General features: G+C 73.1%; 39 protein-coding genes. 13 read left to right on the top strand and 26 right to left on the bottom strand.

The window, feature by feature from the left end; all coding sequences use genetic code 11:
* From OUY22_RS13520 to OUY22_RS13475, 10 genes are all read right to left on the bottom strand, one after another.
* On the bottom strand, positions 1 to 368 hold a 368-nt coding region (locus OUY22_RS13520; protein ID WP_270155252.1), incomplete at its 3' end, for an LLM class flavin-dependent oxidoreductase.
* Positions 365 to 1,228: an LLM class flavin-dependent oxidoreductase gene (locus OUY22_RS13515; RefSeq protein WP_270155251.1), complete on the bottom strand. Its 864-nt coding sequence runs from the start codon at positions 1,226 to 1,228 to the stop codon at positions 365 to 367. The genes OUY22_RS13520 and OUY22_RS13515, both read right to left, overlap by 4 nt.
* A complete protein-coding gene (locus OUY22_RS13510; RefSeq protein WP_270155250.1) occupies positions 1,225 to 2,376 on the bottom strand; it encodes an LLM class flavin-dependent oxidoreductase in 1,152 nt (383 codons plus the stop codon). The genes OUY22_RS13515 and OUY22_RS13510 overlap by 4 nt, the downstream gene beginning before the upstream one ends.
* Positions 2,373 to 3,692, bottom strand: coding sequence for an NtaA/DmoA family FMN-dependent monooxygenase (locus tag OUY22_RS13505; protein ID WP_270155249.1), 1,320 nt, complete (start codon positions 3,690 to 3,692; stop codon positions 2,373 to 2,375). Before OUY22_RS13505 ends, OUY22_RS13510 begins: the two co-directional genes overlap by 4 nt.
* Positions 3,689 to 4,600 carry a glutathione S-transferase C-terminal domain-containing protein gene (locus OUY22_RS13500; RefSeq protein WP_270155248.1) on the bottom strand — a complete coding sequence of 304 codons (912 nt, stop codon included), beginning with the start codon at positions 4,598 to 4,600 and terminating at the stop codon, positions 3,689 to 3,691. Before OUY22_RS13500 ends, OUY22_RS13505 begins: the two co-directional genes overlap by 4 nt.
* Positions 4,601 to 4,617: 17 nt before the next feature.
* Positions 4,618 to 5,136 carry a flavin reductase family protein gene (locus OUY22_RS13495; protein ID WP_270155246.1) on the bottom strand — a complete coding sequence of 173 codons (519 nt, stop codon included), beginning with the start codon at positions 5,134 to 5,136 and terminating at the stop codon, positions 4,618 to 4,620.
* Positions 5,137 to 5,487: 351 nt separating this feature from the next.
* A complete protein-coding gene (locus OUY22_RS13490; RefSeq protein ID WP_270155245.1) occupies positions 5,488 to 5,964 on the bottom strand; it encodes a (2Fe-2S)-binding protein in 477 nt (158 codons plus the stop codon).
* 54 nt (positions 5,965 to 6,018) lie between these two features.
* A complete protein-coding gene (locus OUY22_RS13485) occupies positions 6,019 to 8,313 on the bottom strand; it encodes a molybdopterin cofactor-binding domain-containing protein (RefSeq protein WP_270155244.1) in 2,295 nt (764 codons plus the stop codon).
* An 8-nt stretch (positions 8,314 to 8,321) separates the two neighbouring features.
* Positions 8,322 to 9,539 carry an oxygenase MpaB family protein gene (locus tag OUY22_RS13480; protein ID WP_270155243.1) on the bottom strand — a complete coding sequence of 406 codons (1,218 nt, stop codon included), beginning with the start codon at positions 9,537 to 9,539 and terminating at the stop codon, positions 8,322 to 8,324.
* A gap of 41 nt (positions 9,540 to 9,580) precedes the next feature.
* A complete protein-coding gene (locus OUY22_RS13475) occupies positions 9,581 to 10,795 on the bottom strand; it encodes an oxygenase MpaB family protein (protein WP_270155242.1) in 1,215 nt (404 codons plus the stop codon).
* Positions 10,796 to 10,972: 177 nt separating this feature from the next.
* Between OUY22_RS13475 and OUY22_RS13470 the strand changes: the two genes are divergently transcribed.
* Together OUY22_RS13470 and OUY22_RS13465 are read left to right on the top strand one after the other, a co-directional pair.
* Positions 10,973 to 11,644 carry a TetR/AcrR family transcriptional regulator gene (locus OUY22_RS13470; RefSeq protein ID WP_270155253.1) on the top strand — a complete coding sequence of 224 codons (672 nt, stop codon included), beginning with the start codon at positions 10,973 to 10,975 and terminating at the stop codon, positions 11,642 to 11,644.
* Positions 11,645 to 12,016: 372 nt separating this feature from the next.
* The gene (locus tag OUY22_RS13465) at positions 12,017 to 13,276 is read left to right on the top strand and encodes a pectate lyase (RefSeq protein WP_270155241.1); all 1,260 of its coding nucleotides are present in this window, start codon (positions 12,017 to 12,019) and stop codon (positions 13,274 to 13,276) included.
* A gap of 142 nt (positions 13,277 to 13,418) precedes the next feature.
* Here the strand turns inward: OUY22_RS13465 and OUY22_RS13460 are convergent, their stop codons facing one another.
* From OUY22_RS13460 to OUY22_RS13410, 11 genes are all read right to left on the bottom strand, one after another.
* Positions 13,419 to 14,471 (bottom strand): methyltransferase family protein, encoded by a 1,053-nt coding sequence (locus tag OUY22_RS13460; RefSeq protein WP_270155240.1) that lies wholly within the window; start codon positions 14,469 to 14,471, stop codon positions 13,419 to 13,421.
* 10 nt (positions 14,472 to 14,481) lie between these two features.
* Positions 14,482 to 15,777 (bottom strand): MFS transporter, encoded by a 1,296-nt coding sequence (locus OUY22_RS13455; RefSeq protein WP_270155239.1) that lies wholly within the window; start codon positions 15,775 to 15,777, stop codon positions 14,482 to 14,484.
* Positions 15,774 to 19,994 (bottom strand): non-ribosomal peptide synthetase, encoded by a 4,221-nt coding sequence (locus OUY22_RS13450; protein WP_270155238.1) that lies wholly within the window; start codon positions 19,992 to 19,994, stop codon positions 15,774 to 15,776. The genes OUY22_RS13455 and OUY22_RS13450 overlap by 4 nt, the downstream gene beginning before the upstream one ends.
* Entirely contained in the window at positions 19,991 to 20,641 is a 651-nt protein-coding gene (locus OUY22_RS13445) for a DUF6875 domain-containing protein (RefSeq protein WP_270155237.1), read from the bottom strand. Before OUY22_RS13445 ends, OUY22_RS13450 begins: the two co-directional genes overlap by 4 nt.
* Positions 20,638 to 21,945: an FAD-dependent oxidoreductase gene (locus tag OUY22_RS13440; protein ID WP_270155236.1), complete on the bottom strand. Its 1,308-nt coding sequence runs from the start codon at positions 21,943 to 21,945 to the stop codon at positions 20,638 to 20,640. The genes OUY22_RS13445 and OUY22_RS13440 overlap by 4 nt, the downstream gene beginning before the upstream one ends.
* Before the next feature lie 7 nt (positions 21,946 to 21,952).
* Entirely contained in the window at positions 21,953 to 22,132 is a 180-nt protein-coding gene (locus OUY22_RS13435) for an MbtH family protein (protein ID WP_270155235.1), read from the bottom strand.
* Complete coding sequence (locus OUY22_RS13430) at positions 22,129 to 23,532, bottom strand: amino acid adenylation domain-containing protein (RefSeq protein ID WP_270155234.1); 1,404 nt, start codon at positions 23,530 to 23,532, stop codon at positions 22,129 to 22,131. Before OUY22_RS13430 ends, OUY22_RS13435 begins: the two co-directional genes overlap by 4 nt.
* 49 nt (positions 23,533 to 23,581) lie before the next feature.
* A complete protein-coding gene (locus tag OUY22_RS13425; protein ID WP_270155233.1) occupies positions 23,582 to 24,757 on the bottom strand; it encodes a glycosyltransferase in 1,176 nt (391 codons plus the stop codon).
* Entirely contained in the window at positions 24,754 to 25,020 is a 267-nt protein-coding gene (locus tag OUY22_RS13420) for a phosphopantetheine-binding protein (protein WP_270155232.1), read from the bottom strand. The genes OUY22_RS13425 and OUY22_RS13420 overlap by 4 nt, the downstream gene beginning before the upstream one ends.
* 275 nt (positions 25,021 to 25,295) lie before the next feature.
* Positions 25,296 to 27,410: an ABC transporter ATP-binding protein gene (locus tag OUY22_RS13415; protein WP_270155231.1), complete on the bottom strand. Its 2,115-nt coding sequence runs from the start codon at positions 27,408 to 27,410 to the stop codon at positions 25,296 to 25,298.
* Positions 27,407 to 29,080 (bottom strand): ABC transporter ATP-binding protein, encoded by a 1,674-nt coding sequence (locus OUY22_RS13410; RefSeq protein ID WP_270155230.1) that lies wholly within the window; start codon positions 29,078 to 29,080, stop codon positions 27,407 to 27,409. Before OUY22_RS13410 ends, OUY22_RS13415 begins: the two co-directional genes overlap by 4 nt.
* A 314-nt stretch (positions 29,081 to 29,394) precedes the next feature.
* Here OUY22_RS13410 and OUY22_RS13405 point away from each other — a divergent pair, with 314 nt between their 5' ends.
* From OUY22_RS13405 to OUY22_RS13385, 5 genes are all read left to right on the top strand, one after another.
* The gene (locus OUY22_RS13405) at positions 29,395 to 29,901 is read left to right on the top strand and encodes a PadR family transcriptional regulator (RefSeq protein ID WP_270155229.1); all 507 of its coding nucleotides are present in this window, start codon (positions 29,395 to 29,397) and stop codon (positions 29,899 to 29,901) included.
* Positions 29,894 to 30,559: an ABC transporter ATP-binding protein gene (locus OUY22_RS13400; RefSeq protein ID WP_270155228.1), complete on the top strand. Its 666-nt coding sequence runs from the start codon at positions 29,894 to 29,896 to the stop codon at positions 30,557 to 30,559. The genes OUY22_RS13405 and OUY22_RS13400 overlap by 8 nt, the downstream gene beginning before the upstream one ends.
* Positions 30,556 to 31,782: a hypothetical protein gene (locus OUY22_RS13395; protein WP_270155227.1), complete on the top strand. Its 1,227-nt coding sequence runs from the start codon at positions 30,556 to 30,558 to the stop codon at positions 31,780 to 31,782. Before OUY22_RS13400 ends, OUY22_RS13395 begins: the two co-directional genes overlap by 4 nt.
* A gap of 106 nt (positions 31,783 to 31,888) precedes the next feature.
* On the top strand, positions 31,889 to 33,217 hold the full coding sequence (locus OUY22_RS13390; RefSeq protein ID WP_270155226.1) for a hypothetical protein: 1,329 nt from the start codon (positions 31,889 to 31,891) through the stop codon (positions 33,215 to 33,217).
* Positions 33,218 to 33,394: 177 nt separating this feature from the next.
* Positions 33,395 to 35,242: a S1 family peptidase gene (locus OUY22_RS13385; protein ID WP_270155225.1), complete on the top strand. Its 1,848-nt coding sequence runs from the start codon at positions 33,395 to 33,397 to the stop codon at positions 35,240 to 35,242.
* 63 nt (positions 35,243 to 35,305) lie between these two features.
* On the opposite strand, the gene OUY22_RS13380 is transcribed toward OUY22_RS13385, so the two are convergent.
* Positions 35,306 to 36,310, bottom strand: a complete 1,005-nt coding sequence (locus OUY22_RS13380; RefSeq protein ID WP_270155224.1) for a GlxA family transcriptional regulator — start codon at positions 36,308 to 36,310, stop codon at positions 35,306 to 35,308.
* 53 nt (positions 36,311 to 36,363) lie between these two features.
* On the opposite strand from OUY22_RS13380, the gene OUY22_RS13375 reads away from it, so the two are divergent.
* From OUY22_RS13375 to OUY22_RS13365, 3 genes are all read left to right on the top strand, one after another.
* A complete protein-coding gene (locus OUY22_RS13375; RefSeq protein ID WP_270155223.1) occupies positions 36,364 to 36,759 on the top strand; it encodes a cupin domain-containing protein in 396 nt (131 codons plus the stop codon).
* 102 nt (positions 36,760 to 36,861) lie between these two features.
* A complete protein-coding gene (locus tag OUY22_RS13370) occupies positions 36,862 to 38,160 on the top strand; it encodes an acyltransferase family protein (RefSeq protein WP_270155222.1) in 1,299 nt (432 codons plus the stop codon).
* A 105-nt stretch (positions 38,161 to 38,265) separates the two neighbouring features.
* A complete protein-coding gene (locus OUY22_RS13365) occupies positions 38,266 to 38,955 on the top strand; it encodes a hypothetical protein (RefSeq protein WP_270155221.1) in 690 nt (229 codons plus the stop codon).
* A gap of 53 nt (positions 38,956 to 39,008) precedes the next feature.
* Here the strand turns inward: OUY22_RS13365 and OUY22_RS13360 are convergent, their stop codons facing one another.
* Positions 39,009 to 39,911, bottom strand: a complete 903-nt coding sequence (locus tag OUY22_RS13360) for a polysaccharide deacetylase family protein (protein ID WP_270155220.1) — start codon at positions 39,909 to 39,911, stop codon at positions 39,009 to 39,011.
* Positions 39,912 to 40,077: 166 nt separating this feature from the next.
* Here OUY22_RS13360 and OUY22_RS13355 point away from each other — a divergent pair, with 166 nt between their 5' ends.
* Together OUY22_RS13355 and OUY22_RS13350 are read left to right on the top strand one after the other, a co-directional pair.
* On the top strand, positions 40,078 to 41,292 hold the full coding sequence (locus OUY22_RS13355; protein WP_270155219.1) for an MFS transporter: 1,215 nt from the start codon (positions 40,078 to 40,080) through the stop codon (positions 41,290 to 41,292).
* Complete coding sequence (locus OUY22_RS13350; RefSeq protein WP_270155218.1) at positions 41,289 to 41,726, top strand: NUDIX domain-containing protein; 438 nt, start codon at positions 41,289 to 41,291, stop codon at positions 41,724 to 41,726. Before OUY22_RS13355 ends, OUY22_RS13350 begins: the two co-directional genes overlap by 4 nt.
* Before the next feature lie 128 nt (positions 41,727 to 41,854).
* Here OUY22_RS13350 and OUY22_RS13345 read toward each other — a convergent pair whose 3' ends face one another.
* Positions 41,855 to 43,051, bottom strand: a complete 1,197-nt coding sequence (locus OUY22_RS13345; protein ID WP_270155217.1) for a glycosyltransferase — start codon at positions 43,049 to 43,051, stop codon at positions 41,855 to 41,857.
* Positions 43,052 to 43,132: 81 nt separating this feature from the next.
* Between OUY22_RS13345 and OUY22_RS13340 the strand changes: the two genes are divergently transcribed.
* Positions 43,133 to 43,723 carry a TetR/AcrR family transcriptional regulator gene (locus OUY22_RS13340; RefSeq protein WP_270155216.1) on the top strand — a complete coding sequence of 197 codons (591 nt, stop codon included), beginning with the start codon at positions 43,133 to 43,135 and terminating at the stop codon, positions 43,721 to 43,723.
* 129 nt (positions 43,724 to 43,852) lie between these two features.
* Here OUY22_RS13340 and OUY22_RS13335 read toward each other — a convergent pair whose 3' ends face one another.
* Positions 43,853 to 44,062, bottom strand: coding sequence for a DUF397 domain-containing protein (locus OUY22_RS13335; protein WP_270155215.1), 210 nt, complete (start codon positions 44,060 to 44,062; stop codon positions 43,853 to 43,855).
* A partial coding sequence (locus OUY22_RS13330; protein WP_270155214.1) for a DUF5753 domain-containing protein occupies positions 44,044 to 44,595 on the bottom strand: 552 nt, incomplete at its 5' end. The genes OUY22_RS13330 and OUY22_RS13335, both read right to left, overlap by 19 nt.

Below are 44,595 nucleotides of genomic sequence, written 5' to 3'. Positions count from 1 at the left end.
GGGTCTGCGGTGGGGTCTGCGGTGAGCTCGGCGCGGCGCTGCCCGGAACGTCCGATGCCGAGGTCGATCCGGCCCGGGTGGAGCGCGTCGATCAGGCCGAACTGCTCGACCGCGGACAGCGGCGTCTGGTGCCCGAGCTGGACCGCCCCCGATCCGACCCGGATCGTGGAGGTGGCCGCCGCGACCAGCGCGATCAGCACGGCCGGGGCCGAACTGGCCACGCCGGGCGCGAAGTGGTGCTCGGCCAGCCAGTAGCGGCGGTAGCCGAACTCCTCCGCCCGCCGGGCGAGGTCGAGGGTGCGGCGCAGGGCGTCGCCCACCGTGCCTCCCGACACGACCGGCGCAAGATCGAGGATGGACAGCGTCACGCGGCACCTCCGGGGAACGGCCTGCTGGGGATCTCGGCGCGCAGCACGGGCGCGATCTCGGCCTGGAACAGCTCCAGCGCGTCGCGGTGCTGCCGGGGGGTGAGCCCGTCGGCGTCGGCGTGCAGGTGCATGACCTCGTGCCCGAACCGCTTGTGGTAGCGCAGCACCTTGTCCACGATCTGCTGCGGGCTGCCGACGAGGATGGAGGAGCGCTCGACGGCGTCCTCCAGCGTGGGGAAGACCACCGGCAGGCCGAGCTCGCGCTGGAACGCGACCCGGGCGTCGAAGATCGGCCGGTAGACGGCGAGAGCCTCCTGGGAGGTCCTGGCCGCGTAGTAGCCCGCGGTCCCGGCTCCCACCAGCGCGCCGGCCGGATCGTGCCCGTAGTGCGCCCACCGTTCCCGGTAGTGGTCGATCAGCTCGGCGTACGGGCCGATGGGGTGGGTGACGTTGGCGGAGAACAGCTCGTACGCCTCCCGGTTGCGTTCCCACTGGTCCTCGGGCGTGACGTGGAACAGCTGGGCCTGGGCCGCGCCGTTGCCCTTGCCGATGATGAGCTCCAGCCTGCCCTCCGACAGGTGGTCGAGCGTCGCGTAGTCCTCGTAGGCGCGTACGGGGTCGAGCAGGCTCAGCGTGGTCACCGCGGTGAACAGCCGGATCCTGCTGGTTCTGGCGGCGATGTGGCTGAGCACCACCGGCGGCGAGGAGGAGATGAACGGCCGCTCGTGCCGCTCCCCCACGCCGAACCCGTCGAAGCCGAGCTCCTCGGCCAGCACCGCGTTCTCGACGACCTCGCGGAAGCGCTCGGTGGGCGACCGGTCATCGTTATGGACGATCAACGTGATAGCCAGAAATTTCATGACACCTCCGCGTAGCGGCTGGCCGGGCGCGGCAGGCCGAGCAGCCCCCGCAGGGTGGCGGCCTCGTACGCGTGTCGGAAGGCGCCGCGTCCGCGCAGCTCGGCCGTCAGGCCGCGGGTGATCTGCTCCAGGTCGTGCGGCAGCGCGCCGGGCCGCAGCCGGAACCCCTGGATGCCTGCCCTGCGCCACTCCAGCAGCACGTCGGCCAGCTCGCGCACGGTCCCGGTGAAGATCGCGGCGTCGGAGGCGAGCTCGGCCCCGTCGAGCTCGTCGAGCCGCGCCTTGCGCCGCGCCGCGTCCGGGCCGAGGAAGACGAGCAGGTCGGCGAAGATCTTGAGGTCTCCCGACAGCGCCCGGATCTCCTCGACGACGGCGCGGGCCTGCTCGTCGGAGTGCGGGGTGACGTACACGACGTCGGCGCTCCCGGCCGCGAACTCGTACGGCAGCCGCGCGTGCGCGAGCGCGGTCACCACCGGCTGCCCCTGCGGCGGCCGGGGCGTGATCGACGGCCCCTTGACCGAGAAGAACCGCCCGGCGAAGTCGGCGTAGTGCAGCTTGTCCCGGTCGACGAACCTGCCGGTGGCCACGTCGCGGATCTCGGCGTCGTCCTCCCAGCTGTCCCAGAGCCGCCGGGCGACCTCGACCGCGTCGGCGGCCTCGGCGAACAGGTCGCGCACGTGCGGCTCGGCGGACGGATCGGGGGCGTGCGGGTCGATCGGCGGGAACCGCCGGCGGCCGAAGTGCCGCGCCTCGGCGGCCCGCGCGGAGATCTGCGCCCGCCAGCCGGCCCGCCCGCCGCTGACGTGGTCGAGCGTGGCGATGCCGATGGCCACGTGGAACGGCTCGGTGTGCGTGGTGGTGGCGGTCGGCACCAGGCCGATCCGGCTGGTGAGCGGCGCCAGCCGGGCGGCGAGCAGCACCGCGTCGAACCGGCCCCGCACCTGGTCGGTCCGCTCGTCCGGGCCGTCGGGCAGGGTGGACTGCAGGCCGAGCGCGTCCTCGATGGTGACGAAGTCGAGCAGCCCCCGCTCGGCCTCGGTCACGAGTCCCGCCCAGTGGCGGGCCGAGAAGACGTCCGGGCCGGTCTCGCGCCAGGCGGCGGGGTGCCAGCCGGCGCCGTCCAGCGCCACGGCGAGGTGCACCGTCATGTGAGCTCCAGGTGGTCGCGGAGGGTGGCGCCGGTGTAGTCGGCGCGGAAGACGCGGCGCTCCTGCAGCAGGGGCACCACGCGGTCGACGAACTCGTCCAGCCCGCCGGGCGTCAGGTGCGGCACGAGGACGAACCCGTCGGCGGCGTCGGCCTGCACGTACGCGTCGATCTGCCGGGCCACGCCCTCGGGGGTGCCGACGAACGTCTGCCGCCCGGTCACCTCGATGACCAGCTCCCGGATCGACAGGCCCTTCTCCTCGGCCAGCGCCCGCCACTTGGCGGCGACGGCGGCCCTGTCCTTGATCGGCACCCGGCCCTGGGAGACGCCCTCCGACAGGTCCGGCTCGATGTCGGGCAGCGGGCCCTCCGGGTCGAGGCCGGAAAGGTCGCGGCCCCAGACCTGCTCCAGGAAGGCGATCGCGGTCTGCGGCCCGACCTGCCGGCGGCGGATGACGGCGGCGTTCTCCGCGGCCTCCTCGGCGGTGTCGCCCAGCGCGAACGTGGCCGCCGGCATGATCTTGAGCTGGTGCGGCGCGCGGCCGTACCGGGCCAGGCGGCGCTTGACGTCGGCGTAGAACCGCTTGCCCTCCTCCAGCCCGCCGTGCGGGCTGAAGATCACGTCGGCGTGGGCGGCGGCGAACTCGCGGCCCTCGTCGGACTCCCCCGCCTGGATGACCACCGGATGGCCCTGCGGGCCGCGCGGCAGCGTGAACCGGCCCTCGACGGAGAAGTGCGCGCCCCGGTGCTCGACGTGGCCGACGGCTCCGGGCCGGACGAACGTGCCGGTCGTGGGGTCGGCGGCGACCGCGTCCGGCCGCCAGGAGTCCCACAGCTTCCGCGACAGCCGCACGAACTCGGCCGCGCGCTCGTACCGGTCGGCCCGGTCGAGGTAGCCGCCGCGGCGGAAGTTCGCGCCGGTGAAGGCGTCGGACGTGGTCACCACGTTCCACCCGGCCCGGCCGCCGCTCAGGTGGTCCAGCGTGGACAGGCGCCGGGCCAGCTCGTACGGCTCGTTGAAGGTGGTGTTCACGGTCGCGGCCAGGCCGAGCCGGTCGGTGACCGCGGCCAGGGCGCTGAGCACGGTGAGCGACTCGGGCCGGCCCACCACGTCCAGGTCGTGGACGCGGCCCTTGATCTCGCGCAGCCGTAAGCCCTCGGCCAGGAAGAAGAAGTCGAGCTTGCCGCGCTCGGCCGTCTTGGCGAGGTGGACGAACGAGGCGAAGTCGATCTGGCTGCCGGAGCGGGGGTCGGTCCAGACGGTGGTGTTGTTCACGCCGGGGAAGTGGGCCGCGAGGTGAACCCGTTTGCGGCTCATCGGTCCCGCCCGTGCGGCTCGTCCCAGACCGCGGGCAGGCCCTCGGTCGTCTCCCGGAAGGCCGGGCGCCGGTACAGGTCGCGGGCGTAGGCCCAGAGGTGCTCGAAGCCGGCCAGGTCCCGTTCGCTGATCAGGTGGCCGCGGTTGTGCTCGCGGTCGAACCTGGCCAGCGTCACCCACAGCCGCACGTCGGCCTCGGTGACCGTGTCGCCGGTCAGGAAGCGCCGGTCCGACAGCAGGGCGTCCAGCCGTTCCAGCGCCGCGACGACCACCCGCCGTTCCCGTTCCCTGTCGGCCTCGGTGGCGGCGTGGACGGCCCGGGTGACGCCGGTGTTGACGTCGTGGTAGATCCAGGCGTTGAGCTTGTTGATCTCCGGGCGGAGCGCGTCCGGGTAGAGGTCGGCGTCGCTCCGCGCCCACTGCTCGAACTGGGTGGCCAGGTCGATCGTGAGCTCGGGGAAGTGGTTGCTGACGATCGCGCCGGTGCGCCGGTCCCAGAGCACCGGGACCGAGATGTGGCCGCCGTAGCCCTTCTCGGTGGCCTCGTACGCCTCCTCCAGCAGGGTGAAGCCGTTGACCGGGTCGGCGCCGCGGCGCTCACGGAACGCCCAGCCGCGCCCGTCGCGCTCGTCGTCCACGTACGACAGCGAGATCACCCCCTCCAGGCCCTTGAGCTTGCGGACGATCGCGGCGCGGTGGGCGTACGGGCAGACCCAGGAGACGTAGAGGTGGTAGCGGCCGGGCTCGGCGCGGAAGCCGGTGGAGCCGTCGGCGCTGATCCGGCCCTGGAACGGGTAGAGCGGGCGGTTCCACTGGGGTGACAGGTGCAGGCGGCCCGGGCCGTAGTGGCCGTAGGCGACGTGGTCGACGGGGCTCGCGTAGGCCCGCGTCCTGGTGGGTGTGGGCACAGGAGTTCTCCAGGGGTTCAGGCGTCGGGGTGGGCCAGGAAGCGGCCGAAGCGGCCCTGGTGGTAGAGGAGCGGGCGGCCGGAGCGGTGCACGTCGGCCTCGGTGACCAGGCCGACGACCAGCACGTGGTCCCCGACCTCGGCGCGTTCGTAGGGCAGGCAGATCAGGTGCGCGGAGACGCCCTGCAGCAGCGGCGCGCCCAGCGGGCCCGGCCGCCAGCGGGTGGGCTCGGCGAAGCGGTCGGCGCTCTTGCGGGCGAACCGGGCCGCCAGGTCGGCCTGGTCGCTGGCCAGGATGTTGACCGCGAAGTGGTCGGCGGCGCCGAGCCGGGGCCAGGTGGTGGAGGAACGGTCCACGTAGAAGGAGACCAGGGGCGGTTCGAGGCTGACGGAGGAGAAGGAGGTGGCGGTGAGCCCGACGGGGACGCCGTCGTTCTGGGCGGTGATGACCACGACGCCGCTGGCGTGCACGGCCAGCGCCCGCCTGAACCGGCCGGCATCCACGGCCTGCCCGGCGGTCACGGGTGAAACGGTCATGGGTGAAGCGGCCACGGGTGAAACGGTCACAGGAGCTCCTCACGGGAGAAAGGCATGCTCGCGCGGCGCCCCGGCGGGGAGCCCGGGGGCGCGGCTGAAGAGACGTCGTCGACGGAGGGCGCGGGCGGCTTCGGCCGCGCCGTGAGCACGGAAGGTCGGCTACGGATGCGTGATCAACGACACTGCGCGCTGGCGACGTGGCAGAAGTCCACGTGGGAGCGCCTGGTCAGGAGGAGACCCTGCCTCATGCCTTCGACGTTAGGTCCCGGTCAGGGGAAAGTCAATATTCCCTACTAGGTTTACATGAAAATAGCCCACGAGGACGCCGTGCCCCCGCCGGGGGGCACGGCCTCACATGTCCTCGGCGCCGGCTCTGATGGCCTCGCGGATGCGGACGTAGGTGCCGCACCGGCAGATGTTGCGCAGGCCGTCGAGATCCTCCTCCGTGATCGCGCGGCCCTCGGCGGCGACCCGGCGGACCAGCGCCACCGCGGCCATGATCTGGCCGGGCTGGCAGTAGCCGCACTGGGCGACGTCGTACTCCAGCCAGGCCCGCTGCATCGGGTGCAGGTCCTCGCCGACCGTGGCCGCCAGCCCTTCGATGGTCGTCACCTCGTCGGTCGGCTCAAGAGCCTCGACGGGGATGGCGCACGGGTTGACCGCCTTGCCGTTCAGGTGGCTGGTGCAGGCCTTGCAGACGTTGATGCCGCAGCCGTACTTCGGCCCGGTGATGCCGAGCAGGTCGCGCAGGACCCACAGCAGGCGCACGTCGCCGGGGACGTTGACGGTCACTTGCTCGCCGTTGACGCGGAACGTGTGCTCGGGCACTCGGATCTCCTTGCTGGGCGCGGGGCTGGGCGCGGGGCTGGGCGCGGCGGGGTGTCAGCGGGCGTGGTCGAGGCCGTCGGCAGGCGACGGGGGGATCGGCGGGACGGTGGGCTTGGGGGTGAAGGAGAGCGTCCCGTGGTTGATCGGGAAGCTGGTCGGCATCGTCCCGGTCGCGCGGCCGTACGCGCAGGCGACCGCGGCCATCGACGCGGCGACGGCCAGCTCGCCCGCGCCGCCGGGCTCGTCCGACGTGCTCGGCATGACGATGACCTGCAGGTCGGGCGGGGTGTTCCACTGGCGGGTGTAGAAGTAGTTGTCCCAGCTCGCCTCCAGGAAGTAGCCGTCGCGCAGGTGCAGGCTGGAGGTCAGGGCCAGCGCGATGCCGTCCATGATCCCGCCCATCATCTGCGCCTCCAGGCCCCGCGGGTTCACGGCGAGGCCGACGTCCACGGCGAACACCACCCTGGTCACGCGCGGGCCGGTCACGCCGTCGCGGATGGGCCGGTTGACGGTCGCGGGCCGGCAGTCGATCTCCACCAGCGCGGCGCTGACGGACTTGTACTCGGCGTGGAAGGCGATGCCCTGGGCCGTGCCCGCGGCCATCGACCGGCCCCAGCCGCCGGCCTCGGCCACCTTCTGCAGCACCGCGCGGGAGCGGTCGTCCCGCAGGAAGTCGCGCCGGAACCGGTAGGGGTCCTTGCCCATCCGCCCGGCGAGCTGGTCGACGATGAGCTCGCGGGCGCAGGTGACGTCCGGCGAGTAGACGTTGCGCATGCTGCCGGTGTTGAAGTCCTTGTCGGTCTCGTTGAGCAGCTGGCTGCTGACCCCGAACCGGTAGGACATCGTCTGGCTGAGATGGAAGAACGTCTGCGCGAACCCCATGTCGCCCACCGGGAGTCGCGCCGCCAGGGCGGTGATGATCTCGCCGAGCCCGTGGCCGAGGTCCGTGGACACGCTCGTGTGCCGCTGCTTGTAGCTCAGCACGGTGTCGCCGAGGTACGACACGCGCACCCGCGAGGTGGCCATCGGGTGGGTGCGGCCCTGGCGGGAGTCGTCGGCGCGGTGCCACATGAGCTTGACCGGCTTGCCGATCTTCTGGGAGACCTCGGCCGCCTCCAGCGCGGCGTCGAAGAACAGCTTGCGCCCGAAGGAGCCGCCGCCCTCGGTGACGTGCACGGTGACCTTGCTCACCGGCAGCCTGAGCTTGGCGGCGATGGCCTGCTGGGCGACGATCGGCGATTTGAGCGACGACCAGATCTCGGCGCGGTCGGCCCGCACGTCGGCGATCGCGCAGTTGGGTTCGAGCGCGCTGTTGCTGCGGAAGTGGAAGGTGAACGCGCCTTCGACCACCGGGGTCGGCGGCCTGAGCCCCATCGGCAGCTCCGCCGCCGCCAGCTCCCGCAGCACGCTCGCGTCGGACTTGCCCTGCGCGGTGCCCGGCCCCCAGGTGACCCGCAGCGCGCGCACGGCGTCGACGCACTGGCCGAAGGTCTCGGCGCGGACCGCGACCCCGGTGGCGATCGTCACCACGTTGGTGACGCCGGGCATGGCGCGGACCTCGGCGAGGTTGGCCACCGACCGGACCGTGCCGTTGATGGTCGGCGGGCGGCACACCATCGTCGGCTTGGCGTCCGGCACGTCGAGGTCCATGGTGAACTTCTTGCGCCCGGTCACCGCGTCCAGGGCGTCGATCCGGCTGTGCGGCCTGCCGATGACGGTGAAGGCCGACCGGGGCGCGAGCTCCACCGAGACCCGCTCGGTCCGCGCGCTCGCGGCCTTCACCGCGAGCGCGCCGATGTCGAGGCTCCGGCCGGAGCGGTCCCTGACCGTCCCGTTCTCGATCGTCAGGGCGGCGACGTCGGTGCGGAGCTCGGCCGCCGCGGTCGTCAGCAGGCGCTGCCTGGCGATGGCCGCGGCGACCCGGATCGGGCCGTAGGTGGCGATGGTGGTGTTCGAGCCGCCGGTGAGCTGGTTGAACACCAGCTCGGGCCGGGCGTCGGCCAGCGTGACGCGCACCCGGTCCAGCGGCACGGACAGCTCCTCGGCGATCAGCATGGCCGTCGAGGTGGTGATGCCCTGGCCGACCTCGGCCCGGGGCAGCGCGAACGCGACCGTGCCGTCCTGCCGGACCTCGACCGCGATGAGGTTCGCGGTCGGCAGCGCCGCCGCCGTCATCAGGTCGTTGAGGTCGAGCAGCTCGGTCAGCTCCGCCGAGGGCAGCGGGGCGGCGGCGGCCGGCGCCGGGGCGAGTTCGGCCGCGGCCACCAGGGTGGGGGCCGCGAGCACGTACCCGAGGAACCGCCGCCGGCCGATGCCTCTGTCCGGCGCCTCGCCGGTGGAACCCGTCATCGTCTTCCTCAGCTCGGGCGGTTGGTGGTCGGAATTTCGATCTTGGTTTCCTCGCCCTTGGTGAGGAACCACATGATGTACCGCCGGATCGCCTCGTCGATGACCCAGGCGATCTGGGGCACCAGCGGCAGCGGGATGAGCCCCTCACGGAACCTGACCAGCGCGGGCCACGCGGAGCGGATCAGCGGGTCCCACACCGGCTCGCGCGGGATCCCGTTCCAGTCGGCCACCTGGTCGCCGACCAGATACCTGGCGAGCGCGTTGCAGAGGGGCCGGCTGACGCTGGCCGGGCTGGTCTGCTCGGCGAGCTGGTCCAGCAGGATGTCGGTCAGCGCCACGCCCTCGGGCGTCGGCCCCATGTTGCGCGGCAGCACCAGGTCCGACTGCGCGTTGGCGGCCTCCCAGGTGGCGGGGATGTACTCGTCCTTGATGCCGAGCAGGTGCGCGGTCACCTGCCACACGTGCAGGTACGCGGCGGAGTCGGCGGCGCTGATCGGGACCTTCCATTCGAGCATCTTGCGCATGGCGAAGGTCGGCAGGGTGTGCCAGGTGACCAGCATGTCCTCCTGGCTGATCGGGATGCCGTACGGCCAGTGGGGCACCTGCTGCAGCAGGTGCCGTACGGCGGCGTGCACCAGCCGGGTCTTCACCGCCTCGACCACGCACGAGCCGTCCGGCCGGTAGGCGTTCAGCGCGCCGATGGCGAACCCCAGGATGCTGGTCTTGGCGACGCGGTCCTCCATGTCCGCGCCGCCCTTGGAGTAGTAGACCGCCCGCGCCTCCTTGGGGATGGCGGTGCTCAGCATGCCGCCGCCCACGCCGTTGAGCAGGTTGAGGTACAGCCCTCTGGACTTGTTGAACGTGGCCGCGGTCTCCAGCTTGCCCCGGTCCGCCCACGACGGCAGCTGACGGGCGCGCTCCATGAAGTCGCGCAGGTCGGCCGGCAGGCCCTCGGGCAGCGGCTGGTCGTTGCGGTTCCAGTCCCACAGCAGGCGGTTGACCTCGGGCACGTCGCCGCGCTCGATCAGGGAGGCGACCAGCGGGTCGGCCTCCTCGTCCCATACCCACCGCGGGTCGGCGCCGGTACCGGAGCCCGCGACCGAGTCGCGGGGCGACCAGGGCCAGTCCTGGACCCGCGCCTGCGCTGGAGCGGTGATCCCGAGCGCGCCGAGCGCTCCCAGCGCTCCGCCCGAGATCAGGATTTTGCGCCTGCTCAGTTCCGTCATTCGCCCGTACTCCTCTCCGTGCGGCGGATGGACGTGGTCGATCAGGACGGCCGGTTGGTCTCCGGGATCTCGATCCTGATCGGCTTCGCTTCGGACAGGAAGAGCAGGGTCGCCTTGCGCAGGAACTCGTCGAAGAGCCAGTACGTCTCCGGCGCCAGCGGGAGGTTGAGCAGACCTTCGCGGATGGCGATGAACGGCCGCCAGGACACCCGGAGCAGCGAGTCCCAGACGGGCTCCCTCGGGATCTTCAGCCAGCCGGCGATCTGGTCGCCGAGCACGTAGCGGGTGAAGGCGCCGAGGATCGGCTTGGACAGGATGGCGCCGTCGACCGAGGCGCCGAGGTTGAGCAGGATGTCGGCCAGCTTGATGCCCTCGGGGGTCGGCGCCAGGATCGGGGTCAGAACCTGCTCCGCCTGGGAGTTCGCCTGCGCCCACGACGCGGGGATGTACTCGTCCCTGATGCCGAGCATGTGCGCGGTCACCTGCCACGAGTGCAGGAAGGCCGTGGACTCCGAGGAGGGGATCGGCACCCGCCAGTCGACCATCTTCTGCATGACGGTCGTGCCCAGGCTGTGCCAGGTGACCATCATGTCCGCCTGGCTGATCGGGATCTCCTCGTCGGCGACCGGGGGCCAGTGCGGGGACTGCGGCAGCAGGTGCCGCACCGCGGCGTGCACCAGCCGGGTCTTCACGCAGGTCACGATCATCTCGCCGTCGGGATCGAAGGCGTTGCGCGTCATGATGTCGTAACCGAGCTTGGCGGTCTTGGTGATGCGGTCCTTCATGTCCGCGCCACCCTGCGAGTAGTAGACGGCGCGGGCCTCCCTGGGGATGACCGTGCTCATCATGCCGCTGGCCATCCCGTACAGGACGCCGAGGTAGAGTCCCCGCTTCTCGGTGAACCTGAACGAGGTCGCGAGCTTGCCGTGGTCGGTCCACGCCGGAAGCTGCCGGGCGCTCTCCATGAACGCCCGCAGGTCCGCCGGGAGCCCGGTGGGCAGCGGCTGGCCGTTCTTGGTCCAGTTCCGTAAGAGCTGGTTGACCATCGGCACGTCGCCGCGGTCGAGCAGCGAGGCGACCAGCGGGTCCGCTTCCGCGTCCCACACCCATCGCGGGTCGGCGCCGACGCCCGTGCCCGCCACCGAGCCCTTGGGCGACCAGGTCCACGCGTACGCCGGGGTCGCGGCGCTCAGCGCGCCGAGCGCGCCGAGCGCGCCGCCTGCCTTCAGCAGGTTGCGTCTGGTGGGCTTGTCCATGCTGTCGTTCCTCCTCCTGGTCGGGGAGCCGCTTCGAGAGATCCGAGAGCAGGTACCTGATACGATGAAACAGATGTCAGATCTGCGTATCAGCATCATGACAGCACACTGTGAGGACCATCACAATAGGCATAATCGATGTGGGAGGTGGTCGTGGAATCAGCGCTGGCCGTGCTCATGTCGCCGTCCCTCATGTCGCCGTCGACGCCGTCAGACTCGGAGTCCCTGCTGGAGCGCGCCTACCTTGACGCCGTCGAACAGGTCGGCGACCTGGACGAGACCCGGGCGCGCATTCTCGACGCGGCGTACGAGCAGTTCAGCCGGACGGGCATCCGGCGCTCCACCATGGAGGACGTCGCCCGGCGGGCCAAGGTCTCGCGGATCACCGTCTACCGGCGGTTCGCCACCAAGGACGCGCTGGTGGAGCACGTCGTACGGCGGGAGTTCCGCCGCTACTTCGACCAGTTCCTCATCGACATCGAGCAGGCCGGCACCGCCGCCGACCGCGTGGTCCTGGGCTTCGTCAGCTCGCTGCGCACCATCCGGGACAACCCGCTGATCGGCGGCCTGATCGCCGCCGAGCCCGACCTGCTCATCCCGTCCATGATCACCGATGGCGGCCGCACCCTCGCGATCGTCCGCCAGTTCGTCGCCGGTCAGCTCCGCCGCGAGCAGCGCGCGGGCAACGTCGCCGCCGACCTCGACGCCGACCTGGTGGCCGAGCTGATGGTACGGATCTCCGCCTCCTTCCTGTCGACCCCCAGCCGGCTCGTCGACCTCGACGACGACGAGCAGCTCGCCGCCGTGGCGCGGCGCTTCCTGGTGCCCATGCTGAACACCCCCGGCTGACCGGGGCCGCCGCCCGCGGCCCCGCCCTGCCGTCGATGCAAACGATTGTCGTCACCTGGCCAGGCCGTCGCCGCCCGCCCGTGCGGGATGAGTGCTGCCAGGAGCTTCGCCCGCAGGATTCCAGCAACCGCTTGTAGCCCTTTGATGAAACTTTCATCACCCGCCACCCCCTCACGCCCGCCTCCGCGACCCCTGACCAGCGGGAAGAGCGGGCGGGCGGGGCGGCCCCCCGCCTGGGCCTTCCCGGGCGGCGGCGCGCTGTGCTTCACTGCGAACGTCGTCGGGAAAGCGCTTACCTAGACTCTCCGCGACGCCGCCACTGACGCCTCTCCCTCATCGGGGCATCCCCCGTACACCGAAGTGGAGTTCACCGTGCGCAGAAGAAGAAGATTGGCGCTCTCACTGGCCGCCGCGCTCGTGACCAGCGGCGGGCTGGTGGCCGTGCTGACGGGGACCGCCTCGGCGGCCCCGGCCAACGGCAGCTACACGCTGGTCAACGCGGGCAGCGGGCTGTGCGCCACGGTGCCCGGCGCGAGCACCGGCGACGGCGTCCAGCTCGTCCAGACCGCCTGCGCCGGCACCGCCGGGCAGGTGTTCGCGCTCAGCGGCGGGCAGCTCAAGGCCGCGCACAGCGGCAAGTGCCTCGGCGTCCGCGACGCCTCCACCAGCGCCGGCAAGGCGGTGCAGCAGGAGTCGTGCACCTCCGCCGCCTCGCAGACCTGGCAGTTCACCGCCTCGGGGAGCAACTACCGGATCGTCAACGCCAACGGCGGCAAGTGCCTCAACGTCAAGGACAACTCCACCTCCTCCGGCGCCCTGCTCCAGCAGAACTCCTGCGACTCGGTGGCCACCAAGCAGTGGACGCTGCGGCCCGCGAACGGAGGCGGCGACCCGGACCCCACCCCGACCGTCACGCCGACCGCCACCCCGACCGTCACGCCGACCAGCGGCGGCGGCGACGGGAGCGGCCCGTGGCCGTCCGACACCGGCAGCGTCCACCAGACCGTGACCCGTAACGTCGGCACGTTCTTCGACGGCGGCATGAAGCGCTACTACGGCATCGGCGACGGCGGCCAGGGCGAGAGCCAGGACCCGATGTTCGTGGTGGCCAACGGCGGCACCATCCAGAACGTCATCATCGACGCCCCGGCCGGCGACGGCATCCACTGCGAGGGCTCGTGCACGATCAAGAACGTGTGGTGGAACGACGTCGGCGAGGACGCCGCCACCTTCCGCAGCTCCAGCTCCTCGGCCCGCTACCTGGTGGACGGCGGCGGCGCCAAGTCAGCCTCGGACAAGGTGTTCCAGCACAACGGCGCCGGCACCCTGACCATCCGTGACTTCCAGGTGCACAGCGCCGGCAAGCTCTACCGGGCCTGCGGCAACTGCTCGACCTCCTACCAGCGGCACGTGGTGATGGACGGCGTCACCGCCCGTTCCACCAAGGTGCTGGCCGGCATCAACACCAACTGGGGTGACACCGCCCGGTTCAGCCGGATCACCGTCTACGGCAGCGCCGTCATCTGCGAGAAGTACCGCGGCGTGCCCAAGGGCAGCGAGCCCACGAAGATCGGCGAGGGCGCCGACGGCGTGAACTGCCTCTACTCCCCGTCCGACATCACCTACCGGTAGGAACCCCGATCGGGGGCATCCCCCTCCCGCCTGCCCGTGACGCCCGCGCGCACGGGCAGGCGGGCCGCTCGTCCGCCCCGCCTTCCCCGACCGGTCCTGACCGCCGGTGCGCACGGGCGGACGGCAGGGGGATGCCCCTCCTTCACCGCCCGGCGGCGGACCGCTCCGGCAGCGGCGCCGGGCTCGGAGCCGTCGCCGTCACGAGGGCGTGCGACGGCGAGCGGGTCAGCACCTGCCACGGGCCGGTGGCGCAGCCGGCCTCCTCCAGCCAGCCCCGGATCGTCTCGGCCGAATGCAGCGCGCCGCCCTGCGTGTGCCACAGGTTGAGCGCGAACGCCGCGCCGAAGGCCCGGTCTGCGGCGCCGCTCCCGGGCTCGGCCACGCTCTCCATGACGACCAGCAGCCCGCCGGGCCGCAGCGTGGCCGCCGCCTTGGCGACGAGCGCGGCGGCGTCGGTCGCCGCGAAGCCGTGCAGCACGTTGAACAGCACGGTCACGTCCTGCCCGCCCGGCAGGTCACAGGTGAGCAGGTCGCCGACGCGCCAGGTCAACGGCCCTTCGGAGCGTTCGGCGACGGCGGCGTCGACGACCGTGGCCGTCAGCCCGGGGTGGGCGCGGCAGAACGCCCCGGCGTACAGCCCGTGCGCGCCGCCCAGGTCGAGCAGGCTCGTGCTGCCCTCCGGCAGCGGCGCCAGCGAGACGACCTCCTCCGCCAGCCACTCGGCGAGCCCGCGCTGCAGGTCGTGGAAGGCCGCGGAGAGGTGCGGGCGGCCGGCGAGCCAGTCGTAGAAGCCGCCCGCCGGGGTCCCGGAGCGCACCGCGCCGGCGAGCCCGGCCCACCGCTCCTCGACGATGGCCTGCCACAGGCCGAGGATCCGGCCGTAGTCGGTGGGCGAGTCCGAGCAGAGCCACGCCGTGCTCGCGGGCGTGTTGGCGTACCGTCCGTCGTCGCGCCGCACGTACCCGGTGGTGCGCAGGACGCCGAGCAGGTGCTCCAGCGCGGCCGGGTCGGCGCCGGCCGCCGCGGCCAGCTCCCGCGGCGTCAGCGGCCCCGCCGCGAGCGCGTCGAACACGCCGAGCGAGCGCGCGGCCCCGACGGCGTGGCAGGCCATCAGGCCGAGCAGGTCGAGCATCGGCGCCGGGGCCTCGCCCCGGCGGAAGGCGGCCACCTCGTCGGGTGGCAGGTCGACCGGCATGAGGTTCCTCTCAGGTGACGGGGACCGGGACGGGGCGGGCGTGGTCCAGCCGGCGCAGGGCGGGCAGCGCGGCCAGCACGGCGGCCAGGCCCAGCAGGAGCAGGCCGTCGAGGAACAGCACCAGGGCGATCCCGCGGCCCTCCCCCACGCCCACGATCAGGCCCGCGCTGTCCGCCAGCGCGCCGCCGGGCAGCAGCGCCGGGTTCAGCAGGTGCTCCGCCAGGGGCGCTGCCAGCAGGTAGCCGATCGGGACGGCGGCCGAGCCGAGCGTGTGCGCGGTGCCCATGGCCCGCCCCAGCAGGGCCGGTTCGACGCGGCTCTGCAGGACGGCGTGCGCGCACCCGTTCACCACGGGCAGGGTGAAGAGGAACCCGGCGGCGGCCAGCCCCACCAGGAGCGGGGAAGGGCTCAGGGTGTGCAGCACGAGGAAGACCCCGCCGAGCGCCATGAAGGCCGTCATGCCGGTGATCTTCCGGCGCGGCCCGCCCCAGGCGCCCATGAGCAGACCGCCGGCGAGCATGCCCGCGCCTCCGGCGAACATCAGCACGCCCAGGACCCCGGGGCCGGCGAAGGACAGGATCAGCGGCTGCACCAGCACCCCGGCGACGGCGAAGGTGAAGTTGAACCCGGTCAGCGCCGCCACCAGCGCCGTCAGCCCGGCCCGGGCGCGCAGGTGGCGCCAGCCGGCGCCGAGGTCCTCCAGCACGGCGGGCCGCTCGGTGACGGCGGCGTTGGGCCGCAGCACCGCCGCGGGCAGCCGGATCAGCAGCAGCGCCATCATCGCGACGCCGAACGTGCCGAGGTCGATGGCCACCACCCCCGCCGTCCCGACCGTGGCCAGGAGCGTGGCCCCGAGGACGGGCGCGGCGATCTGGACGCCGGTGGACAGGTGCATGAGCCCGTTGGCGCGGCCCAGGTGCCGTTCGGGGATCAGCAGCGGGGTCATGGCCTGGTAGGCGGTGAGGTGGAAGACGCCGCAGGCGCCGCTGACTGCTCCCGCCAGCGCGACGTGCCACACGGCCAGCGACCCCGTCCAGATCAGCACGGCCAGGGCGGCCGTCGACAGCGCCGCCAGGCAGTCGGTGACGATCATCACCGTGCGCCGGTCGAACCGGTCGACGACCACCCCGGCGAACGGCCCGATGAGGATGCCGGGGAGCATCCCGCTGAGCACGACCAGCGCGAACTGCGTCGGCGACTCGGTGGTCTGGTACACCCAGACGCCGAGCACGAACGTGGTGAGGCTGGAGCCGACCGACGACAGCAGCGAGGCCGTCCAGATGAGGGCGAACCTGATGACGTTCACGCGTGCACCACCTCGGCCAGGCGGCCGGCGTAACGCCTGATGAGGGCGCCGTCGGCGGGCGGGCAGACGAGCCCGGCGCGGGCCAGGGCCCGCTCGGTGCGGCCGCAGTCGAAGACGGGCCGCCGGGGCTGCGGGGCCGGCACGTCCAGCACGGAGGCGAACGGCGCCATCGGGTTGTCCGCGCCCAGGCCGGCGGCGTGCGCCCGCCAGGTGTCCCACGGTACGAGGTCCGCGCCGAGCGCCTCGGCGATCTCCCGGTAGGAGATCGTCGCGCCGTTGAAGTAGTGGAAGTCGCCGGCCGTGTCCGGATCGGCGATCAGGTGGGCGATGCCCGCCGCGACGTGGTCCACGGGCGCCAGGTCCTCCTCCAGCGGCAGGTCGGGCACCATGTTCAGGCGGACGCACGTGGCCAGCAGGCGGGCGAAGTAGTCGTCGGGGTTGCCCGCGCCGGTCTCGCTGTGCCCGCTGACGCGCGCCGGCCGGTGCACCACGACCGCCATCCCCTCGTCGCGGGCCAGGCGCGTCAGCCGGTCGGCCACCCACTTGCTCTGGTCGTAGCCCGTCTCCAGGCCGGCCGGGTCGTCGGGGGCGGTCGTCTCGGTCACCACCCGGCCCCGGTGGGCCGAGCCGAGGAAGACGCCGAGGGTGGAGACGAAGTGCAGCCGGGCGCCGCCGAGCCCGGCCGCCCGCAGCGCTTCGACGGTGCCGCCGACGTTGACCGGCAGCATGCGGTGCAGGCTCTCGTAGAAGTTGACCTGCCCGCCGTTGTGGCAGATCACGTCCACGGCGCCGGCCAGCTCGGCGAACCGCTCCCGGTCCAGGCCGAACCGGGCCGCGGTCAGGTCGCCGGGCAGCCCGCGCACCCTGCCCGGCGGGGCGTCGAGCCCGTACGCGCGCAGGTTGCCCAGCACCCGCTCCTCCGCCTGGCGTTCGCCGGAGGCGCGAACCAGGCAGATGATCTCGGCGTCGGTGCGGGCCAGCAGTTCGCCGACCAGGTGGGCGCCGAGGAAGCCGGTGGCGCCGGTCAGCAGGATGGCCCGGGTGCGCCGGGCCGGGCGCGCGGGTCTCGGCCGTACGGTGAGGTCGGACGGCAGGACGGCGAGCGAGGCGAGGTCCAGGTGCTCCGGCTCGGCGCCGCCGTGGTCCACGGCGGCGGCGAGCTCGGCCAGGTCGGCCGTCTCCAGGATCGCGCGCAGGGGCACGTCCGCGCCGAGCTCCCGCCTGATCTCGGCCACCACCCGGCCGGCGAGCAGCGAGTGCCCGCCCACCTCGAAGAAGTTGTCCGATCTGCGCACGTCGGGCACGCCGATGACCCGCCGCCACACCGCGGCGAGCGCCGCCTCGGTGGCGGTCGCGGGCGACTCGCCCTCGGGTCCCGGCAGGGGCGGCAGCGCCGCCTGGTCGACCTTGCCGTGGGCGGTGCGCGGGATGGCGGCGACCGGCACGAACGCGGACGGCACCAGGTATCCGGGCAGCCGTTCACGCAGGAAGGCGCGGAGCGCGGCCGGTGTCAGGTCCGTCGCGGCGTAGGCGACGAGGTGGTCGCCGGAGACGACGACGGCGCAGTCGGTGACGGCCGGGTGCGCCCTGACGGCGTGCTCGACCTCGGCCGGCTCGATCCGGTGGCCCCGGATCTTCACCTGGCGGTCGCGCCGGCCCAGGAACTCGACCGAGCCGCCCGGCCGTACCCGGGCCAGGTCGCCCGTCCGGTACAGGCGCGCGCCCGGGGGCCCGTCGGGGTCGGGGACGAAGGCCGCCGCGGTCAGCGCCGGTTCGCCGGCGTACCCGTCGGCGAGGCCGGCCCCGCCCAGGTGCAGCTCGCCCACGCCGCCCGCCGGCACCGCGTGGCCCGAACGGTCCAGGACGCGGGCGCGCACGTGCGGCAGCGGCGTGCCGATCGGCACCCGGCCCAGGTCACCGAGGTCGTCGGTGCCGTCGACGCGGTGGACGGTGGCGCAGACGGTGGCCTCGGTGGGGCCGTAGTGGTTGAACAGGGCGCACCTGCCGCGGGTCACCCGCTGCCAGGCGCGCGCGTCCTCGACCGGCACCTCCTCGCCGCCGACCATCATGATCTCGACCGGCCAGTGCTCGGGGACGCCGGTCGCGGCCAGGTCGGCGACCCAGCGCCGCCACAGCGCCACGGGGGCGTCGACGGCGGTGACGCCGTGCTCGGCGCAGAAGCGGACGAGCTCCGCGCCGTCCAGCCGGGCGGGCTCGGGGTGGATGATCAGGGCGCCGCCGGAGGTGAGCACGGGGAACAGGTCGCCGACGGAGGCGTCGAAGGTGAGCGGCGGCAGCATGAGCACCCGGTGCCGGGGCCCGAAGCCGTGGACGTCGACGAACGAGCGGCTGAACTCCGCGACGGCGCCGTGTGACACCGTCACCCCCTTGGGCGTCCCGGTCGACCCGGAGGTGAAGATCACGTACGCCGGGTCTCCCGGCCGCGGGGCCGCGACGCCCCGGCCCGGCGGGGCCGCGGGGCCGGGGACCGCCAGCCTGGCCCCGTCGAATCCGTCCAGCCCGGCCGGCTCGCCGGGCCGGGCGACCACCGCGACCGCCCCCGCCCGCCGCAGCAGCCCGGCGATGCGCGCGGGCGGGTGGGCCGGGTCCAGCGGCAGGTACGCGGCGCCCGCGAGCAGGACGCCGAGGATCGCGGCGATCCCGTCCGGTCCCGCCGGAAGGGCCACGCCGACCACGGGCCGGGCGTCGCGGGTGAACGGCTCCAGCCGCGCCGCCAGCTCGCGCGCCCGCGAGACCAGGTCGCCGTACGGGAGGCACTCCCCCTCGGTCACGACGGCGGGCCGGTCCGGGCTCTGGCGGGCCCGGCGCACGACCTGGTCGGCGACGCTCTCCCACGTCCCGCTCGCGGCGGGCGGGGCCGCGCCCCCGGTCCCCTCGTGAGGTACGTCAGAGCCGCGGGTCCGCGTGGTCCCGTCGTCGAACGGGACGCCGCTCACCGGCAGGCCGGGGTCGCCGGCGACGGCCTCGATCGCGACGGTCAGGTGGCCGGCCAGGGCCGCCGCGGTCTCCGCGTCGAACAGGTCCGTCGCGTAGTCGAGGTACAGCTCGACCTCGTCGCCCACGGTGACGAACAGGGTGAGGTCGAAGCGGGCCTCGGGGGCGGCCAGGTCCCACTGCTCGATCAGCAGGTCGCCGGCCGTCCGCCGGGGGCTTTCCAGGTGGTCCATGACGAGCATGACCTGGAAGAGCGGGTTGTGGCTGAGGTCGCGGCGGCCTCCGGCCAGCTCCACCACCTCGTCGAACGGGGTGGTGCCGTGCATGATCGCCTCGGCCACGGTGCGCCGGCACCGCCGGAGGAGGTCGGCCATGGTGGGGTCGCCGCCGAGGTCGAGCCGGAGCGCGACGGTGTTGGCGAACATGCCGACGGTCTGCCCGAACTCCCGCCCCGCGCGGCCGTCCATCGGGCTGCCGACCACGACGTCCCGCTGGTCGGCGTACCTGCCGAGGGTGGCCCCGAGCGCCGCCAGCACCATGGAGAACACCGTCGTCCTGGTGTCGCGCGCGCGTTCCAGCAGGGCGTCGCGCAACTGCGGGGACAGGGTCCACCGGTGGCGGGCGCCGCGCCCGCTCGGCGCGGCGGGGCGCGGCCGGTCCGTAGGAAGGCCCAGCAGGGAGGGCGCTCCTGCCAGCCGGGAGCGCCAGTAATCGCGGGAGGCGCCGGCGCGCTGCGGACCGGCCTGGCCCAGCTTGGCGACGTAGGCGGAGAACGGGACGGCGGGCGCCTCGGGCCCGTCCGTCCCGGCCAGGGTGGCGTACAGCTCGGCGAAGAGGATCTGCAGCGAACGCCCGTCGCAGACGGCGTGGTGCAGGCAGAGGACGAGCACGTGGTCGTCCGGGGCCAGCCGGACGAGCAGCGCCCGCAGGAGCGGCGCCCGGCCCAGGTCGAACGGCCGGGCCACGAACGCGTCGCACACCGCGCGCGCCTCGGCCTCGCCGGAGACCTCGGCGACCTCCAGGTCCACGCGAGCCTCGTCGTCCACGATCTGGACCGGGCGGCCGTCCCCGCCGTCGGCCAGCCGGGTGCGCAGCGCCTCGTGCCGGGCGGCCAGGCGGTTCAGGGCCGCGGCGAGACGGCCGGGGTCGAGCGGGCCGCGCAGCCGGTGCCCGTCCCTCACCTGGTAGCCGGACGCGCCGGCCTCGTGCAGGAACCAGAGCCGTTCCTGGGCGGGTGTCAGCGGGAAGCCCGGGGCGGTCATGGCTTGGCCACCAGGTTGCGCAGGTGGCCCGGCACCTGCTCGCCGAACAGGTCCCGGTACGCGGCCAGGTGCGCCTCCTCGAAGATCAGGAACGGCAGGTCGGTCGGCACCATGTGCCGGATCACCAGCATCGGCACCGGGCTGCGCAGCGGGCGGAAGTCGGGGTTCCACAGCCCGGCCTTGTCCGGCGGCCCGTCGTGGAACTCACCGATCATCAGGCCGTGCGCCACGTAGGCGTCCTTGAGCTCGCGCTGGGCGGCGTCGATCACCTCCTGGGCGTCGCGCATGCCGGGCAGCAGGACGAGGATCGTCGCGGAATGGGACCCGGGCCTGCCCCGGGGCGCGAGGTCGAGGAACCAGTCGCGGTAGGGCGCCAGCAGGCCGCTCAGCGACGCGACGGAGTGGCCGCCGCCCGGCCGGACGGCCAGCCGGAAGGCCGAGCGGTCCAGCGACGTCTGCGCGTACGGGCACACCGGGCCCACCCGGCCCAGGTCCGGATGCGGCCGGCACAGGTAGGCGCGCGCCCACGCGACGACGGCCAGCAGGTCGGCCCGGTGCTCGCCGACGAGAGGGTGGGGGGCGGGGTCCTGCTCCAGGTCGACCGGGTCGAACAGGACGAGGGCGTCGTCGTGCGGATGTCTGATCATCGGGGGTTCCTCCGGTGGCGCCGCCCCAGAGCGGCGAGCAGGCCGGCGACGCCCAGGCCGGCGCCGGTCGCGGCCAGTGCCGCGGCCACCCGGTCCTGGCGCCGGGCGCGGCGCAGCGCCTCGCCGTAGGGCACGGTGGTGTGCGAGACGAGCGTGTACAGCGGCACCCAGGTGCCGGGGAACGCCTTGTGCAGCAGCAGGTCCAGCCGCTTCCTGGCCAGGCGTACGGGAGAGCGCATGCCGTCGCGCAGCTCCAGGAAGTTCCGCGCGGACAGCTCGGCCAGCACGTCGGTGTGCGGTTTGCGGGCGTGCTCGTAGGCGGCGAAGGCGGCCTCCCGGTCGTGCGGGTGCCGGGCCAGCATGCCGTCGAGGACGAGGCAGTCCTCGAAGGAGGCGTTCATGCCCTGGCCGTAGAAGGGGTAGACGGCGTGGGCGGCGTCGCCGACGAGGACCGCCTTGTCCCGGTGGTGCCACGGCGCGGTGCGCACGGTCGTGAGGTGGCTCATCGGCGCGGCGTCCGCCTGCTCGTCCAGGTCGGGCACCAGCTCCGCCAGGTGCGGGAAGGCCTCGGACACCGGGTCCGGCGGCTCGTCGCGGGGCAGGAAGAGGGTGCAGGTCAGGCTGTTGTCGATGTTGGGGTGGGCGACGCCGAGTCCGCGCTCGCCCGGCCAGATGTGCAGCGCCTCCAGCGGCACCGCGGGCGTGCCGTCGGACAGGGGGTGGATGGTGATCTCCTTGTACCCCCATTCGAGGTACTCGCGGCTGAAGGCGGCCGGCAGGCCGCGCTGCATCTCGGTCCTGACGATCGAGGACGCGCCGTCGGCGCCGACGACGAAGTCCGCGGCGAGCTCGTCGCCGTCCGCCAGGGTGACGCGGGCCCGGTCCCGGTCGACGGCCACGCACCGGGCGTCGAAGCGCAGCCGCACGCCGGGCTGTTTCTCCGCGTGCTCGACCAGCAGGCGGGCCAGCGCCTCCCGGCTGATGGAGTGCAGGATCTGCGACGGGTCCTTGCCGTAGGGGTGGAACGACGGCCTGCCGCCGGCGGTGTGCACCATGCGCCCGCGCATCGGCACGGACAGCCGGCGCGCCTCCTGCCACAGGCCGACCTCGCGCAGGGCGGCGATGGCCCGCGCCGACATGCCGAGGTTGATGGACCGGCCGCCGTGGTGGCGGGTGGCGCGCGGGTCAGGGCGGCCTTCGACCAGGTCGACCCGGTGTCCGCGCCGGGCGATCAGGCTCGCCAGCAGGGGGCCGGCCAGGCCCGCTCCCACGATGACGGCCTCGGGGCTCGCGGTGGGCTCCATGTCCGCGTCACCTCCCGCCGCGCGCGCTCAGGGGGCGCATGTCGGTCCACACCGTCTCGATGTGCGCCAGGCACTCCTCACGGGTCCCGGTGAAGCCGCCGGCCCGCCAGCCGGGCGGCAGCTCGCGGCCCGCGGGCCAGATGGAGTACTGCTCCTCGTGGTTGACCACCACCAGCACGTCACTCACAGGGTCTCCTCAAGAGCGCGCCGATCGATCTTTCCGTTGGGGGTGAGAGGCAGGGAGTCCAGAGGGACCACCCTGGTCGGGACCATGTACGAGGGAAGGACCTCGGCCAGCCGGCCGCGCAGGTCCGGGCAGTCGCCGACGACGAAGGCCACCAGGGCGTCGCCGGACACCGCCGCCACGGACTGCCGCACCCCGGGCAGGGCGTCCATGGCGGCCTCCACCTCGCCGAGCTCGACCCGGTAGCCGCGCACCTTCACCTGGGTGTCGGCCCGGCGCAGGAACTCCAGCCCGGCGCCGGTGCGCCGCACCACGTCGCCGGTCAGGTACAACCTGCTTCCCGGCTCGCCGTACGGGTCAGGGACGAAGCGTTCGGCGGTCAGGGCGGGGCGGCCGAGGTAGCCGCTGGCCACGCCCACGCCGCCGATGGCGAGCTCGCCCTGGGTCACCTCGTTCAGCCGGTCGTCCACGACGTGCACGCTCGCGCCGGGCAGCGGGTCGCCGATCGAGATCGTCTCCGGTTCCGGCGGCACCTCCCACGAGGTGGCCCAGACGGCCGCCTCGGTCGGGCCGTACATGTTGACGAGCCGTCCGACCCTGGGCCGCAGTTCCCTGGCCAGGGCCGCGGGCAGCGCCTCGCCGCCGATCAGCGCGGTCAGCTTCGGGTCGCGGAACCCGGCGTACAGCAGGACCCGCCAGCCCGACGGGGTGGCCTGCATGTGGGTGACGCCCTCCCGCTCGATCAGCGCGGCGAGCCGTTTGCCGAGGATCGCGGCCTTGGGGTCGAGCAGGACGAGCCGTCCCCCGGTCACGAGCGGCAGGTAGAGCTCGGGCACGGACATGTCGAAGGTGAGCGAGGCGGCCGAGAGCCAGACGTCGTCCTCCGACGAGCCGGCCAGGGCGCGCATCCCGGTGAGCAGGTTGGCCAGCGCCCGGTGCGGCACGACGACCCCTTTGGGGCGGCCGGTCGAGCCCGAGGTGTAGATCACGTACGCCGGGGCGGCGGGGTCGGGCGGGACGGCGGGGAAGGGCGGGGCCGGGGGGTGCTCCTCGTCCAGCCGTATCACCGGGACCGCGGTGGTGACGGGGTCGCCGTCGGTGAGCAGCAGGTGCGCGCCCGAGTCCGTGAGGACGAGTTCGACGCGGGCCGCCGGGTGGCCGGGGTCGAGGGGCAGGTAGGCGGCACCGGTCCGCAGGACGGCGAGCATCGCGGTGACGCAGGCCGCCGACTTGGCCGCGCAGATCCCCACGAGGGCGCCGGGGCCCGCGCCGGCGGCGGCGAGCCGGGTGGCCAGCCGGTCCGCGGCGGCGTCCAGCTCGGCGTAGGTCAGGCGCTCGGCGCCGGCGACGAGCGCGACCCGGTCAGGGGTGCTCGCCGCCTGGCGCCGGAATAACTGCACCACGGTTGGGAGCGCTCCCAATACAGGCATGGTTCAACTCCGAAGGTAGCGGTCAGACGTTCAGCAGTTCTTCGACGGCCTCGGCGGCCGCCCGCAGCCCGGGCATCGCGGCCAGCGCGTACGGGGCCACCCGCTCGCCGTAGCCGTCGTCGCTCAGGGCGGCGCGCAGCAGGGGGACGATCTCCTCCGGCGTCCAGCGCCGCTCGGGCAGCCAGGACCCGAGCTTGAGCCGGGCCAGGCGCATGCCGTTGTCAGAACGGTCGAAACCGTGCGCCAGCAGGACCTGCGGCACCCCCGCCGCCACGGCCCTGACGACGGTGCCGATGCCGCCGTGGTGCAGCACCGCCCGCGCCCGCCCCATGACCTGATGGAAGGGCAGGTGCGGGAACCAGGTGATCCCCGGCGGCAGCGGGTCGGGCACCAGGTCCCGGTGCCTGGCCACGACCAGGGCGGGCACCCCGGCGGCCGCGCAGGCGGCCACGGCGGCCGGGTAGAACCGCTCGTGGATCATGCGGCCGGTGCCACCCGTCACGATCACCGCGCCCTGGTCGAGCAGGCGCTCGGCCTCCGGCGGGACCGCGGCCTGGAAGGTGTCGTCGCCGTACGGGGCCCCGGTCAGGCGCGCCCGCGACGGCGCGGCGATCCCGGCCCGGTCGAACCACTCCGGCCAGAGCCCCAGGTGGAGCTGGGCCGAGGTGAACCAGGAGGCCCAGTCGTCGACCGGCTCCAGCCCGAGCGTCGCGCGCACGGCGTCGAGCCGGTCGCTCATGGTCTCCCGGTACATGTGCACGGCGGGACGCTCGGACATGTACTGCACCGGCGTCACCGCGACCCACGCGGTCGGCACGGCCAGCAGCTCGCCGGCGAAGAGGGTCGAGATCGCCGTGGTGTGGCGGCCCACGAACACCGTCTCCCCCGGCACGTGCCGGGTCTTCAGCACCTGGCACTCGAACCGGATCTGGTCGAACAGCCCGGTGGCGTCGTAGAACTGCCGCCAGCGTTCCATCCCGGCGCCGAGCAGCATCGGCGTGTCGGCCAGGTACCGCTCGTACTCACGCTCCGTGTCGATGGCCGTGAACTCCAGCCCCTCACGGCGGGCCACTCCCTCGAAGGGGGCATGGGTGAGGATCTCCACCCGGTGCCCCCGCCCCCGCAGGATGCGCCCCAGGCCCACGAACGGCAGCACGTCGCCGTGCGTGCCGTGGGTGACCATGACGACGGTGGTCAAGAGCCCTCCCCGGCCGCGGCGCCGGTCCGGGAGCCCTCCTCTATCGCGCGCGCGGCCTGGGCGACCGTCAGCCCCTCGACGAAGAGCACCTCCACCGGCAGCTCGACCCGGAACTCGTCCTCCACCGTGGCCAGGAACTGGACCATCGCCAGCGACTGGCCGCCCAGCTCGAAGAAGTCCTGGTCGGGGGACGTGACCTCCACGCCGAGGATCTCGGACCACAACCGCATGACCTCGTTTTCGAGCGCGCCGAGCACAGCCATGACACTTACTCCTCATAGTGCGGGAAGGACACCCGTCGTCCGGGCGAGAGAGGGAACCGTGCCTCGATAGGCACCATCGCCTGCGAAGGGTTCAGCATCGAGCTGTTCACGCTCTCCGTTTGACAAGATCACGGGAGCGCTCCCACATGGAACGCTAGGCGTGAACTGACAAGCTAGTCAACCTTTTCATCGCCATCTTCGCTTCTGTTAGGACGACGGTTGGGAGCGCTCCCAGCAGCGGCGGCGCCCGCGAGCGGCCCTTCTGCGAGCCAGGCTCACCTCTCAGGCAGGGTACGGGTGAGGTCGATCCCCGTCACCGCCTGACGCGGTGAGGACGCCGGGGTGCGCGCCTCCCAGGCCCGCCAGAGCTCCGCGTACCGGCCGCCGGCGGCGACCAGCTCCGCGTGCCCGCCCTCCTCCACGATCCGGCCGTGCTCCAGGACGATCACCCGGTCGGCGGAGGCGGCCTGGGTCAGGCGGTGGGCGACGACCAGGGTCGTGCGCCCCCGGGTGGCCGCGATGGCGGACTCCTCCAGGGTGCGGGCGCCCAGGCTGCCCGCCTCCGCGGTCGCCTCGTCCAGGATGGCGATCGGAGGGTCCACCAGCATCAGGCGGGCGAGCGCGAGCTGCTGGACCTGTGCCGTGGTGAGCTCGTGACCGCCCTCCCCGACCACCGTGTCCAGACCGCCGGGCAGGGCGGTCACCCACTCCAGGGCGCCGACGGCAGCCAGCGCGGCGGCGGCCTCCTCCGGCGAGGCGTCCGGCCGCGCCAGCCGCAGGTCCTCGATGAGCGGCCCGGCGAAGACGTGGACCTCCTGCGTGATGATCGCGACGTGCTCGCGCAGCCGGTCAGGGGCGAGCTCGACGCCTCCGACGCGTACGGCGCCGCTGCCGGGCGTGAGGATGCCCGCGGCGATCGCCGCGATGGTGGACTTGCCCGCGCCGGTCGATCCGACCAGCGCGACCCGCGACCCGGCGGCCAGGCTGATGGACACGCCGTGCAGCACCTCGGGCGAGCCGTCGTAGCTGAAGTGGACGTCGCTCAGCTCCAGCGAGGCGTCGCGGGGCTCGGCCGGGCGGGCGCTGGACGTGCTCCGCGCGGGCGTCGGCCGCCTGAGCGGGCGGGCGGCGGTCTCCACCCGGTCCGCGCCGGGATCGAGGTCGATGACGCCGACGAGCCTGGCCAGGCTCGCCCCCGCCGCCTGGATCTCGTCGAAGGTGAACAGCAGCATGCCGATCGGGTTGAACAGCCGGTGGAACAGGACCGCCGCCGCCGCGCTCTCGCCCACCGTCACGGACCCCTGACGGACCAGGAAGAAACCGGTCACCAGGATCGCGGCCAGGCCGAAGAACTCCGCCCGGTTCACCCTCCCGACGAACCGGGTGAACAGCGTGAAGACCGACACGCTGATGTCGTGCACCTCGCGCGAGGCGCCGCCGATGCGGTGCAGCCGCCGCCCCTCCAGCCGGTACGCCTGCACGGTGCGCACCCCCTGCATGCTCTCCACCAGCAGCTGCGAGTTGTCCGCGACCGCCCGGCGCTCCGCGGCGTACTTCGGCGCGGCCCTCGGCAGGTACCAGCGCAGCCCCAGGACGTAGAGCGGGATCGCGACCGCGCCGGCCAGCCCGAGCCGCCAGTCGAGCCCGGCCATCGCGCCGACGCTGACCACGCCCAGCAGGAACGAGGAGATCATCGCGGGCACGACGGTGGAGGCCGCCTTGCCGATCGCCGCCGTGTCGGTGCTCACCCGCGACAGCAGGTCTCCCTTGCCGAACCGCTCCAAAGCCGTCACCGGCAGCGACAGCGCCCGCGCCACCGTACGTTCCCGCAGGTCGGCGAGCATCTGCTCGCACACGCGGCTGACCAGGTACGTGGCCGGACCGGTGGCCAGCCCGCCGATGAGCGCCCCGGCCAGGATCACCAGCGCGACGGTGACGATCGCCGACCCCGGGGCCCCCTCGTCGACCAGGTCGACGAGCGTGCCGAGCACGTACACGGGCACCACCGACGCGGCGGCGCCCACGGCGCCCACCAGCACGGCGAGCGCGGCCGCCGCCCATCGCGCGCGCAGCTCCCCGCGCAGCCACGCCCACGTCCTGCGCGCGCCGGCGACCGGCAGCCTGTCACCCCCGTCCCCCGCACCGGGCCCGGCCACCTCCTCGGGACGGACCTCGCCGTCCGGCCGGCGCGCCTTCCCGGAAGGGGCCGTCCCGCCGGAACGAACGGCCGCCTCCGGACCGGCCCCCTCGTCAGGACGGGTGGTCGCCCCCGGACCGGCCACCTCGGCAGGACGGGTGGTCGCCCCCGGACCGGCCGCCCCGTCCGGGGTGGTCGCCCCGTCCGGGGTGGTCGTCGCGTCGGGGCCGGGCGACTTGTCGGAGGTCGTCATCGCAGCACCGCCCGGTTGTAGTCGTCGTCGGTGACGGCCAGTCCGGCGTGGGTCCCCTCGGCGGCGACCCGGCCGTCGTCGAGGACCACGACCCGGTCCGTCATGGCGAGCAGCGCCGGGCTGCTCGTCACCACCACGGTGGTGAACTCCCCGGCGCGGCGGAGGTCGCGCAGCCCTCGGGCGATCTCGTGCTCGGTCACCGCGTCGACGGCGGTGGTCGGGTCGTGCATCACGAGGATCGGCGGGCGCGCCGTCAGCGCGCGGGCCAGGGCCAGGCGCTGCCGCTGCCCGCCGGACAGGCCGGCGCCGCGTTCGGAGACCACGTGCGCGAGGCCGTCGGGATGGGCGGAGACGACCTCACCGGCCGCCGAGGCCGTCAGCGCGGCCTCGTCCAGCGGCCCTCCGGCGGTGACGTTCTCCTCGATGGTCCCGGTGAACAGGTCCGTGAGGTGGGGTTCCACCAGCATCGCGGCGCGGGCTCCTGCCGGATCGAGCCGCGCCAGCGGGGTGCCGCCGACGAGGACCTCGCCCTCGTACTCCTCCGGCGCCACCTGCCCGGCCAGCACCTTGACGAGAGCCTCCCCGTCGGCGGCGCGATGCGTCACCACGCCGACGAACTCGCCGGGGCGCACGTGCAGGTCGACCCCGTCCAGCGGGCCGTACCGGAACCCCCGCAGCTCCAGGCCGGGGGGACCGGCGAGCTCCTCCGTGCCTTCGGGCAGCAGCGGCGGGGCGCCCAGCACCCCGGCGACGCGGTCGGCGGAGGCCCTGGCGTCGGCGACCCAGCTCGGCACCACGGCGAGCAGGCTGATGGGCTCCATCAGGAACTGGGCGAGCCCGATGACGGTGATGAGCTCGCCGACCGTGATCCGCCCGTTGAGCGCGAACCACCCGGCCAGGATCGCGACCCCGCACGCCAGCAGCGCGCCGCCGGAGGTGGAGGCGGCCAGGTACCAGCCCTGGGTGCGGGCCGCGCGCACGGCCGCCCGCAGCGAGCGCCCGCTGACCTCGTCGTAGCGGCGGGACGCCGCCCGCTCCGCGCCGATGCCGCGCAGCGGGCGCGCCCCGCTGACCAGGTTGGCGGCCAGCGAGGTGGCCTCGCCGGCGAGTTCCTGCTGCTCGGCCACCCGCTTGGTGATCAGCGGGGTGGCCGCCTGCAGCACCAGGAGCACCACGGGCGTCCCGAGCAGTACGGCGAGCCCGAGCTGGAGGTCGATCACGAGCAGCGCGACGGCGCTCACCGTGGTCGCGGTGAGCGCGCCCGCGACGCGCGGTACGTGGTCCAGCAGGTAGGAGGTGTTGCCGGTGTCGTTGATGGCGACGGTGAGCAGGTCGCCGGCCCGCCGGTCGGTCCTGATGCCGCGCGGATGCATGATCTTGGACGCGACCTCGACGCGCAGGGTGTGCGCCTCGTCCGCGATGGCGATCATGAGCTGGCGGGCGCCGAAGCGGTAGCACATGGTCAGCGCCGTGAACAGCGCGGCCAGGGCCGCCACCCAGATCGCCAGGGCGCCGCCGTCGCCGGGGGCGATGGCCTGGTCGACGATCACCCCGATGAGGATCGGCACCAGCGACTCGCAGACCTGGTGCAGGCTGACCAGGGCGGTGCCGGCGCTCAGCCGCCGGCGGTTGCGGGTCAGCGCCCGCCACAGGACCCGCCGGCCGGTCATGGGCCGGGTCACCGCCCGGTGGCCAGGCTCTCGCGCGGGCCCTTCCGCCCCTGGGTCTGCCGCACGCCGTTCTCAAGGGGGCAGGGATTGTCGGACAACGTCTCTCCTGAGTGGTGACCAGCGGGGGTGCGGATCGTCGGTGACGCGGGCCCGGGGGAACGGCCCGGCCCAGGATCTCACGAGCCTTCCCCGACGGGACGCCCGGCTCCCGAGCAAGGTCAGCCAACGCTTCCGAAAGCCAACAGGCCGCGCCGGTACGCCGGGATCTCGGAACACATCGGTCCCGACTATTCATTGAGTGTATAGTCGCGATCATGTCCACGAGTTTTGTCCTGCTCGGCCTCCTTCTCGAACGCCCCAAGCATGGCTACGAGCTGAAGAAAGAGCACGATCACCGCCTGGCCGGAGCCAAGCCTCTGGCCTACGGGCAGGTCTACGCCACGCTCCAGCGGCTGGAGCGCGACGGCTTCGCGGAGGTGGCCGAGACCCGGCAGGAGGGCGGCCCCGAGCGCGCCGTCTACGCGATCACCGACGCCGGACGGGCCGAGCTCGCCCGGTGGCTGGACACGGTGGAGCCGCCCGCGCCGTACGTCGCCAGCCCGCTGTTCGCCCGCGTCGCGGTCGCGGGCAAGGACGCCGACGGCTACCTCGTACGGCAGCGCGAGGCGCATCTGGCACGGATGCGGGAGCTGACCGCCGAGAAGGCGGACGGCACGCCCGCCCGGGTGCTGGCCGCCGACTACGCGCTCCAGCACCTGGACGCGGACCTGCGATGGATAGAGACAGCCCTGTCACGGCTCAAGGAGGAGACCGATGCTTGAGGCCAGAGATTTGATCAAGTCGTACGGCAGGACCAGGGCGCTGACGGGAGCGTCCCTCCACGTCGAGGAGGGCGAGATCGTCGCGATCACCGGGCCCAGCGGGTCGGGCAAGTCGACGCTGCTGCACTGCCTGGCCGGGATCGTCCGCCCGGAGTCCGGCGAGGTCCTCCTCGACGGCAGGCGGATCGACACCTTGGACGAGCCGGACCTCACCCGGTTACGCCGCGAGAGCTTCGGCGTGGTCTTCCAGTTCGGCGGGCTCGTGCCCGAGCTCACCGCCGCGGAGAACGTCGCGTTGCCGCTGCTGTTCAACCGGCACGGCAGGCAGGAGTCAATGACGGTGGCGGCGGACTGGCTGGCCAGGCTGGAGGTGTCCGGCTGCGCGGACCAGCGGTCCGCCGATCTGTCCGGCGGCCAGGTGCAGCGGGTGGCCCTGGCGCGGGCGCTGGCGACCGGCCCGCGGGTGGTGTTCGCCGACGAGCCCACCGGCGCGCTGGACTCGATCGGCGGCGAGCAGGTGATGAAGGCGCTGGTCGAGACCGCCCGCGCCCGCCGGGCCACCGTCGTCCTGGTGACCCACGACAACCGGGTGGCCGCGTACGCCGACCGGGAGATCGCCCTGCGCGACGGAGCCGTGCTGACGGGGGTCGGCCGATGATCGCCCTCATCCGGGTCCTGAACAAGGGCCGGTCGCGGACCGAGCGGGTCCGCGCCTGGCTGGTCACCGCCGGACTGGGCGTGGCCACGTACCTGATCTGCACGGCCGTCAGCCTGGCCGACCTCGACGACGACGGCGGCTCACTGACCGGGCTGGCCCTGGCGCTGCTGGCCCTGCCGGTCATGGGCCTGGTCCACCTGGCCAACCGGCTGGCCTCGGCCACCAGGGAACGCCGGCTGGCGGCTCTGCGGCTGGCCGGGGCCACGCCGGGCGACGTCCGCGTGCTCGGCGCCGTGGAGGCCGGCGTGCTGGCGCTGTCGGGGTCTCTCGGCGGCGCCGCCGGGTACGTGATCACCCATCTGGCCGGGCCGATCACCCAGGTGCCGGTGGTCGTGACGCTGGTGGCGCTCGCCGCCGTGCTGTCGGGGGCACGCGCCGGGAGGCACGTCGTCGCCTCGCCGCTGGGCGTGTCCCGCGTCCCTCAGCCGCGCGACCCGCGAGCGCTCGACCTGCTTCTCGTGCTGGCCGGCGTCGGCCTCTTCGTGCTGGGGGTCGTGGTCAAGGGCCGCTTCCCGTTCTTCGGCGGGCACGGGGCCGTGGTCTCCATGGCCGCCGGGCTGGTGCTGCTGCTGTTCGGCGTGACCCTGGCCGCGACCTGGCTGATCAGATGGTGCGCCGGCCGGGCCGGCCGCCGGGCCCGTTCCCCCGAGACGTTGCTGGCCGCACGGCTGGTCGAGGCCGACCCGAGGGCGTGGGCCAGAGCCCTGTCCGTGGTGGCCCTGGCGGTGTTCTTCGGCGCGGGCGCCGGAGCCCAGCAGGCGGGGCGGCCCTACTCCGAGGCGCACGCGCTGGTGGACGTCGCGCTCTTCGTCGCCCTGGCGACCGCCGCCGTCGCCGTCCTGGTGCATCAGGCCGAGGAGCTGATCGACCAGCGCCGCGCGTTCGCCGCGCTGGCGGCGGCCGGCGTGCCGGAGGCGGCGCTCGGCGCCGTGCTCGTCCGGAAGGCGGTCATCGCCGCGCTGCCGGTCTGCGCCGTGGCGGCCGTCACGGGGGCGGCGGCGGTCGTGCTCCCGTTGCCGGATTACACGGTCCAGGAACTCGGATGGGTCGTCGTCAGGGGCGTGCTCATGGTGGGCATCGGGGTTCTCGCCACGGTCGTCGTCGCCCTGGCGGCCCGCCCGCTGCTGCGCGGCACGCTCGCCGTGGAGAGGTTGCGCGCCTGATCCAGACCTTGAATGCAGTACGCAGGAAAGTAAGGCCGGGGTTCATTCTCATGCTCTTCTCCAACGCATTCTTATTCATGGCGATTCGCCCTTTCACAATGGGGTGATGACCGACTCTCGACAGCCTCACCGCGAAGAGCCGTGGGGCCAGGCACCGCAGTCGCCGCCGGGACCCGGCCGTCCGGAGAACGGGCCGCAGCCGAGACAGGGAGGCCCGCCACCCGACGTCGACCGGCGATCTGGCCGGTCCGGCTCCTACCAGAACCCGTACGCCGGGGAGGGCCGGCGCAACCCGCCGGCCCGGCAGGCGTGGGAAGACCCACGGGACCCGCCGCCCCGGCCCGACTCCCAGGTCTGGCCGGACCCGCGGCACCGGCAAGACCCCCGGCCCTGGCCGGACGAGCCGGACCCGCAGCCGTGGCCGGACCAGACAGACCCGCAACCCTGGGCCGGCCAGCGCCATCCGCAGCCCGGGGCCGGTCAGCGCCATCCGCAGCCCTGGCCCGACCAACCCCAGCCCTGGCCGGACCAGCCCCAGCCCTGGACCGACCAACCCCAGCCCTGGACCGAGCAGCCGGGCCCGCAGGCTTGGGCGGACCCCCAGGATCCACGTCACTGGCAGGACCGGTTCGGCGGGGGCATGGGTCCGCAGGAGTTCGATCCGCGGCCGAGGCGCGGCACCGGCCTGGTCGTCGCGCTGTCCGTCGGCCTGGCCGTGGTGCTCCTGGGCGGGGGCGCGGTAGGCGTGGTCTCCTACGTCAACGCCACCGGTGCCGGATCGGCTCCCGCCGAGCCCCGTACCAAGCCCTCGCTCCCCACGTCGGCGCCCTGGCAGTCCGACGAGCCGACGGACGAGCCGGCGCAGGACCAGGTCCCGGACGAGGGGACGCCGACCGACGAGCCGACCGGTCCGGCGGTCGAGCCCACGGACTCGCCGTCCGACTCCGGCCGCCCCGAGGCGGGATCGGGGATCGCGCACACCGAGTTCGACGACTGGCGGTTCGAGTGGGAGGGCGTCCGGTTCTCGGCCAAGAAGGTCGGCGGCTGGACATACGAGACGTGCGATCCGGTCGACGGCCACGGCGTGCTGGCCGGCAACCAGTGCCGGCGGGCCATCCAGGTCGCCTACACCGCCTACCGGGGGCATCTCAAGGCGGTGCAGGTCACGATGGCGTTCCCCTCGGAGAAGGCCGCCAAGGCCGCGGCCGCGCGGCTGGCGAAGCTGGACTCGTCCGCGGTGAACACGCGCCGGGACATGACCTTCCCCACGTTCGCGTACGGGAAGTTCCTCACGCACCCGTCGAAGAACTATGTGGTCACCACTCTCGTCACCGCGGACGAGACGGCCAGGTCCAGGGCGCTGAAGTTCCACGCCTACCTGCATGCCAACGGCGTCGGCCATTTCCTGCTGCGCGACCAGACGGTCACCACGTGACCGCCTGACCGTACGCCGTTCCAGGGGGAGAGACGCGAGCCCGGCGCCCCCGCCGGCCGCGCCACGCGAGCCCATCGGCCCCGTCCGCCTCCGGGGCCCGCGGCCGCCACGCTGGGGACATAAGCTGCCATTCGGCTCCAAGTCAGGTACAAGAGCCGTCCCACACCATGACCCGTTGTGAGTGGAAAACGTAGGAAGAAGTGGATCGCTGCGGTCGCGGCGGTCATCATGGCGGTCACGCTGCCGGCCCTGCCGGCCGCCGCCGACGAGGGGGCCGACGAACGCCCCGACATCCCGGTCGGCACCTGGCTCGCCGCCCGTACCCAGCCCGCCGTGCAGCTGACCAGCCTCACCTACACCGGCACGGTGGCCGTGCCGTCCAGCGTGCTCAACCAGGCCGCGTTCAACCGGCTCGTCCAGCAGGCCACGGACGCCGTCACCTCCGGCAAGATCTCCGCGGACGAGCGCAGCATCGCGAAGTGGATCTTCCAGCGGATCGCCGCCGACGTGGACACCTACCTGGGCGTGAGCGCCCCGGAGCGCACGGTCGAGGCCGAGGTCGGCGGCATGTGCACGGGCTGGTGGGTGACCCCCGACGGCTACATGGTCACCGGCGCGCACTGCGTCCAGCTCGGCGAGACGGAGCTCGCGCAGACGTTCGCCCGGCAGGCGCTCGCCAAGTTCAACCAGGAGGACGCCCAGGGGATCGTCAGCGGCCTGCAGGGCATCGAGACCGACGAGGAGATCCTCAAGCTCGCGCAGCAGATCTTCGTCACGTTCAACACGAACCACATGAAGATCCGCAACCTGCAGCAGAGCCTCACGGTGCTCCAGAGCCTGCCCGGCGGCGGCGTGGACAAGACCGCCAAGGCGGTCCCGGCCGAACTGGTGTCGGTGGGCGAGAACTACCCCGGCAAGGACTTCGCGCTGCTCAAGGTCAACGGCCAGCAGAACCTGCCCACGGTGCCGCTCGGCGAGGACGGCGACGTGCGCACCGGCGACACCTTGTACATCAGTGGCTTTCCCGGCCTGGTCACCAACACGGCGTTCTTCAGCCTGGAGTCGAGGCTGGAGCCCGCGCTGACCGAGGGCCCGTACAACGCCACGCGGGCCACGCAGACCGGCGTGCCGTACATCCAGACCCAGGCGCCCTCCTACCACGGCAACTCCGGCGGCCCGGTGTTCAGCAAGGACGGCAAGGTCATCGGCATGCTGATCGCCGGCACGGTCAGCGAAGGCGGCGAGGCGTCGGAGAACGAGAGCTTCGTCCTGCCGGTCAGCATCGTCAAGGAGAAGCTCGGCGAGAAGAACGTCAAGCCGGCCCAGGCCCTCACCACCACCCGGTACAACGAGGCGCTGAACGACTTCTTCCGGCACTACTACGAGGACGCGCTGCCCAAGTTCCGCGAGGTGCAGGCGCTGTTCCCGAACCACCCGTACGTGGCCAAGTACATCTCCGAGTCACAGCAGGCGATCTCCGCGGGCAAGGACCGGTCGCCCAGGCCGATCCTCCTGTGGGTGCTGATCGGAGCCGGCGTGCTGGTCGCCCTGGTGATCGCGCTGATCCTGGTGAAGGTCCTGCGCGGCCGCAGGCGTCAGGGCCCGCCTTCCGCGGGACCGGGCGACGGCTACGCCCCGGTGTCGCCGTACCCGATGCACCAGCTGCCCGCCGCCCCGGGCCAGCACCCGCCGCACGCCCCGTACGGGTCCTCCCCGCACCACGGCGTCCCGTACGGCGCGGACCAGCCCGTGAGCGGCCACCCCGGCGCTTCCCCGTACGGGAGCCACCGGCACGGCGGCGGCCAGTACGGGAGCGGCCAGTACGGGAGCGGCCAGTACGGCGGTCAGTACGGCGGTCAGTACGGGAACGGTCAGCACAGCGGCCCGCACGGCGCCCCCGGGCACGGCGGCGGTCCGTACGGATCTCCCGCGTCCCCGCCGAGCGGCCCCCAGCCGCCCTACGGGGACCGGACCCGCAACGTCCGCTTCGGCCAGTTCGCTCCCCCGCCCGACGACCGGTCATGAGCTCACGCCCCCGCGATCCAGCCCACCCGCCCTGGGCTGGATCGACAAGGGCGTGGCCAGAGGTCAGGCCGATTCCGGGCCGGGCCGCGGGCCGAATCGGCGCCGGTACTCCAGCGGGGTGAGCCCGATCTTGCGACGCATCAGCGCGCGCAGGTTGGCGGCGGTGCCCAGCCCGCTCCGCCGCGCGACGGCCTCGAAGCGGGACTCGCCCCGCTCGATCAGCCGGCACGCCAGGGCGAGTCGTTCCCCCGTGAGCCACGCCAGCGGCGTGGTGCCCAGCTGCGCCTGGAACCGGCGGTGCAGCGTCGCCGGACTGACCGAGGCGCGCGCCGCGAGGCCGGGCACCGTGAGCGGTCCGTCCAGATGCTCCTGGGCCCAGGCGAGGACGGGCGCCAGGGACTCGTCCCGCACCTCGGGCACCGGCCGCTCCACGAACTGCCGTTGCCCGCCGTCGCGGTGGGCGGCGAAGACGAGCCGCCGGCTCACCGCGTTGGCGACCTCCGCGCCGTGGTCGCGCCGGACGAGGTGCAGGCCCAGGTCGAGCGCGGCCGCGCTGCCCGCCGCGGTGAGGATGTCGCCGTCGTCCACGAACAGCACGTCGGTTTCGAGCCGGACGGAAGGGAAGCGGGCCCGGAAGGTGTCCGCCCACTGCCAGTGCGCGGTGGCCCGGCGCCCGTCGAGGACCCCGGACTCGGCCAGGGTGAAGGCGCCGCTGCAGAAGCCGACCAGCCGCGCGCCGCGCGCGTGCGCCCGCCGGACGGCGTCGAGCACGGCGGCTCTGCGGGGCACCTCGACGTCGGGACGGTTCGGGACGATCAGCGTGTCCGCCGTGTCGGCCGCCTCCAGGCCGGCGACGCCCGTGACGGTGAAGAACCCGTCCCTCATCAGCGTGCGCGGCTCGGGGGAACACAGGCGGAAGTCGTAGAGATCGCGTCCGAGCTCGGGCCTGCGCAGGCCGAAGACCTCGGTCGCGCAGCCCAGCTCGAAGGGGTTGGAGTTCTCGTCCACGATCACGACGACCCGGTGCGGGCCCGAGGCAGGGGCAGCGTGCGAGGATCCTTGCGACATGTGCTATTCCTAGCACTCACGCCGGGGGTGCCGGACGGGCCAGGATGTGCGGCATGAGCACGGAACCCATCGCCCTCGGCGACGCCCTGGCCTCCTTCGACGCCCTGTGGAGCCCTCGCGTCGTCACGCGCGTCAACGACTACGACGTACGCCTCGCCAAGGTCGAGGGCGAGCACATCTGGCACGTCCACGACGACACCGACGAGTTCTTCCTGGTGCTCGACGGTGAGCTGCGCATCTCCCTGCGCGAGCCCGGCGGGGAGCGCACGGTCCTGCTCCCCGAGGGCGCGGCGTTCACCGTCCCCCGCGGCACGGAACACAAGCCGGCCGCTCCCACCGGCGCCGCGATCCTCATGTTCGAGCCCACGGGGACGCCCTCGGTCGGCGACCGCCATGACGAGATCCCCGACCACGTCGACGCGACGACGGGGCACGCGCTCGGCTCCTGACGGGCGTCCCACGAGCGGCCTCACCCCGCGCACCGCCCGCGAGAAGTCCCTCGCCACCGGCCGCCGGCGTGACAGCGCAGCTCACGGGGTAGGTCGTCGGCCATGCGAGCGCTGCGGCGGATCAGCAAGCTGGCCGAGGAGACCCCGGCGCACCGGGACCGCCAGGCCGATCTGCTGCGTGCGGCCGCCATCGTCACCGTGATCACGGGCCACTGGCTCTCCGTGTACGTGACGTACGACGGCGGTTTCGAGGGCGGCAGCGTCCTGGACGTGGCGCCGTGGACGCGGTGGCTGACCTGGCTGTTCCAGGTGATGCCGATCTTCTTCCTGGTCGGCGGGTTCGCCGGGGCGGCCTCGTTCACCTCCCACAGGAGCCGTGGCGGCACCGCCGTGACCTGGGTGCTGGGCCGTACGGACCGGCTCGTCCGCCCGACCACCTGCCTGCTCGCCGTGCTCGCCGCGGGAGCCGTCACGGCGCGGGCGGCGGGGGTCGATCCCGGGCTGATCGGCACCGCCGTGTGGCTGGCGGCGATCCCGCTCTGGTTCCTCGTCGCGTACCTGGCGGTGGTGTCGCTCACCCCGTTCATGTACGGCCTGCACCGCAGGTACGGGCTGTACGTGCCCATCCTGCTGACCGTGCTCGTCGGCGTGGGCGACGCGGCCCGCCTGTCCACCGGGGTCAGCCGGGCCGGGTACGCGAGCTTCCTGCTGGCCTGGCTGGCCGTCTACCAGCTCGGGTTCTCCTGGCAGGACGGGCGGCTGACGGCCCGGCGGGGCACGGGTCCGGCGCTGGCCCTGGGCGGGTTCGCCGCCCTGGTGGCGCTGACGGTGGCCGGGCCCTATCCGATCAGCATGGTGGCGGCGGCGGGCGAGGAGATGCAGAACACCTCCCCGCCCACCCTGGCCCTGCTGGCGCTGGCCGCCGCCCAGACCGGGCTGGCCCTGTGGGTGCGCGAGCCGGCCAACCGCTGGCTGCGGCGCTCTCGTCCTTGGACGGTCGTGGTGGCCGTCAACTCCGTCATCATGACGGCGTTCCTGTGGCACATGACGGCCGCGCTGTTCGGCGTGCTGGCGCTGTATCCGACAGGCGTGCTGCCGGAGCCGCCGCCGGGCTCGCCGGCCTGGCTGGCGTGGCGGGTGCCGTGGCTGCTCGTGCTGGCCCTGTTCCTGGCGGTCCTGGTGGCGGTGTTCGGGCCCGTGGAGCAGCGCGCCGGCCCGCGGCCCGATCCGCGTCGCTCGCCGGTCGTGGCGGCCTGCGCCGGGATGGCGGGCGTGGTGGCGGGCCTGCTCGCCGCCGCCGTGGGCGGCCCCGGCGACCACGGTCTCACCGGCCTGCCGGTCCCGGCCCTGGCGGCCTATTTCGCGGGCGCGGCGATCCTCCGTTACGCCCGATCCCACTGAGGCGTCTGCGATTCACCCTGCTTGACCTGCACAAACACGCTTATCGCAGCTTTAAGTAGCCATATGCATCCTTGTGGTAGTACACACCTTCGGGGAGGAACAAGGATGACCACTGGACCAGACGGATTCGACGCCGCTCAGAGTGCGAAGAAGGAGTCGCCCCGGCGCCGCTTCCCCCGATCCCTGCTGCTCGCCGCCGCCACCGGCCTCGTCGTCGTCACCGGCGGCGGCGTCGCCACCGCGGCCGTGCTCTCGACGCCGCCGTCCGCCACCCCCACCCCCACCGCCACCACCAGCGCGACCCCGACGGACACGCCCTCCGAGGACCGGTCCGAAGGCGAGTCCGACCGCAAGGACCGCCGCGGCTGGGGCGGCCCGCTCATGGGCTTCGGCCTCCACGGCGAGTTCGTGGTGCCCGGCGAGGACGGCGCCTACCTGACCCTCGCCACCCAGTACGGCGAGGTCACGGCCGTCGGCCAGGACTCGGTCACGGTCAAGAGCGAGGACGGCTACACCCGGGAGTACGCGGTCAACGCCGACACCAGGATCAACCGCGACGCGAAGATCGACGCGCTGAAGACCGGCCAGAAGGTCGGCGTCAGGGCCACGGTGGAAGGTGGCACGGCCACCGCCGTCGCGATCCGCGACCTCACGGAGTTCGCCGAGCGCGGCCCCCACGGCCCGCACGACAAGCCCGAGAAGGGCGAGAAGCGCGGCCCCCACGGCCACGACCACAATCACGGTCACGACGACGGCCGCGACCAGGCGCCGGCGACCCCCGCGCCGACGTCCTGACCACCGCCGGGCGCCCCGCTCACCCACGGGGCGCCCGGCACAGCCCCCCTGGCTCAATGGACGTCGAACGGACGCGCCTTCCCCTCGAACGGGTACCGGGCCCGGAAGTCCTTCTCCGCCTCGGCGAACGACATGAACCGCACCCCCTTGTGCCCGCGCATGTGCTGGATCAGCCGTTCCAGCATGAGCAGCACCTGCGGCCGACCGCTCACGTCGGGGTGCAGCGTGATGGGGTAGACCGCGTAGTCGAGCTCGCGGTAGACCCAGTCGAACTGGTCGCGCCACTGCACCTCGAGATCGCGCGGATTGACGAAGCCGTGGCTGTTCGGCGACTTCTTGATGAACATCATCGGCGGCAGGTCGTCGAGATACCAGTTCGCGGAGAACTCGACCAGATCCACCTCCTCGCCGTGGACCAGCGGCTTCATCCAGGACGAGGCGTCCTGGTCGTAGTCGATGCGCGTCCACTTCTCGCCGCGGCGGGCGTAGAAGGGCTGGAAGTCCCGGTACGACTGCGAATGGTCGTAGCTGAACCCGTACTTGAGCAGCAGGTCGATGGTGCGCTCCGACATCTCCCACCACGGCGCGACGTACCCGCTCGGCTTGACGCCGAGCAGCTTGTCGAGGGCCTCGACGCTGCGCGCGAGCACGTCCTCCTCCTGCTGGGCGGACATCGCGACCGGGTTCTCGTGCATGTAGCCGTGCGCGCCGACGTCATGCCCCGCCTCGACGATCTTCCCCATCTGGTCGGGGAACGACTCCAGCGAATGCCCCGGTACGAACCAGCTCGTCCTGATGCCTTCCCGGGCGAACAACCGCAGCAGCCGCGGCGTCCCCACCTCGGCGGCGAAGACGCCCCGCTGGATGTCGTTCGGCGAGTCCTGCCCGCCGTACGAGCCGATCCAGCCGGCCACGGCGTCCACATCTATGCCGAAACACACGTTGATGGCTTTCATGCCACGCACGTACCCGGAGCATCACCGCGTACCGGTAATGAACCGACGATGTTCACCCCGGCCGCTCCGCCAGATCATCACCTCTGCCGGCAAACGGGTTGAACCGGACAACCGACACAGCCATGATCGACGTGGAGACGTGCCCGCGACGACGCGAAGGAGCCCGATGGACTCTCCCTCGATGCCGGACACGTCGGAGCCGGTCGGGGAGTCCGCACGGCGCACCCCGTGGCTGACGATCGCCGTCATCTACCTCGGCGGGGTCGTCGCGGCGATGAGCTTCGGCAAGTTCTCCCCGGTCGGGCCGGAGGTGGCGGGCGAGCTGGGGCTGTCGCTGTCGCAGCTGGGCTGGGAGATCTCGGCCGTCGTCGGCGTCGGCGCCGCCGCCGGTCTGCCCGCCGGCTACCTGGTACGCCGCGTCGGCGCGGAGCGGTCACTGGTCGCGGGCCTCGCCCTGACGGCGGCGGCGAGCGCGGCGAGCGTGGCCGCGCCTGACTTCGGCTGGCTGCTGACCGCCCGGTTCGCCGAGGGCATCGGGTATCTCCTGATCATCATCACCTGTCCGGCGCTGGTCGTCCGCCTGGCCACCGGACGCGACCGGGGCACCGCCCTGTCGATCTGGGCCACGTTCGTCCCGATAGGACTCGGGGCGAGCACGCTCGCGGGCGGCGCGCTGGCTTCCGCTCTGGGCTGGCGCGGCTGGATCGCGCTGGTCGCCGGGCTGACGCTGGTGATGGCGCTGGTCCTCTGGGCGCGCCTGCCGCGAGGCCCCGGACGGCAGACGGCCGGCCCGCGCCCCCGGGCCGGAGCGCTGTGGTGGCCGCTGGTGCTCGCCGCGGCCTTCTGCCTGGCCATCCTGGTGACCCTCCCGGTGATCGTCCTCCTGCCCACGCTCCTCATCGAGCAGCAGGGCTACTCGGTCGCCGCCGCGGGCGCCCTCACCTCGCTGATCTCCGTGCTCAGCGCACTCGGCGGGCTGGCCGTGGGAGTGCTGCTCCGCCGGGGCATCCCGGTCGGCGTCCTGGCCCTGACCGGGTTGCTCACCCTCCCGGCCGCCTGGCTCCTGTTCGGCGACCACGGCTCGGCGTCAGCCGCGCTGGCGGGCGCGGCGATCGTCTCCATCGAGAACGGGTTCCTGGGCGCCCTCGGCTTCGCCGCTCTGCCACTGGTGCTGGAGCGGCTCGACCACGCGGACGTCGGCAACGGCGTGGTCGCCCAGGCGGGCAGCCTCGGATCGCTGCTCGGCCCGCCGCTGTTCGGCCTGGTGGCGGCCGGGCTGGGCTTCGGGGCGCTCGTCCCGGCCATCGCCGTCGGCACTCTGGCCGCCGTCGGGTTGCTGCTGCTGGTCGGCAGGCGGGCATCGGACAGGGTGCTCGGATGATCGTCGTACGGGTCACCGGCATCCTCATCGAGGACGAACGGATCCTCCTGCTGGATCAAGACACCGACGCCCGTTCCTGGACGCTGCCCGGCGGGCGGGTCGAGGCGGGCGAGCCGCTGGCCGACGCGCTGGTACGGGAGATGCGCGAGGAGACCGGGCTGGATGTGGAGGTGGGCCGGCTGCTGTACGTGTGCGACCACTTTCCGGGCGGCGGCCTCCACGTCGTCCACATGACGTTCGAGGTCACCCGCGTCGGCGGCACCCTGGGGGTCGTCACCGAGGGCGTGGACACGTACCGGATCCGGGGCGTGCATTTCGTGCCGCTGGTCGAGCTGCCGGGGCTCGGGTTCGGCTCGCGGTTCGTGGAGCTGGCTCAGGGCGGGTGGCCGGGGGCGGGCTCGTATATGGGCGACAAGGCCAACATCGGCCTGTGACGCCGTACCCAGAGCCCAGGGTGAGCGGGTGGCCATCGGTCGCAGAGCGGGTGTTCTGGGCGTCCTTCATGGCCGTACGTCAGCCGAGCCGTCATCGGCGCCAGAAAGGGCGCGGCCCTCGGTCATTCTCAGAGCCGGTTCACCGCCTCGACGACGGGCGCCGCGCCGTCCTCCGCCGAGACCCGGGCCGAGAGGGCTTGGGCCCGCTGCCGGTAGGCCGGGTCGGTGACCGCTGCGGAGAGCGCGGCGGCCAGTCGTGCGGGCGTCAGGCGGCGGAACGGGATCGCGGCCGGAGCCACTCCGAGCGCCATCAGCCTGGACGCCCAGAACGGCTGGTCATTCATGACCGGCACGGCCACGGCCGGCACGCCCGCCCGCACCCCGGCCCCGGTGGTGCCGCCGCCGCAGTGGTGGGCGACGGCGGTCACCCGGGGAAACAACCAGTCGTGCGGCACGTCGCCGACCCCCAGCACGTCATCCGACATGCGCCCCCGCAGGCCGGTCTGCAACACGCCGCGCAACCCGGCCCGCCGTAGCGCCCGCACGGCTAGCTCCGTGTACTCCTCGGCCCGCGCGCCCGCCAAGCTGCCGAAGCCGACGAAGGCCGGTGCGGGCCCTGATGCCAGGAAGTCGCGCAGCACCGGATCCGGCTGCCAGCCCCGCGGCCGGAGCGGCCACCAGTAACCCGTGATTTCCAGTCCCGGCCGCCAGTCGGCCGGGCGCGGCACTACCAGCGGGCTGACCCCGTGGAAGACCGGCCAGCGCATGCTCTCCCGGCGCCGGTAGAGGGTACGAGGTGTCGTCGGGGGCAGCCCAAGCCCGGCCCGCATCTTCGTACTCAACCCGACGAGCACCGGGCCCGCGACGGGCGACTCGAACGCGAGCCGGGCCGCCCTGCGGTTCCCCCATCGCCCGAGCGACCGCTGGAAGAGGCTCAGGACCGGCGGAAAGTCCCCCGTGGGCTCGATCGGCTGCAGGTGCACTCCCATACTCGGCACGCCCATCGCCTCGGCGACGTGAAGGCCCGGCGCGCCCGCCACACCGAGCAGGAGCAGGTCCGCGTCCCGCTCGGCGATTCCGGCCAGGCCCTCCACGAGTTGCTCGCCGTACTCCTTGAAGGCGCTGATGGACAAGCTGCCGGTCAGCGCGGTGAGCGGGTCTCCGGGAAGTGGCAGATGCTCCAGGCCACCTTCGGTCACCAGCTTCGCGTACGGCTCGTGCGCGGCGATGGTCACCTCGTGCCCGGCCTCGCGTAACCGCGCACCCAGCCCGGTGTACGGCGCCACGTCCCCGTACGTGCCGACCCCGATGATCACAACCCGCATCCGGACCTCCGCCATCCTCGGTTATCATGCACTCGCATGATAAAACCTTTATCATGCGAGTGCATGAGAAAGTGGCGGGGTATGCCGAAAATCGTCGACCACGACGCCCGGCGGCGGCACATCGCCGAAGCTGTGCACCGCGTCATCCACGACAAAGGCATGGAGCGCGTCAGCCTGAGAGAGGTCGCCGCCGAGGCCGGGATGTCCATGGGGACGGTGCAGTACTACGTCACCACGAAGGACCAGATGCTCTTGCTGGCACTGGAGCGCATCGCGGTCTGGATCGGGGACCGGGTGGCGGCCGTGGCAGCGCGCCAGTCCACACCGCTCGACGTGCTGCGGGCGACCGTGCTGGAGCTGCTGCCACTGGACGAGGAGCGCAGCTACCTGAACCGCATCGGGCTGGCATTCCAGGCGAGTTCGGTGGTGGACGACGACCAGGCGGCGGCGATGCGGCTCGGGGTGCCGGCCCTGCTGTCCCTCTTCGCCGAGCAGATCAGGGCCGCCCAGACCGCCGGGCAGCTCGCCGCCCACCTGGATGCGGAGAAGGAAGCGAGCATCCTGTACGCGTTCGCGCAGGGCATCGTGAACACCACCCTGGTCGGGCACTACACACCCGAGGGGGTCGCGGCGTTGCTCGACTACCACCTGGCGCGGCTCCACGCGGAATGATGATCCTGGCGTGAATCGCGCCCCGTGACGCTGGCCCCTTGAAGTCGCGACCAGGGCCTACGCGACCCGCCTGGGGCGCGGGACTGGAGTTGACGTGGGCCTGGTCGAGCTTCCAGGAGCCGACCGAGGTCAGGCCAGGTCGAACTCGCCGTCCCTGACGCCGCCTACGAACGCCCTCCACTCGCCGGGGGTGAAGATCAGCGCCGGGCCGTGGGGGTTCTTGCTGTCGCGTACGGCGACGACACCGGGGAGGTTGGTCGCCACCTCAACGCACTGTCCAACGTCGGCACTTGCCGCGGCTTTGCGCCACTCTGCCGCTTCTAGATTGAGCTCGCCCATTTAGCCGCCGCCTCTTCAATCGCCCGTTGTGACATTGATTGTGAGTATGCGTCCGCTCGGATTGTTTCATATCTCACCTTGAGCTGCGCGACCGCCTCAAAATCACCCGTGACCTGCCCGGACAGCCATGAGTCCGCCGAGACGATCTCGGCGCCACCGCGCAATCGGGCCAGCGAGAACGCACTCAGCAGGCCGACCACGCACCCGGCCGCCACGGGCACGACCTGGACGGTGATGCGCGGGTGCTGGGACAACTTCAGAAGGTGGCCGAGCTGATCCGCCAGGATCGCCACGCTGCCGATCGGCCGGTGAAGGACGTTCTCATCGACCAGCGCCAGGTAGATCGGAGCGTCGGGCCTGTCGAACAGGTGCACTCGTCGCGTACGGGCGAGCACCCGTTCCTCGACCTGGTCCGCGGGACAGGTCGAGGAGATGAGGGCGCGAGCGTAATCGGGAGTCTGCAAGCAGCCCGGGATCACCAGCGGATCCCAGGATTGCAGGATCACCGCCTGCGGCTCGATCTCCTCCACCCA

Source organism: Nonomuraea corallina, assembly GCF_027620315.1.
GTDB classification, from domain to species: Bacteria; Actinomycetota; Actinomycetes; order Streptosporangiales; family Streptosporangiaceae; genus Nonomuraea; species Nonomuraea corallina.
This window is presented reverse-complemented; position numbering and strand designations above follow the sequence as displayed.

Excerpts from the sequence above, each read along its gene's own strand:
- OUY22_RS13515 (WP_270155251.1), bottom strand. The coding sequence starts at position 1,228 with ATGAAATTTCTGGCTATCACGTTGATCGTCCATAACGATGACCGGTCG.
- OUY22_RS13510 (WP_270155250.1), bottom strand. The coding sequence starts at position 2,376 with ATGACGGTGCACCTCGCCGTGGCGCTGGACGGCGCCGGCTGGCACCCC.
- OUY22_RS13505 (WP_270155249.1), bottom strand. The coding sequence starts at position 3,692 with ATGAGCCGCAAACGGGTTCACCTCGCGGCCCACTTCCCCGGCGTGAAC.
- OUY22_RS13495 (WP_270155246.1), bottom strand. The coding sequence starts at position 5,136 with ATGACCGTTTCACCCGTGACCGCCGGGCAGGCCGTGGATGCCGGCCGG.
- OUY22_RS13485 (WP_270155244.1), bottom strand. The coding sequence starts at position 8,313 with ATGACGGGTTCCACCGGCGAGGCGCCGGACAGAGGCATCGGCCGGCGG.
- OUY22_RS13480 (WP_270155243.1), bottom strand. The coding sequence starts at position 9,539 with ATGACGGAACTGAGCAGGCGCAAAATCCTGATCTCGGGCGGAGCGCTG.
- OUY22_RS13475 (WP_270155242.1), bottom strand. The coding sequence starts at position 10,795 with ATGGACAAGCCCACCAGACGCAACCTGCTGAAGGCAGGCGGCGCGCTC.
- OUY22_RS13470 (WP_270155253.1), top strand. The coding sequence starts at position 10,973 with ATGTCGCCGTCCCTCATGTCGCCGTCGACGCCGTCAGACTCGGAGTCC.
- OUY22_RS13460 (WP_270155240.1), bottom strand. The coding sequence starts at position 14,471 with ATGCCGGTCGACCTGCCACCCGACGAGGTGGCCGCCTTCCGCCGGGGC.
- OUY22_RS13450 (WP_270155238.1), bottom strand. The coding sequence starts at position 19,994 with ATGACCGCCCCGGGCTTCCCGCTGACACCCGCCCAGGAACGGCTCTGG.
- OUY22_RS13445 (WP_270155237.1), bottom strand. The coding sequence starts at position 20,641 with ATGATCAGACATCCGCACGACGACGCCCTCGTCCTGTTCGACCCGGTC.
- OUY22_RS13440 (WP_270155236.1), bottom strand. The coding sequence starts at position 21,945 with ATGGAGCCCACCGCGAGCCCCGAGGCCGTCATCGTGGGAGCGGGCCTG.
- OUY22_RS13420 (WP_270155232.1), bottom strand. The coding sequence starts at position 25,020 with ATGGCTGTGCTCGGCGCGCTCGAAAACGAGGTCATGCGGTTGTGGTCC.
- OUY22_RS13415 (WP_270155231.1), bottom strand. The coding sequence starts at position 27,410 with ATGACGACCTCCGACAAGTCGCCCGGCCCCGACGCGACGACCACCCCG.
- OUY22_RS13410 (WP_270155230.1), bottom strand. The coding sequence starts at position 29,080 with ATGACCGGCCGGCGGGTCCTGTGGCGGGCGCTGACCCGCAACCGCCGG.
- OUY22_RS13405 (WP_270155229.1), top strand. The coding sequence starts at position 29,395 with ATGTCCACGAGTTTTGTCCTGCTCGGCCTCCTTCTCGAACGCCCCAAG.
- OUY22_RS13400 (WP_270155228.1), top strand. The coding sequence starts at position 29,894 with ATGCTTGAGGCCAGAGATTTGATCAAGTCGTACGGCAGGACCAGGGCG.
- OUY22_RS13395 (WP_270155227.1), top strand. The coding sequence starts at position 30,556 with ATGATCGCCCTCATCCGGGTCCTGAACAAGGGCCGGTCGCGGACCGAG.
- OUY22_RS13390 (WP_270155226.1), top strand. The coding sequence starts at position 31,889 with ATGACCGACTCTCGACAGCCTCACCGCGAAGAGCCGTGGGGCCAGGCA.
- OUY22_RS13380 (WP_270155224.1), bottom strand. The coding sequence starts at position 36,310 with ATGTCGCAAGGATCCTCGCACGCTGCCCCTGCCTCGGGCCCGCACCGG.
- OUY22_RS13375 (WP_270155223.1), top strand. The coding sequence starts at position 36,364 with ATGAGCACGGAACCCATCGCCCTCGGCGACGCCCTGGCCTCCTTCGAC.
- OUY22_RS13370 (WP_270155222.1), top strand. The coding sequence starts at position 36,862 with ATGCGAGCGCTGCGGCGGATCAGCAAGCTGGCCGAGGAGACCCCGGCG.
- OUY22_RS13365 (WP_270155221.1), top strand. The coding sequence starts at position 38,266 with ATGACCACTGGACCAGACGGATTCGACGCCGCTCAGAGTGCGAAGAAG.
- OUY22_RS13360 (WP_270155220.1), bottom strand. The coding sequence starts at position 39,911 with ATGAAAGCCATCAACGTGTGTTTCGGCATAGATGTGGACGCCGTGGCC.
- OUY22_RS13355 (WP_270155219.1), top strand. The coding sequence starts at position 40,078 with ATGGACTCTCCCTCGATGCCGGACACGTCGGAGCCGGTCGGGGAGTCC.
- OUY22_RS13350 (WP_270155218.1), top strand. The coding sequence starts at position 41,289 with ATGATCGTCGTACGGGTCACCGGCATCCTCATCGAGGACGAACGGATC.
- OUY22_RS13345 (WP_270155217.1), bottom strand. The coding sequence starts at position 43,051 with ATGCGGGTTGTGATCATCGGGGTCGGCACGTACGGGGACGTGGCGCCG.
- OUY22_RS13340 (WP_270155216.1), top strand. The coding sequence starts at position 43,133 with ATGCCGAAAATCGTCGACCACGACGCCCGGCGGCGGCACATCGCCGAA.
- OUY22_RS13335 (WP_270155215.1), bottom strand. The coding sequence starts at position 44,062 with ATGGGCGAGCTCAATCTAGAAGCGGCAGAGTGGCGCAAAGCCGCGGCA.